This is a genomic window from Streptomyces sp. VNUA24, from assembly GCF_029167005.1.
In the GTDB taxonomy this organism is placed as follows: Bacteria; Actinomycetota; Actinomycetes; order Streptomycetales; family Streptomycetaceae; genus Streptomyces; species Streptomyces scabiei.
This window is the reverse complement of the sequence record NZ_CP119143.1, coordinates 4,996,186-5,053,153: the sequence shown is the minus strand read 5'-3', so window position 1 is coordinate 5,053,153 and position 56,968 is coordinate 4,996,186. Positions and strand designations below refer to the sequence as shown.

51 protein-coding genes (2 of these 51 running past the window's edge) are annotated in these 56,968 nt (G+C 73.0%); 29 read left to right on the top strand and 22 right to left on the bottom strand.

The annotated features are described in order from the left end of the window. The 5 genes from PYR72_RS21460 to PYR72_RS21440 all read left to right on the top strand — a co-directional run. On the top strand, positions 1-279 hold the final stretch of the coding sequence (locus PYR72_RS21460) for a hypothetical protein (RefSeq protein ID WP_275456807.1). The gene continues 801 nt to the left of window position 1, outside the view; the window shows 279 of its 1,080 coding nt (coding positions 802-1,080); its start codon lies beyond the left edge, outside the window; it ends in the stop codon at positions 277-279. Then, a complete protein-coding gene (locus PYR72_RS21455; RefSeq protein ID WP_275456806.1) occupies positions 276-1,526 on the top strand; it encodes an extracellular solute-binding protein in 1,251 nt (416 codons plus the stop codon). The genes PYR72_RS21460 and PYR72_RS21455 overlap by 4 nt, the downstream gene beginning before the upstream one ends. Before the next feature lie 528 nt (positions 1,527-2,054). Then, positions 2,055-3,506, top strand: coding sequence for a Tat pathway signal sequence domain protein (locus PYR72_RS21450; protein WP_275456805.1), 1,452 nt, complete (start codon positions 2,055-2,057; stop codon positions 3,504-3,506). A 188-nt stretch (positions 3,507-3,694) separates the two neighbouring features. After that, positions 3,695-4,591, top strand: a complete 897-nt coding sequence (locus PYR72_RS21445) for a glycosyltransferase (RefSeq protein WP_275460478.1) — start codon at positions 3,695-3,697, stop codon at positions 4,589-4,591. A 505-nt stretch (positions 4,592-5,096) separates the two neighbouring features. Then, positions 5,097-8,066, top strand: coding sequence for a BTAD domain-containing putative transcriptional regulator (locus PYR72_RS21440; protein WP_275456804.1), 2,970 nt, complete (start codon positions 5,097-5,099; stop codon positions 8,064-8,066). A 43-nt stretch (positions 8,067-8,109) separates the two neighbouring features. Here the strand turns inward: PYR72_RS21440 and PYR72_RS21435 are convergent, their stop codons facing one another. The 4 genes from PYR72_RS21435 to PYR72_RS21420 form a co-directional block, all read right to left on the bottom strand. Further along, entirely contained in the window at positions 8,110-9,825 is a 1,716-nt protein-coding gene (locus PYR72_RS21435) for a bifunctional 3'-5' exonuclease/DNA polymerase (RefSeq protein ID WP_275456803.1), read from the bottom strand. A gap of 68 nt (positions 9,826-9,893) precedes the next feature. Further along, the gene (locus PYR72_RS21430; RefSeq protein WP_275456802.1) at positions 9,894-10,664 is read right to left on the bottom strand and encodes a Clp protease N-terminal domain-containing protein; all 771 of its coding nucleotides are present in this window, start codon (positions 10,662-10,664) and stop codon (positions 9,894-9,896) included. A gap of 521 nt (positions 10,665-11,185) precedes the next feature. After that, positions 11,186-13,336: an ABC transporter permease gene (locus PYR72_RS21425; RefSeq protein WP_275456801.1), complete on the bottom strand. Its 2,151-nt coding sequence runs from the start codon at positions 13,334-13,336 to the stop codon at positions 11,186-11,188. Next, a complete protein-coding gene (locus PYR72_RS21420) occupies positions 13,330-14,172 on the bottom strand; it encodes an ABC transporter ATP-binding protein (protein ID WP_275456800.1) in 843 nt (280 codons plus the stop codon). The genes PYR72_RS21425 and PYR72_RS21420 overlap by 7 nt, the downstream gene beginning before the upstream one ends. A gap of 104 nt (positions 14,173-14,276) precedes the next feature. Between PYR72_RS21420 and PYR72_RS21415 the strand changes: the two genes are divergently transcribed. Further along, on the top strand, positions 14,277-15,470 hold the full coding sequence (locus PYR72_RS21415; protein WP_275456799.1) for a DUF2786 domain-containing protein: 1,194 nt from the start codon (positions 14,277-14,279) through the stop codon (positions 15,468-15,470). 21 nt (positions 15,471-15,491) lie between these two features. Here PYR72_RS21415 and PYR72_RS21410 read toward each other — a convergent pair whose 3' ends face one another. From PYR72_RS21410 to rpmB, 4 genes are all read right to left on the bottom strand, one after another. Then, positions 15,492-16,064, bottom strand: coding sequence for a DUF4232 domain-containing protein (locus PYR72_RS21410; RefSeq protein ID WP_275456798.1), 573 nt, complete (start codon positions 16,062-16,064; stop codon positions 15,492-15,494). Between the two features lie 209 nt (positions 16,065-16,273). Then, a complete protein-coding gene (locus PYR72_RS21405; protein WP_275456797.1) occupies positions 16,274-16,807 on the bottom strand; it encodes a hypothetical protein in 534 nt (177 codons plus the stop codon). 136 nt (positions 16,808-16,943) lie between these two features. Next, on the bottom strand, positions 16,944-17,249 hold the full coding sequence (rpsN, locus tag PYR72_RS21400) for a 30S ribosomal protein S14 (RefSeq protein ID WP_275456796.1): 306 nt from the start codon (positions 17,247-17,249) through the stop codon (positions 16,944-16,946). Further along, positions 17,249-17,485, bottom strand: coding sequence for a 50S ribosomal protein L28 (gene rpmB / locus PYR72_RS21395; protein WP_045562600.1), 237 nt, complete (start codon positions 17,483-17,485; stop codon positions 17,249-17,251). The genes rpsN and rpmB overlap by 1 nt, the downstream gene beginning before the upstream one ends. A gap of 61 nt (positions 17,486-17,546) precedes the next feature. Between rpmB and rpmG the strand changes: the two genes are divergently transcribed. From rpmG to PYR72_RS21370, 5 genes are all read left to right on the top strand, one after another. Then, complete coding sequence (rpmG, locus tag PYR72_RS21390) at positions 17,547-17,711, top strand: 50S ribosomal protein L33 (protein WP_005475851.1); 165 nt, start codon at positions 17,547-17,549, stop codon at positions 17,709-17,711. A gap of 6 nt (positions 17,712-17,717) precedes the next feature. Beyond that, positions 17,718-17,975: a type B 50S ribosomal protein L31 gene (locus PYR72_RS21385; protein ID WP_013001701.1), complete on the top strand. Its 258-nt coding sequence runs from the start codon at positions 17,718-17,720 to the stop codon at positions 17,973-17,975. A gap of 5 nt (positions 17,976-17,980) precedes the next feature. Further along, entirely contained in the window at positions 17,981-19,246 is a 1,266-nt protein-coding gene (locus PYR72_RS21380; protein ID WP_275456795.1) for a GTP-binding protein, read from the top strand. 5 nt (positions 19,247-19,251) lie between these two features. Continuing rightward, the gene (gene rpsR, locus PYR72_RS21375) at positions 19,252-19,485 is read left to right on the top strand and encodes a 30S ribosomal protein S18 (protein WP_275456794.1); all 234 of its coding nucleotides are present in this window, start codon (positions 19,252-19,254) and stop codon (positions 19,483-19,485) included. Between the two features lie 443 nt (positions 19,486-19,928). Then, positions 19,929-20,195, top strand: a complete 267-nt coding sequence (locus tag PYR72_RS21370) for a DUF397 domain-containing protein (protein ID WP_013001698.1) — start codon at positions 19,929-19,931, stop codon at positions 20,193-20,195. 81 nt (positions 20,196-20,276) lie between these two features. Here the strand turns inward: PYR72_RS21370 and PYR72_RS21365 are convergent, their stop codons facing one another. Then, positions 20,277-20,792: an ATP-binding protein gene (locus tag PYR72_RS21365; RefSeq protein WP_275456793.1), complete on the bottom strand. Its 516-nt coding sequence runs from the start codon at positions 20,790-20,792 to the stop codon at positions 20,277-20,279. A gap of 326 nt (positions 20,793-21,118) precedes the next feature. Between PYR72_RS21365 and PYR72_RS21360 the strand changes: the two genes are divergently transcribed. The 4 genes from PYR72_RS21360 to PYR72_RS21345 all read left to right on the top strand — a co-directional run bounded on the left by PYR72_RS21360 (position 21,119) and on the right by PYR72_RS21345 (position 24,941). After that, the gene (locus PYR72_RS21360; RefSeq protein WP_275460477.1) at positions 21,119-21,943 is read left to right on the top strand and encodes a helix-turn-helix transcriptional regulator; all 825 of its coding nucleotides are present in this window, start codon (positions 21,119-21,121) and stop codon (positions 21,941-21,943) included. A gap of 188 nt (positions 21,944-22,131) precedes the next feature. After that, entirely contained in the window at positions 22,132-23,592 is a 1,461-nt protein-coding gene (locus tag PYR72_RS21355; RefSeq protein WP_275456792.1) for an aldehyde dehydrogenase family protein, read from the top strand. Between the two features lie 133 nt (positions 23,593-23,725). Then, positions 23,726-24,274: a DinB family protein gene (locus PYR72_RS21350; protein ID WP_275456791.1), complete on the top strand. Its 549-nt coding sequence runs from the start codon at positions 23,726-23,728 to the stop codon at positions 24,272-24,274. Positions 24,275-24,299: 25 nt separating this feature from the next. Continuing rightward, a complete protein-coding gene (locus tag PYR72_RS21345; protein WP_275456790.1) occupies positions 24,300-24,941 on the top strand; it encodes a PadR family transcriptional regulator in 642 nt (213 codons plus the stop codon). A 325-nt stretch (positions 24,942-25,266) separates the two neighbouring features. On the opposite strand, the gene PYR72_RS21340 is transcribed toward PYR72_RS21345, so the two are convergent. Next, a complete protein-coding gene (locus PYR72_RS21340; RefSeq protein WP_275456789.1) occupies positions 25,267-26,709 on the bottom strand; it encodes a glutamate decarboxylase in 1,443 nt (480 codons plus the stop codon). 204 nt (positions 26,710-26,913) lie between these two features. Here PYR72_RS21340 and PYR72_RS21335 point away from each other — a divergent pair, with 204 nt between their 5' ends. From PYR72_RS21335 to PYR72_RS21325, 3 genes are all read left to right on the top strand, one after another. Further along, positions 26,914-29,010 (top strand): helix-turn-helix domain-containing protein, encoded by a 2,097-nt coding sequence (locus PYR72_RS21335; RefSeq protein WP_275456788.1) that lies wholly within the window; start codon positions 26,914-26,916, stop codon positions 29,008-29,010. Between the two features lie 427 nt (positions 29,011-29,437). Further along, entirely contained in the window at positions 29,438-30,199 is a 762-nt protein-coding gene (locus PYR72_RS21330) for a MerR family transcriptional regulator (RefSeq protein WP_275456787.1), read from the top strand. 188 nt (positions 30,200-30,387) lie between these two features. Continuing rightward, entirely contained in the window at positions 30,388-31,383 is a 996-nt protein-coding gene (locus tag PYR72_RS21325; RefSeq protein WP_275456786.1) for a VTT domain-containing protein, read from the top strand. 82 nt (positions 31,384-31,465) lie between these two features. Here PYR72_RS21325 and PYR72_RS21320 read toward each other — a convergent pair whose 3' ends face one another. Then, entirely contained in the window at positions 31,466-33,193 is a 1,728-nt protein-coding gene (locus tag PYR72_RS21320) for a threonine/serine exporter family protein (RefSeq protein WP_275456785.1), read from the bottom strand. A gap of 136 nt (positions 33,194-33,329) precedes the next feature. Beyond that, entirely contained in the window at positions 33,330-33,818 is a 489-nt protein-coding gene (locus tag PYR72_RS21315) for an inorganic diphosphatase (protein WP_275456784.1), read from the bottom strand. Between the two features lie 79 nt (positions 33,819-33,897). Here PYR72_RS21315 and dacB point away from each other — a divergent pair, with 79 nt between their 5' ends. The 6 genes from dacB (at position 33,898) to folE (ending at position 41,841) form a co-directional block, all read left to right on the top strand. Continuing rightward, positions 33,898-35,547 carry a D-alanyl-D-alanine carboxypeptidase/D-alanyl-D-alanine-endopeptidase gene (gene dacB / locus PYR72_RS21310; RefSeq protein ID WP_275456783.1) on the top strand — a complete coding sequence of 550 codons (1,650 nt, stop codon included), beginning with the start codon at positions 33,898-33,900 and terminating at the stop codon, positions 35,545-35,547. A gap of 151 nt (positions 35,548-35,698) precedes the next feature. Beyond that, positions 35,699-36,823 (top strand): zinc-dependent metalloprotease, encoded by a 1,125-nt coding sequence (locus PYR72_RS21305; protein ID WP_275456782.1) that lies wholly within the window; start codon positions 35,699-35,701, stop codon positions 36,821-36,823. A 191-nt stretch (positions 36,824-37,014) separates the two neighbouring features. Beyond that, the gene (tilS, locus tag PYR72_RS21300; RefSeq protein ID WP_275456781.1) at positions 37,015-38,181 is read left to right on the top strand and encodes a tRNA lysidine(34) synthetase TilS; all 1,167 of its coding nucleotides are present in this window, start codon (positions 37,015-37,017) and stop codon (positions 38,179-38,181) included. A 95-nt stretch (positions 38,182-38,276) separates the two neighbouring features. Further along, the gene (gene hpt / locus PYR72_RS21295; RefSeq protein ID WP_013001681.1) at positions 38,277-38,837 is read left to right on the top strand and encodes a hypoxanthine phosphoribosyltransferase; all 561 of its coding nucleotides are present in this window, start codon (positions 38,277-38,279) and stop codon (positions 38,835-38,837) included. Positions 38,838-39,026: 189 nt separating this feature from the next. Next, positions 39,027-41,042, top strand: coding sequence for an ATP-dependent zinc metalloprotease FtsH (gene ftsH / locus PYR72_RS21290; RefSeq protein ID WP_275460476.1), 2,016 nt, complete (start codon positions 39,027-39,029; stop codon positions 41,040-41,042). A gap of 193 nt (positions 41,043-41,235) precedes the next feature. Then, complete coding sequence (folE, locus tag PYR72_RS21285) at positions 41,236-41,841, top strand: GTP cyclohydrolase I FolE (protein ID WP_013001679.1); 606 nt, start codon at positions 41,236-41,238, stop codon at positions 41,839-41,841. A 28-nt stretch (positions 41,842-41,869) separates the two neighbouring features. Here folE and PYR72_RS21280 read toward each other — a convergent pair whose 3' ends face one another. From PYR72_RS21280 to PYR72_RS21255, 6 genes are all read right to left on the bottom strand, one after another. Further along, positions 41,870-42,355: a DUF3180 domain-containing protein gene (locus PYR72_RS21280; RefSeq protein WP_013001678.1), complete on the bottom strand. Its 486-nt coding sequence runs from the start codon at positions 42,353-42,355 to the stop codon at positions 41,870-41,872. A gap of 65 nt (positions 42,356-42,420) precedes the next feature. Continuing rightward, positions 42,421-43,032: a 2-amino-4-hydroxy-6-hydroxymethyldihydropteridine diphosphokinase gene (gene folK / locus PYR72_RS21275; protein WP_275456780.1), complete on the bottom strand. Its 612-nt coding sequence runs from the start codon at positions 43,030-43,032 to the stop codon at positions 42,421-42,423. Then, positions 43,029-43,388 carry a dihydroneopterin aldolase gene (gene folB / locus PYR72_RS21270; protein WP_275456779.1) on the bottom strand — a complete coding sequence of 120 codons (360 nt, stop codon included), beginning with the start codon at positions 43,386-43,388 and terminating at the stop codon, positions 43,029-43,031. Before folB ends, folK begins: the two co-directional genes overlap by 4 nt. A gap of 150 nt (positions 43,389-43,538) precedes the next feature. Then, positions 43,539-44,042 (bottom strand): nuclear transport factor 2 family protein, encoded by a 504-nt coding sequence (locus PYR72_RS21265; RefSeq protein WP_275456778.1) that lies wholly within the window; start codon positions 44,040-44,042, stop codon positions 43,539-43,541. Continuing rightward, positions 44,039-44,905 carry a dihydropteroate synthase gene (folP, locus tag PYR72_RS21260; RefSeq protein WP_275456777.1) on the bottom strand — a complete coding sequence of 289 codons (867 nt, stop codon included), beginning with the start codon at positions 44,903-44,905 and terminating at the stop codon, positions 44,039-44,041. The genes PYR72_RS21265 and folP overlap by 4 nt, the downstream gene beginning before the upstream one ends. 108 nt (positions 44,906-45,013) lie before the next feature. Beyond that, complete coding sequence (locus PYR72_RS21255) at positions 45,014-46,894, bottom strand: phosphatidylglycerol lysyltransferase domain-containing protein (protein ID WP_275456776.1); 1,881 nt, start codon at positions 46,892-46,894, stop codon at positions 45,014-45,016. Between the two features lie 168 nt (positions 46,895-47,062). Here PYR72_RS21255 and PYR72_RS21250 point away from each other — a divergent pair, with 168 nt between their 5' ends. Then, on the top strand, positions 47,063-48,190 hold the full coding sequence (locus tag PYR72_RS21250) for an alpha/beta hydrolase-fold protein (RefSeq protein WP_275456775.1): 1,128 nt from the start codon (positions 47,063-47,065) through the stop codon (positions 48,188-48,190). Between the two features lie 259 nt (positions 48,191-48,449). Beyond that, complete coding sequence (locus PYR72_RS21245) at positions 48,450-50,411, top strand: hypothetical protein (RefSeq protein WP_275456774.1); 1,962 nt, start codon at positions 48,450-48,452, stop codon at positions 50,409-50,411. Between the two features lie 120 nt (positions 50,412-50,531). Here the strand turns inward: PYR72_RS21245 and PYR72_RS21240 are convergent, their stop codons facing one another. Beyond that, a complete protein-coding gene (locus PYR72_RS21240) occupies positions 50,532-51,863 on the bottom strand; it encodes a PH domain-containing protein (RefSeq protein ID WP_275460475.1) in 1,332 nt (443 codons plus the stop codon). Positions 51,864-51,967: 104 nt separating this feature from the next. After that, entirely contained in the window at positions 51,968-52,474 is a 507-nt protein-coding gene (locus PYR72_RS21235; RefSeq protein WP_275456773.1) for a PH domain-containing protein, read from the bottom strand. A 31-nt stretch (positions 52,475-52,505) separates the two neighbouring features. Between PYR72_RS21235 and PYR72_RS21230 the strand changes: the two genes are divergently transcribed. Continuing rightward, positions 52,506-53,666: an NADH-quinone oxidoreductase subunit D gene (locus PYR72_RS21230; protein WP_275456772.1), complete on the top strand. Its 1,161-nt coding sequence runs from the start codon at positions 52,506-52,508 to the stop codon at positions 53,664-53,666. A gap of 20 nt (positions 53,667-53,686) precedes the next feature. On the opposite strand, the gene PYR72_RS21225 is transcribed toward PYR72_RS21230, so the two are convergent. Beyond that, positions 53,687-54,739, bottom strand: a complete 1,053-nt coding sequence (locus PYR72_RS21225; protein WP_275456771.1) for an SAM-dependent methyltransferase — start codon at positions 54,737-54,739, stop codon at positions 53,687-53,689. Positions 54,740-54,857: 118 nt separating this feature from the next. On the opposite strand from PYR72_RS21225, the gene PYR72_RS21220 reads away from it, so the two are divergent. Then, on the top strand, positions 54,858-56,060 hold the full coding sequence (locus PYR72_RS21220; protein ID WP_275456770.1) for a sensor histidine kinase: 1,203 nt from the start codon (positions 54,858-54,860) through the stop codon (positions 56,058-56,060). Positions 56,061-56,105: 45 nt separating this feature from the next. Further along, positions 56,106-56,777 carry a response regulator transcription factor gene (locus PYR72_RS21215; protein WP_013001665.1) on the top strand — a complete coding sequence of 224 codons (672 nt, stop codon included), beginning with the start codon at positions 56,106-56,108 and terminating at the stop codon, positions 56,775-56,777. A 28-nt stretch (positions 56,778-56,805) separates the two neighbouring features. Here PYR72_RS21215 and PYR72_RS21210 read toward each other — a convergent pair whose 3' ends face one another. Then, positions 56,806-56,968, bottom strand: the end of a protein-coding gene (locus PYR72_RS21210) for a beta-eliminating lyase-related protein (RefSeq protein WP_275456769.1). Its footprint extends 986 nt past the window's final position; the window shows 163 of its 1,149 coding nt (coding positions 987-1,149); its start codon lies off the right edge, out of view; the stop codon is at positions 56,806-56,808.

Genomic DNA, 56,968 nt, shown 5'->3' with positions numbered 1-56,968 from the left:
CTGCTGGCGATGTCGTCCGCGCAGGCCGGCCTCGACCGGGTGGCCGGGGAGCTGCGGGAGATCACGGAGGTCTCCCGGAGGGAGGGCGGGGGAGCGGAGTTGGAGGGCTACCAGCAGACCGTCACGGAGCGGTCCGAGGAGGTCCGGGACATCCTGGCCGACGACACCTGGACCGGCCGCGTGTACCAGGGCACCCTCACCGGCGGCCTGCTGCTCGTCGTGCTGCCCGTCGTGGGGCTCGGACTCCGGCTCGACAGCGACTACTGGAGGCGACGGTGACCCGCCGGTTCAAGCTGCTGGTGCTGCTGGTGGCGCTGTTGCTGGTCTCGGCGGGCAGCATGGTGGCGGTCTGGTCGCAGCGGGCGGACGAGCCGGTGACCGTCCTCGGGCCGTGGACCGACGAGCAGGGCGAGCAGTTCGAGGCCGTGCTGCGGGACTTCGGGATCCCCTTCGAGTACCAGGGCACCGCCGCCCAGCGCGAGGTGCTGCTGTCCAAGGTGCAGTCGGGGGAGCCGCCCGACATCGCGATCATGCCGGGCGTCGGCGAACTCGCCGAGTACGCGGCCCAGGGCCGTCTCAGGTCGCTGGACGGCCTCTACGCCGAGGAGGAGTACGGGGCCCCGTGGCAGCCGGTGAACGAGCCCGCGCAGGAGGCGTACTGGGTGCCGGTCAAGGCGGACCTGAAGAGCATCGTCTGGTACCGCGAGGGTGAGCGTCCGGCCGGTTCACCCGCCCCACCGGCACGTTGGTGCATCGGGATGGGCGACGACGGGGCGTCCGGCTGGCCCGGCAGCGACTGGATCGAGGACCTCGTACTGCAGCGGGAGGGCCCGGACGTCTACGGCGGGTGGGCGCTCGGCGACCCCCGCGTGCCGTGGACCGGGCCGGCGGTCCGGGACGCGTGGGAGGCGTGGGCCGGGATGCTCCGCCAGGACGAGAAGGCGGCCAGGCGGGCCCTGCTCACCGATCACCGGGGCCCACCCGACGGGCACGGCCTGCTCTTCGAGGGCGCGGACGACTGCGCGCTGGAGCACCAGGGCTCCTTCGCCCGCTCCTTCTACGGGGACGAGCGGCGGCGGGCGGGCCTGATGGACTCCGCGCCCCTGCTGCCCGGCGGCGCCTACCGGGTCCGGGCCCACGAGGTGACCGGCGACTTCGCCGCGCTGTTCAGCGACCGCCCGCAGGCCCGGAACCTGATCGAACGGCTGGCCTCACGGGAGGGCCAGCAGAAATGGGCCGACGCGGCGGACGTCTTCTCGGCCAACCGCCGGGTGCGGCCGCGCGACCGCCCCGTGGAACGCCAGATCGCCGCACGCCTCACCGGCACGGGCCCCCGCTGCCTGGACGCCTCCGACGTCATGCCCCCCGCCGTCCGCGACGCCTTCTACGAGGCGGTCCTCCTGACGATCGCCCGCGCGGCGTCCGGCGACGACATCGACGTACCGGGCCTCCTGGCGGACGTCCAGAAGGTGGCGTCCACCCAGACGAACCGGCGACCGGCGCTGCGGAGGGTGTGCAGTATGTAGACGCGGCAGGGTGGCGCGCCTGCCGGGGCACGGCGCCCCCTCGGCAGGGCGCACGGCTCGCGCGCACGCCCCGCGCACCGAAAGTTGTACGCCCTCTTGCCCTGCCTGTCTCCGCCCTGTCCCTCGCCTGCACCCGCGTTGGCCGGGCGGACCGCACAGTGGTGTCCGGCGGGCGTCGGAGGATCCGGCGGGCCGCGGCCGTGGGGTCCCTGTCGTGGAGGAGGGGCCTCGCGGTCCCGGGATCCGGGGCCGGAGTCCGTGTCGCGGAGTCCGCGTACCGGGCCCAGGATCACGGAGGACGTCCCGCGCACCCACGACGTGCGCGGGACGGCCGTGTCCCGCGCGCCCGCCCTGTCCCCCGTCCGTCCGCCCGCCCGCGCAGCCCCCGCCCCTGCCACAACCAGCCCGGAACGCAAGGGCGTTGACCCACCCCCGCAGCCCCGCCAGAATGAGCCACCACCCGTTTGAGAGCGCTCTCAGAACTCGACTCCGGGCGCGCCCTCCAGGCCCGCACCCCTAGGGAGACCCATGACCGGCAGCATCGACGGCACCGGCATGACCGGCGCGACCGGCAGACCGGACCCGGCACCGGCGTTCGGCCGCCGGGCGCTCCTCGGCACCGGCCTCGGGGCCGCGGCGGCGCTCGCCGTCGCCGGTTCCGGTACGGCCCACGCGGCGCCCGGGACCTCGGCACGGCGGCGCGGGCAGGCGTTCCTCGCCGCCGCCATGGACGCCTACCCCGACCACGGCACCGTCCGGCTGACCCAGAGCTACACCGACCAGGCGGGCCTGTTCAGCACGGCGTTCACGTACGACAACGCGCTGGCGATCCTCGCCCACCTCGCCGTGCGCACGGCGGACGGGCGGGCCCGTGCGGTGGCGCTCGGGGACGCGCTGATCTACGCCCAGGAGCACGACCCGGCGTACGACGACGGCCGGCTGCGCCAGGCGTACAACGTCGGGCCGTACGTCTACTACGACGGCGTGCCGCAGCCGGACGGGTTCGTGCGGACGGACGGGACGGCCAACGTCGGCACCCAGTTCGGCTTCACCGGGACGGCCGTGGGGGACATGGCCTGGGCGGGCATCGCGCTGAGCGCGCTGGCGCGGCGGACCGGGGCCCGGCGGTTCCTCGCCGCCGCGGTGCGGATCGGGGAGTGGATCGAGCGCACCGGCCGTACCGACGAGCCCCTCGGCGGGTACAAGTTCGGTGTGAACGGGGCGAACGAGAAGCTGCCGTTCACCTCGACCGAGCACAACACCGACCTGGTCTGCCTGTTCGGACGACTGGCCCGGCTCACCGGCGACCGGGTGTGGCGGGAGCGGCGCGCGCGGGCCGAGGACTTCGTGAAGCGGATGTGGGAGCCGCCCCGGCGCTCGGCGGCCGGCTCGGCGGGCGGCGTGACGGGCGGTTTCTTCTACACCGGCACCAACGACGGCGTGACCGTCAACAAGTCCCCGATCCCCGAGGACACCCAGACCTGGACCCATCTCGCGCTCGACTCCGGCCGGTACGCGCGCTCCCTCGACTGGGCCGCGAGGGAACTGGCCGTCCTCGACCACGCCGAGCGCCGCAACAGCACGGTCCCGGCCGGGCAGTCGTACGAGGGCGTCACCTTCAGCTCCGCCAGTCTCCTCGCGAACGAGGACGCGCCCATCGCCGAGTTCCAGCCGAAGCCGAACCGCAACGGCGTCTGGTTCGAAGGCACCGCGCACCTCGCCCTCGCCCTGCGCGACCGGGGCGCGCGCGGCGACGAGGCCCGCGCCCGGCGCCTGATCGCCTCCCTCGAAAGCGCCCAGGACCACCTCGGCACCGGCCAGACCGTCGGCGGCCGCGCCCTCCCCGCCCGCGCCGGTGTCGTCTCCGCCAGCAGCCCGCTCGACACGGGGTTCGGCTTCGGCTACTACCCGTACCGGCACACGGGCGCCACGGCCTGGTACCTGATGGCGGCGGAGCGGTCGAACCCGCTGCGGGCCTGACCTCCCCGCACGGCGGCCCCGGGGGCGGGGCGGCGGACCCCGCCCCGCCGGAATTCGCGGAGTCGGTGCGAAGGCCCCGACATGAACGGCTAGCATCCCGGCCGTGAACACGCCGTGGAAGACGGTGTGCGGACCGGCGGCCCTCGGCGGTCGCCGGCGGTCGTGAACGGGATGGGGTTGGTGTCGTGATGGAGGCCGGGCCGCGGGTCGCTGTCGCCGTGGTGACGATGGGCAATCGGCCCGCCGAGGTGGACGCGCTGCTCTCCTCGGTGGCCAAGCAGGACCTCGCGCCCGCACGGATCGTCGTCGTCGGGAACGGCTGCCCCCTGCCCGAGTTCGCCGAACGGCTCGGCCTGCCCGGCGAGGTCACGCTCATCGAGGTGGACGAGAACCTCGGCTGCCCCGGCGGCCGGAACGTCGCCCTGGAACGGCTGCGGGAGTTCGGCGACGTCGACGTCGTGGTCGAGCTGGACGACGACGGCCTGCTCGTCGACGCCGATGTGCTGCGGCGCGTACGGGACCTGTACGCCGCCGACCCGCGCCTCGGCGTCGTCGGCTTCCGCATCGCCGACGAACACGGCGAGACCCAGCGGCGGCACGTGCCGAGGGTCGGCGCCAAGGACCCGATGCGCGGGGGACCGGTCACCGGGTTCCTCGGCGGCGGGCACGCCCTGTCCATGGCCATGCTCGCCGAGACGGGCGACTGGGCCGCCGAGTTCTTCTTCGCGCACGAGGAGACCGACCTGGCCTGGCGGGCGCTCGACGCCGGCTGGACCGTGCTGTACGCCCCCGAACTGCTCCTGCAGCACCCGAAGACCTCACCCGCCCGGCACGCCATCTACTACCGCGTCAACGCCCGCAACCGCGTCTGGCTCGCCCGCCGCCGCCTCCCGCTGCCGCTGATCCCCGTCCACCTGGGGGTCTGGGTCCTCATCACCCTGCTGCGGACGCGCTCGGCGGGCGGGCTGAAGGCGTGGTTCGGCGGTTTCGCGGAGGGCTGGCGGGAGTCGGGCGGCGAACGGCGGCCCATGAGCTGGCGGACGGTGTGGCGCCTGACGAGGCTGGGACGGCCACCGGTCCTGTAGTCCTGCGGGGCCACTGCGTCGGCCTTGCCCAACGGCATCCGGAGCGAGGTGACTTCGCCGACGACCTCGCCACCCGTCCTGCCCGCCGACCGGGTTCGACCCCGGACCCGGACTCGGACTCGGTATCCGCGCCCCGGCCGTAGCTAGGCATAGGTGTCCCGGTCCGAGCCCGGCAGCCGTGTCCCGGTCCGAGCCCGGCAGCCGTCTTCGGCGTCCGGGCCCGGACCGCCCCCGTGACACACGAATGCCCCGGTCGGTCACCTCAACCGGCCGTGGCACAGCGCTTGGTGCGGTTCCCGGATCCGGCAGCGGCGGCGGCACTCCCCCGAGCTACGCGTTCACGCGTGCGCCGTCGCCGCCGGATCCGATGAAGTGATCACATCAGGTCCCGCCAACGGATCGCTAACATGAGCCCAACGGTTCCACGGGGAGCCGTACGGGAGGCGGCGGCGGGTCGCCGCGGGGCGGGCCCGGAACGACGGTGCGGGAAGGCAGCGGCTGTTCTATGCGGGACGGACTGCGGTTCGGACTGCTCGGTCCGCCGGTTCTGTACGAGACCGGGGACGCCGGCGGCGGCGTACGGTCCGTGGGCGGCGGGAAGATGCGCGCCCTGTTCGTCGCGCTGCTCCTCGAACCCGGGCGGATCGTCTCCGTCGACACCCTGAAGGACGTGCTCTGGGACGACGCGCCGCCCCCCTCCGCACAGGCGTCCCTGCAGAACCACGTGACGCGTCTGCGGCGGCTGCTGGACGACCCCGAACGGCTGCGCGCGGTCCCGCCGGGCTATCTGCTGCGGATCGACGACGGCGAACTGGACGTCCGCGTCTTCGAGGCGCACGCCCGCGCCGCCCGAGCCGCCCACGCCGAACGGGACTGGGCCCGGACCGTCCGCGAGTCCGCCGCCGCACTCGCCCTCTGGCGCGGGACACCGCTCGGCGGTCCGCCGGCCGAGGGACCCCGCGCGCAGGCGTTCGTCCAACGCCTGGAGGAGGCGCGGCTGCTCCTGCTGGAGCGGCGCTACGAGGCCGAACTCCACCTCGCGCCCCGCACGGCGCCCCGGGACGCCACCGGGGCGCACCCGCTCGGCGCGCTCGCCCCCGAACTCACCGCCCTCGTCGCCGAACACCCCCTGCGCGAGGCGTTCCACCGTCTCCTCATGCTCGTCCTGCACCGCACGGGCCGCCAGGCCGAGGCGCTGGCCGTCCACCGGGACCTGCGGGCCCGCCTCCTGGACGAACTCGGCGTGGAACCGGGCCCCGCCGTACGCGACGCCCACATGGAGATCCTGCGTGCGCCCGCCGAGGAGGACCCGGCGGCCCCGGCCGAGGACGCCCTCGCCGACGCCCCGCCCCTCCCGGCCCAACTGCCGCCGCCGCCCGCGCACTTCACGGGCCGAGAGAAGGCCCTGGCAGAGCTGCGGGCGGCGCTGGGGGAGGGCGCCCACGAAGCCTCCGGGACCGTCGTCCTCAGCGGCATGGCCGGCGTCGGCAAGAGCGCCCTCGCCCTGCACCTCGCCCACGGACTCGCCGAGCGCTTCCCCGACGGCCAGCTGTACATCAACCTCCACGGCGCCACCCCGGGCATGACCCCCCTCACCCCCGCCCAGGCCCTCGCCGCCCTGCTCCGCGACCTCGGCACCGCCCCGCGCCGCATCCCCGAACACCCCGACGCGGCAGCCGCGTTGCTGCGCTCGACGCTCGCCCCGACCCGCACCCTGCTGGTGCTGGACGACGCCGCGAACGCCGCCCAGGTGCGCCCCCTGCTCCCGGCCGGCGCCGGCTGCGCGGTCATCGTGACGAGCCGCTCCCCGCTCACCGCCCTGGACGGCGCCCACCGCTTCCCGCTCGCCCCGCTGTCGGACGACGAGAGCGCGGCCCTGCTGCGGGCCGCGTCCGGCCGTGCGGCGGGCCTGGACGCCACGCACCCCCTCGTCGCGCTCACCGGCCGCCTCCCGCTCGCCCTCCGCGTGGTCGCGGCCCGCCTCGCCGCCCGACGCGCACTCACCCCGGACGCGCTGGCCGGCCAACTGACCGCCACGGAAGGGAGGTTGCGCCATCTCGAATACGACGACCTGAGCGTGCGCCGCTCCCTCGCCGTCGCCCACGAGGCCCTGCGCGCCTCCGACCGCGAGGCCGACCGCGACGCCGCCCACGCCCTCAGCCGGATCGGCGCCCTCGACCTGCCCGCGTACGGCGCGCCCCTGCTCGCCCGCCTCACCGGCACCGACGAGTTCCGCGCCGAGACCGCCCTCGACCGCCTCGTCGACGTGGCCCTCCTCGACGAGACGTCCTACGGCCGGTACGTCCCCCACGACCTCGTCCGCGACTTCGCCCGCGAACTCGCCGGCACGGCCGACACCGCCGAGGCCGTGGAGCAGGCCCTGCGCTGGTACGCGGCCCGCGCCCGCCAGAGCCTGCTGGTGCTGCTCCCGCCCGGCTACGAACGCGACGAACGCCTCCGCACGACGGGTTCCGCGGCGGAACCGGCGCCCACGGAGGAGCCCTTCGCCTCCGCGGAGGAGGCGTTCGCCTGGGGCGACCGTGAACTCCCCAACATCGTCGCGCTGGTGGAACGCGGCGGCGGACCGGCGGCCGCGCTCGTCCCCGTCCTCGTCCGCCATCTCTTCCCCTATCTGCACCGCGGCGGCCGGCTCGCCGAGCTGGACGTGCTCGGCCGGCTGGCCCTGAACGCGGCGCGGTCGCTCGGGGACGCCGAGGCCGAGGCGTTCGCGCTCACGGACCGGGCGGGCCTGCACTTCATGTCCGGCCGGGCCTCGGAGGCGCTCGCCCTCAACGACGAGGGCCTGACCCTGTGGCGCAGGCTCGGGGTCGTGTCGTGCGTACGGCGCTGCCTGAACAACCGGGGGCTGGTCCTGGAGAGCCTCGGCCGGTACGAGGAGAGCGAGGAGACGCTGCGGCAGAGCCTGGAGCTGTCCCGGCAGCTCGGCGACCCGTACGGCGAGGCCGTGACCTTCAGCCATCTCGGCAACCTGTACAAGCACACCGACGCGCGCGCCGCCATCGCCCACCACGAGCGGAGCCTGGCGCTGGGCGAGCTGGCCGACAGCCTCGTCGTCCGGCACACCGCGCACTGCAACATCGGCTACGCCCACCTCCGGCTCGGCGAACCGGCCGCCGCCGTCCGCAACTTCGAGCAGAGCCTGCGCATCCTCGGCGACGACGAGGACTGGCAGGGCGAGTCGAAGTCCCGGCTCGGTCTGGTCCGGGCGCTGCGCGAACTGGGCCGGCCGGACCGCGCGTCCCACGAGTGCGCCCTCCTCATCGACCTCGCCGAACGCCGCGCCGACCAGTACGCCGTCGCTCTCGCCCGCCATCAGCGGGGGCTGCTGCTGCGGGCGGAGGGGCGCGAGGGGGAGGCGTATCGCGAGTGGGAGCGGGCCCGGACGATCCTGGACGGCACGGACTCCACGGTGGCGGTGGAGCTGCGGGAACTCCTGAAGGACCACGCCGGGTGAGCGGTGCCGTCGGGTGCGCGGTGAGCGGCACCGCCGTACGCGCTCACCTCGCGTCCGCGTAGCACTCCACGACCGCCGTGGTGAAGGGGAACCGCACCGGGGTCTGCCCGAACGCCAGCCGCCCCGACAGCTCCGACGCCTCCCGGATCGCCGCCACGACCGCGTCCGCCTCCGCGGCCGGGCAGTGCACGATCACCTCGTCGTGCTGGAAGAAGACCAGCTCGGCCGCCATCCCGTCGAGGGTGCGGCGGAGGGCGGCGAGCAGGAGCAGGGTCCAGTCGGCGGCGCTGCCCTGGACGACGAAGTTGCGGGCGAAGCGACCCCGGGCGCGGGAGTCGGTGGAGGCGTACCCGGGCACCCACTCGGTCTCCTGCCCGTGCCCCCGGCCCTGCTCCGGGCCCCCGGGACCGTCGTCGGCCTGGGGGATGCCCGCTTCCTCGCCCGCCGCGTCGGGGTCACCGGCCGCCGGCGGGCACGTACGCCCGAGCCAGGTCCGTACGAGGCGGCCCTCCTCGCCCGCGCGGGCCGCGTCGTCGACGTACCGCACCGCGCGGGGGAACCGGCGGCGGAGCGCGGCGAGGTTCTTGAGGCCGTCCCCGGACGTCTGCCCGTAGACGGCGCCCAGCACGGCGAGTTTGGCCTGCTCGCGGTCGCCGGAGAAGGCGCGGTCGGAGACGGCCTGGTAGAGGTCGCCGGGGCGTCCGGCGACCTCCATGAGCCCGGGGTCGCGGGAGATGGCGGCCAGCACCCGGGGTTCCATCTGGTCGGCGTCGGCGACGACGAGCCGCCAGCCGGGGTCGGCGACACAGGCGCGGCGGATCACCTTCGGGATCTGCAGGGCGCCCCCGCCGTTGGTGACCCAGCGCCCGGTGACCGTGCCGTGCGCGAGGAACTCGGGGCGGAACCGCCCGTCCCGGACCCAGTCCTGCAGCCAGGACCAGCCGTGGGCGACCCAGATCCGGTAGAGCTTCTTGTACTCCAGGAGCGGCTTCACCGCCGGATGGTCGACGCTCTCGATCTCCCAGCGGCGGGTGGACTTCACCCGCACCCCCGCCCGCGCGAACGCCTTGACGACGTCGGCGGGCAGATCGGGGCGCACGCGCCGCCCGAAGGCGTTCGACACCTCCTCGGCCAGTTCGGCGAGCCGCCGCGGTTCGCCCCCGCCCGCGTACCGCTCGCCGAGCAGTTCGCGCAGCACCTCCCGGTGCACGTCGGGCCGCCACGGCAGCCCCGCCCGGTTCATCTCGGCCGCCACGAGCATCCCGGCCGACTCGGCGGCGGTCAGCAGCCGCATCCGGTCCGGATGGGCGGTGGCGTCGTGCCGGCGCTGCTGGTCGGCGTACACCTCGACGAGGTCGGCGAGCGGGACATGGACCGGCCGGGGCTCGAAGAGGGACGGCTGGGCGCCGGTGTCGGCCGAGCGCAGGGGCGGGTCCGGGGGGACGGGGGTGTGCCGGAGGCGGGCGAGCGCGGCGGCCGCGGAGCGGGGTTCTCCGAGCCGCCCCTCGTGTCCCAGCAGCAGGGTCTCGGCGTCCTCGACGTCGTAACACCGCTCCACGCGGACGCCCTCGGCCAGCAGCCGCGGATAGATCGCGGAGGTGGACCCCCACACCCACCGCCCGACGTCCGCCCGCCGCCGCACGGCCCCCGCGAGGTCGGGCTCCCGCGTCACCGGCCCCGCGAGCAGCCCGTCGGGCCCGAGGGGGGCGACCTCCGCGCCACCGTCCTCGGCCGGAGCGAGCGCCCACCTGTCGGCCATGGGTGCGAGTGTGACAGGGGGGTCTGACAACGCGGCCGAGCCGCGGGCGAGGCGCGGCCGGGCGGTCCCTACTCCGCGCCCCGGCCCTCGTCCTGTCCCTGTCCCTGTCCCTGCTGTCCCTGTCCCTGCACGATCGACCGCAGTGCCGCGGTCACGTCCGCCTCCGTGGCCTCCTTGGTCACCCCGAGGCCGCTCAGTACGCCCCGTCCGTTCTCGAACTCCAGCAGGGCGAGCAGGATGTGTTCCGTGCCGATGTAGTTGTGGCCGAGGCGCAGGGCCTCGCGGAAGGTGAGTTCGAGGACCTTCTTGGCCTCGGGGCCGTAGGGGATGAGTTCGGGCACCTCGGGGGCGGCCGGCGGCAGGGTGGCGGTGGCCGCCTGCCGCAGGGCCTCGGGGGAGACGCCCTGGGCGGTGAGCGCCTTGGCGGCGAGGGCCTCCGGCTCGGCGAGCAGGCCGAGGACGAGATGGGCGGGCAGCCCCTCGACGGCGCCGGCGGCCTTGCCCTCGTTGTGCGCGGCCGTGACCACGTTCCGGGCGCGCGGGGTGAAGCGGCTGAACCCCTGGCTGGCGTCGAGATCGTTCTCGGCCTTCGGCACGAACCGCTTCTGCGCGGCCTGCCGGGTCACCCCCATGCTCTTGCCGATCTCGGTCCAGGAGGCGCCCGAGCGCCGGGCCTGGTCCACGAAGTGCCCGATCAGGTGATCGGCCACCTCCCCGAGATGGTCCGCGGCGATCACCGCGTCCTGAAGCTGGTCGAGGGGTTCCGGGTGGACCTTCTTGATGGCGTCGATGAGCTCGTCGAGACGGATGGAAGCGGTGACTCGCGGATTCGTCGTCATGTGTCAACCCTAGGTTGACACCCCTTGCCTGTCAACCTTGAGTTGACAGGCATCATCCCGTGGCCATGGCCCGGCCGCAGCCGCCCTGAAGGGGCGCGGGGAACGGCGCGCCCAGCCCCCACCCACCCGCAACTCGCCCTCGTTCGCCCGCCGCACTCCCCGGTGGGCGTGGTCACCCCAGCCGCCGCCGCTTCCTGATGGCCGCGACGCACCGGTGACGCTGTCGCCATGCCCCGGCCGCAGCCGCCTTGAAGGGGCGCGGGGAACTGCGCGCCCGGCCCCCACCCACCCGCACCCGCCCTCGCCACACGCGCCCCCTCCCCGGTGGGCGTGGGCACCGGAGCCGCCGCCCGCCGTCCGGACGCCCGCACGGCGCACCGGCGACACGTGGCCATGGCCCGGCCGCAGCCGCCCTGAAGGGGCGCGGGGAACTGCGCGCCCAGCCCCCACCCACCCGCACCCGCCACACGCGCCCCCCTCCCCGATGGCGCCCCAGCCGCCCCCGCACCCCAAGGAGACGTTCACTTCCCCGCCGCTCCACCAACCGCCGCAACCCCCGCCACCACCCCGCACGCCCCTACACACGCCCCCACGACCCCCCACGGCACCGCCACCCCCACCGGCGCCGACAGCAGGGCCAGCGCGCCCGCCGCCCCCGCCAGGTTCACCGCGGTGACCACCGCGCCCAGCACCACCCCCACCAGCACCGCGACCAGCGCCTCGCCGACCACGACCACCCGCACCTGCGCCCCCGTGGCCCCGGCCAGCCGGAGCGACCGCAGTTCCGCGCCCCGCGCCGACGTCGCCATCATCAGCGTCCCGGCCAGCGAGATCGCCGCGTACACGAGCGCGATCCCCAGCACCACGAGGAACCCGAGCCGGGTGTGCGCCTTCGCGCCGGGACGGTTCGCCGCGAGCCACTCCCCGGCCGGCCGTACCGTCGCACCGGTCCCTGCCGTCGTCCGCTCCAGCGCCGCCGCGACGGCCGCCCGGTCCGCCCCGCCGTCCACCCGCGCCTCGACCCGGTCCACGAGCGCCCCGCCGGCGTTCGCGGCCGTCACGTACGCCCCGTTGTCCCCGGTCCCCCGCGCCAGCACCGCCACGATCCGCAGCCGTACGGGACGCCCGTCCCCGAGCCACACCCGCACGCGGTCCCCGACCTCGTGCCGCTCCCACTCCTCGTTCACGACGATCGACCGGTCGTCGAGATCGCGCACGTCCCCGGCGACCACCGGCAGCCGCGACACCGCCGCGAAGGCCGGCACGTCCGTCACCGCGCGCGCCTCGGAGCGCACCAGCGCGCTTCCCTCCTCCACCGTGTACACGGCGGTGGCGGCCGACCCGGCCGCGGTCGCCCCGGGCACCTTCCCGGCCCCCGCCGGCAGACCCTCACCCGTCACCACGAAGTCCGCCCGGGTCCGCGCCCGGGCCTCCGCCCCCTTCGCCTCCGTCACCGTGGCCGTGGACCCGAGCAGCGACCCGGCCAGCGCCACGGTCACCAGCACCGGCGCGGCGACGGCGGCGGTACGGCGCACCGAGGTGGCCGCGTTCTCCCGGATCAGCAGCCCGGTCGCCCCGGGCAGCGCCGCCCCCACCAGCCGTACGACGGGCCGGACGAGCAGCGGTGCGAGCGCGGCGGCCGCGGTCACCAGGAGCATCGGCTGGGTGGTGTACGTCTTGCGTTTCAGCAGGTCGGCCGGGTCGGTGCCCAGCTTCCAGGCCAGCAGCCCCAGCCCGCCCGCGAGCAGGGCGACACCGATCACCCGGCGCGACAGCGGCAGCACCCCGGTGTCCACGGACGCCTCGCGCAAGGCCTCCACCGGCCCGATCCGCCCGGCCCTCCGCGCGGCCGCCCAGGCCCCCGCGAGCGCCACCGACACCCCGGTCCAGAACGCCACGTGGTACGGCCACACCACCGCGTCCGGCACCGCGAACCAGCTCGGCGCCACCCCGCCGTCCACCAGCTCCCGTACCAGCACGGGCGCCCCCCACGCCCCCAGCGCACACCCGGCGCCGGACGCCAGCACGCCGACCGCCGCGGCCTCGCCGAGCAGCATCCGCCGCACCTGCCCCGGCGTCGCGCCCGCCATCCGCAGCAGCCCGAACTCCCGTCTGCGCAGCGCGACCACGAAGGCGAACGTCGACGCCGTCACGAACACCGACACGAAGGTGGTGACCCCGCCCGCCGTGCCGAGCAGCGAGTTCACGGCGACCAGCGCCTCCGCGTCCCGCTCGTGGGAGGGGTCCACCTGCCGTCGCGCGTCCCCCGTCAGCACCCGCGCCCGGTCCCCGACCAGCGCCTTCACCGCGGCGACGGGCGCGTCCACGCCGACAGCGTCGGGCCCGGCCGGTCCCCGCCCGGCCGCGTCCGTCGTCACCGGCCCCAGCGCGCGCAGCCGCGCCAGCAGTCGTTCGTCCACAGGGTGTGGATACGCGAGCCGCTGGGTCACCCGGGCCGTCCCCGGCCCGCGTCGCACCTCGACCGTCAGCCGGTCCCGGCCCGCCACCACGACCGGCGAGGAAGCGAAACGCTCCGGCGCACGCGCGGGCGGATCCAGCGCCGCCGCGAGCCCGAGCCCCATGGCGGTCATCACCCCGACCCCCAGCGCCACGGCGACGAACGATCCGAGCAGCGCGGCCCACCGCGTACGCAACGACGACAGCGTCAGCACGTCACACCCCCGACCGCGGTCCCGGTCGCGGTCCCGGCCGGGGCGCCCCCGGCCCGCCGTTCCAGCCCCGCCATCCGCGCCGCCACCGCCTCCACGGTGGGCCGGGCCAGCTCCCCGCTCACCCGCCCGTCCACCAGGAACACCACCCGGTCCGCGTACGACGCGGCCACCGGATCGTGCGTCACCATGACCGTCGTCTGCCCCTCCCGGTCCACCAACTCCCTGAGCAGACAGAGCACTTCACGGCTGGTCGTGGTGTCGAGCGCCCCCGTGGGCTCGTCGCCGAAGAGGACCGCCGGGCGGGTGATCAGGGCCCGGGCCAGGGCGACCCGCTGCTGCTGCCCGCCGGACAACTGGGCCGGCCGGTGTCCGGCCCGCTCGGCCAGCCCCACCCGGGTCAGCGCCTCGCGCACCGCGCCCCGCGCGGGCCGCCGCCCGGCGAGCCGCAGCGGCAGGGCGACGTTCTGCGCGGCCGTGAGCGAGGGAAGCAGGTTGAACGCCTGGAACACGAACCCGATCCGCTCCCGGCGCAGCAGCGTCAGCCGCCGCTCACCCAGCCCGGCCAGCTCGACCCCGTCGACCCGTACCGTCCCGCCGGAGGGCCGGTCCAGCCCCGCCGCGCACTGCAGAAGCGTCGACTTCCCCGACCCCGACGGCCCCATGACCGCCGTGAAGGTCCCGGCCCCGAAATCGAGGTCCACCCCGTCGAGGGCGGCCACCTCCCCGTACGACCGCCGCAGGCCCCGTACGCGTACGGCGGCGACCTCCGCCGCCCCCGCCCCCCGGGCCGCCCCCGCCGCCGTCTTCACCGCTCGTGCCGTATCTGTCGTGGTCATGCTGCAAGCCAACCGTCCGCGCCCCGCCCGCACACGACCACTGGAGGGCGTCCCGGGGGTAGGGCCGGCCCTACCCCCGGACACCTCGTGACACGATCGAACACGTGAGTACGACCAGCACGGTGGACCGCGCCTTCGAGACGGCCCTCTACGCCGACACCGACACCGCCCTCGACACCGGCGCCTCCCTGCTCGCCGCCGACCCCGCGGCCGACGCGGAACTGGCCCGGCGCGGACGGGAGTTCGTGGCCGGGGCCTGGCGGCGCGGCTGGCAGCCCGCCGACGTCGTACGGTTCGTGCGGCGCGAGCTGGAGGACGAGCACGTCACGCTGCTCGCACGGCTGGTCGTCGAGGAACACGAGGAGGACCGGGGGCACGCGCAACGGCGCTCACCCGGCCCCCGCTGGGCCGCCCAGCTCGACGAGATCAGGGAACTGGCCGCCCGGCGGGCCCGCGCGGACCGTTTCTCGTACGCCACCACGGCCCTGGAGCTGTACCGCCTCCTCCTGCGGCTGCCCACGCTGGAATCCCTGGACGGCCCGCGGGCGTCCGGCGGCGCCCAGAACTCCCCCCACCCCGAGTCGCGCATGCTCGGCCGTATCCGCGCGCTCCTCGCCAAGGCGGAGGCGACGGGGTTCCCGGAGGAGGCGGAGGCGCTCAGCGCGAAGGCGCAGGAGCTGATGGCGCGGCACAGCATCGACGAGGCGCTGCTGGCCGCCCGCGCGCACCGCGAGGACACCCCCGGCGCGTGCCGGATCGGGGTCGAACCCCCGTACGAGACGGCCAAGGCCGTGCTCCTCGACGCCGTGGCGCGCGCCAACCGCTGCGAGGCCGTCTGGAACGAGGCCCTCGGCTTCTCCACGGTCGTGGGATTCGAGGCGGATCTGGAGGTGGTCGAACTGCTCCACACCTCGCTCCTCGTCCAGGCCACCACCGCGATGACCAGGGCGGAGGCGGCCCAGCGCCGGTCCGGCCGGAAGCGGACCAAGACCTTCCGGCAGTCGTTCCTGGCCGCCTACGCCCATCGCATAGGGGACCGGCTGGCGGAGGTCGCCGAGGCCCAGGTCGCCGAGGCGGAGGCCGGGGGCGTGGGCGCGCACGGCGCGGGCGCGGCGGAACAGGACCTGCTGCCCGTCCTTGCCGCGCGCGATGTCGCCGTCCGCGAGCAGGTCGGCCGGATGTTCCCGGACACGGTCACCACGCGCGTCCGGGGCGTCAGTGATCTCGCCGGCTGGCAGCAGGGGGCGGAAGCCGCCGACCGCGCCCAGGTCAGGGCGCGGCCCCGGCTGCCGTCCTGACGCGGCGACGGACGCGCCGGGTCAGTCGCCCACCGGCAGGAAGGGCCCCACCGTCGCCTCCAGCGTGCTCTCCGACGCGACCGCGACCTCGGGGTCCGGCCACTTGAAGCTGCTGACCTTGGTGTCCCCGGGCAGGGTCAGCTTCACCATGTCCACCGCGGCGCTCTTCTCGGCGTCACCGGCGACCCCGCGCACGTACGCGATGGTGAAGGTCATCGACTGACCTCCCTCCAGCGTCACCTCGGTGTCCTGCGACGCGCCCTTCTGCGGCTTGAGCGCCCAGGACTTGTCCCCGGCGAAGAGGTCGACCCCGGCGAGGCCCTTCAGCGTGCAGGCGGCGTCGCCCTTGTTGGTGACGGTGACCGGCACGCCGCCCTCGTCACCGGCGGTCGGCGCGGCGCTGCTGGGGCCGATCTCGAAACCGGCCCGCGCGGCCGTGCAGGCGCCGCCCTTCGTCGCGCTGTCGGGGGTGGAGGCACCGGTCTTGCCGTCCTGTCCTCCGTCACCTCCGTCGCCTCCGTCGCTCCCGCCACAGGCGGTCAGCGTGAGGGCCGCGAGGAGGGCGGCGGCGATGGCGGTCGGAGCGGTGCGCATGGAGTTCCCGGGGGTGTTCGTGGCTGTCGCAGCACAGCCGGTGACGACGTGAGAGGAGAACGGGCCCCGAAACCCGGAGGCGCCACGGCCCGTTCCTCACATGATCTACGATCCCGGCCCCACGGCGGGCCCGATCGACGACCTTGGCGCACGGCGCCGGTCCACGGCCCGGTCCACTGCCCGGTCCACCCTCCGGTCCGCGGCCCGCCCTACGACCCGGCGCTCGCCGTGGGCAGATCGCCGGGGAGGCCGGTGGGCAGGTCCGTCGGCAGCCCCGAGGGCAGGGATCCCGCGGCCTTCCGGAACGTCTCCTGGCCGGCCTTGCCCTCCCAGGTGATCGTGAGCGACTTGGCGCCGACCTTGTCCACCATGCCCTCGGTGCGGGCGTCGCTGCCGTCCTGGCACGTGAGGCTGAACATCTGCATGTTCTCCGCGTCGGAGACCTTGCCGCTGCACACCGAGGTGCCCACGAAGACGGCGGCCTCGTCGCCGTTGACGAACAGGGCGACCGCCTTGCCGTCGGTCGTGGCCAGCCAGTTGCCCTGCAGCGCGGTCGCGACGCCGGGGGAGTCCCCGGAACCGCCGCCGTCCTTGCCGTCGCTCGGCTCCGGGGCGGCCGACGACTCCTTGGCGTCGGAGCCGCCGCCGTCACCGCTGCACCCGGTCAGCACGAGCGCGACCGTGAGCCCGGCCGCCGCGGCCGCGACGCGCCCGCGCCGACGAGCGGAGGACGCCCTGGTCACGGGCCTTGCCGTAGTAGCCGTAGTCACTGGAGATCTCCCAAAGCCGTGGCCGGCCCACATCCGCCGCACCCCCTCGGCAAGCTACCAGCAGCCCCCGGCGCCCCGAGCCCCCGCCTCGACCCCCGGATCACCGTCCCTACCAGGACGACTTCCGCACCCCCGGCAAGAACCCCGCGTGCGCCTGCTCCCGCAGGCTCACGCGGGAGAGGCCGAACGTGCGGAAGTAGCCACGGGGACGGCCGTCGACCTGGTCCCGGTTGCGGACGCGGGTCGCGCTCGCGTCGCGGGGCTGGGCGGCCAGTTCCCGGCGGGCGGCGTCGCGTTCGGCGTCCGTCGTGGCCGGCCGCCGGAGGATCTCCTTCAGCTCGGCCCGCCGCACGGCGTACCGCGCGACGATCTCCCGCCGCTTCTCGTTCTTCGCGATCTTGCTCTTCTTCGCCATCAGACCCGCACCCCCCGCGCGCGGATCCGCGCGACCGCGGCCTCGACGCCGATGACGTCCACGGTCTTGATCCCCTTGGCGCTCAGCCGGAGCCGCACATGGCGGTTCTCGCTCGGCAGCCAGTACCGCTTGGACTGGATGTTCGGGTCGAAACGGCGGGACGTACGCCGGTGGGAGTGGGAGATGCGGTTGCCGAAGCCGGGTTGGGCTCCGGTCAGCATGCAGTGGGCGGACAAGGTGACGCACCTCTCTCGATCAGGCAGTGCAAATGGAATTCATTTTCAGTAAGATACCAGCATGGCACGCAACGAACTCCGCCCGGTCGTCAAACTCCGGTCCACGGCCGGCACCGGATACACCTACGTCACCCGCAAGAACCGCCGGAACGACCCGGACCGGCTGACGCTGCGCAAGTTCGACCCGAGGGCCGGCCGCCACGTCGACTTCCGAGAGGAGCGCTGACCGACCATGAAGAAGGACATCCACCCCCCGTACGGACCCGTCGTCTTCCGGGACCGCGCCGCGAACCACACCTTCCTCACCCGCTCGACCATGACGAGCGGGAAGACGATCGAGTGGGAGGACGGCAACACCTACCCCGTGGTCGACGTCGAGATCTCGAACGTCAGCCACCCCTTCTACACGGGCACCGCGCGCGTGCTGGACACGGCCGGCCGCGTGGAGAAGTTCGAGAAGCGGTACGGCACCGGAAAGAAGCGGGGCTGACCGACGTGACCCAGCTGTCTGTCGCGATCGTCGGCGGCCTGCACGCCGACGCCCGGCGGGCCGCCGTCGAGGCGCTGCTCGCCGGGGTCCCGGGCAGCGTCGCGCTGCACCACGACCTCTCCACCGCCGCCGACGGCACGGTCCTGCGGACGATCCGGGACGCCGCGGGCCTCGTCTCCACCGGCGAGACCCCGCTCGTCAACGACTGCGCCTGCTGCGCCCTGCGCGAGGACCTGGTCCCCGAACTGGAGCGCCTCGCCGGGGCGGGCCTCACCCGCCTCGCCGTGGTCGAACTCTGGGACTCGGTGGAACCCAAGGCCATGGCCGAGGTCGTCGCGGCGAGCGGCCTCCCGCTCACCTCGGTGATCACGGCGGTCGACCCCGCCCTCCTGCTGCCCTGTCTCGGCAACGGCGACGACCTCGCCGAGACCGGCCTGGCCGCCGCCCCGACCGACGAACGCACCGTCGCCGACACCTTCGCCCGCCAGCTCGAATACGCCCCGATCCTCGCCGTACTCGACTCGGAGGAGGCGGACGACGAGGACAGGGCCCTCCTGGCCCAACTCCACCCGACGGCACTACGGGTGCCCATCGGCGACCGCGGCCGTGCTCCTGAGGTGGCCGCAGGCCCCGAAAGGGGCGCGGGGCAGCATCGACCTGCGGCTCCGCCGCGGGGCGCGACCGGCCACGACGCACCGGCACCCGGAGACGTACGGCACCCCCTGCGGCGCCCGTCCGCCCTGCTCGCCGCGGCGTTCGCCGGCTTCGACGTGGACGCGGCCGCCGCCGCCCAGCACCCCGCCTGCGCCCTCCTCCCCACGGACGCCGACGAACACGGCGTCACCACCCTCGTCTGGCGCCGCCACCGCCCCTTCCACCCCGAGCGGCTGTACGCGGCCCTGGAGGACCTCTGCTGCGCGGCCGCCCGCAGCCGCGGCAGGTTCTGGCTGGCCGAGCGCCCCGACACCCTGCTGCACTGGGACGCGGCCGGCGGCGCGCTGTGCGTGGAGTCGGTGGGCCCCTGGCTCGCCTCGCTCCCGGACGCCGCCTGGGACATGGTGCCCCCGGTCCGCCGGGCCGCCGCCGCCCTCGACTGGCATCCCGAGCACGGCGACCGCTGCCAGCACCTCGTCTTCACCTCCCCGGGCCTGGACCGCGACGGACTCGAACAACTCCTGGAGTCCTGCCTGCTCACCGACGCCGAGTACGCCGCCGGGCGCGCCGCCTGGGAACGGCTGCCGCGCCCCTTCGACACCTTCCTGGAGGTCTGACCGCCATGCCCCGCAAGCCGGAGCGCAAGCCCGCCAAGTCCCGCCCCAACCCGCTGGACCAGGCGAAGATCACCTACATCGACTACAAGGACACCGACCTGCTGCGGCGCTTCATCTCCGACCGGGGCAAGATCCGCAGCCGCCGGGTCACCCGCGTCAGCGCCCAGCAGCAACGGCAGCTCGCCCGCGCCATCAAGAACGCCCGCGAGATGGCCCTCCTGCCGTACGCCTCCCGCTGACGGCGGTCGCCGACGAACCCGTCACTCTCGTACCACCACCCCCACCCGGCCCCCGGGGAGGCTCCACGACCTCCCCGGGGGCAGTCTTTTCCCGCCATCCTGCGCCCGCCGCGCCCGTGCCCTGAACCGCCGGGACCCGCCCGCCGTAGGGAGGGACAGGGGGACACGAACCAGGACGACACCGGATCTCCCCAGCCGTCGATGGAACAGGACCGCCCCGATGTACGTCTCTCCAGTGCCTCGGCACAGTGACTACGGGATCACCCCTCGTGCACGTGCATCTGCTCGTGCATAGGCAGATGCATCCGCTCATGCAGGGGCACGTGAACGAAGCTATGATCCGGGGCAGTTGACCGCTGCATCACTGGCAGCACGGGCATCACTGGCCACACCAGTGCCAATGCGCATCAAGCGCACCACTGCACCACCCCGGGGAGCGACCTGTGGACCACGACGTGTACGGCGTGGATGACGTGTACAACGGCATGGCCGCGACGGAGCTGACCCAGCTCCACGCGGTGGCCTGGCAGAAGAGCCGGCACAGCAACTCGCAGGGCAACTGCGTGGAGTTCGCCCGGCTGCCCGGCGGCGAGGTGGCGGTGCGCAACTCCCGCTTCCCCGACGGCCCGGCGCTCGTCTACACGCGCGCCGAGATCGAGGCGATGCTTCTGGGCGTCAAGGACGGCGAGTTCGACCACCTGGTCGGATAACCCCCGCCCTGCGGCGGGGGAATGGCGGCAGCGGCCGGAGTGACACGCGTAGAACCGCGGCGCCGAAGAGCGCCGCGGTTCTCAGTGGGCGGAGTGCGGGCCCGGTGCCGACGGCACCTGGAACAGGGCCCACACCACCTTGCCGTTGAGCGAGCCGCCGAGCGGATGCCAGCCCCAGCTGTCCGCGAAGGAGTCGACCAGGAACAGTCCGCGTCCCGACTCCGCCGAGAAGTCCTCGGAGTCGCCCGCCACGGGGCTGTCGTGGCTGGGGTCGCGCACCGCGCACACCAGCCGCTCCGTCCAGCGCATCAGATGCAGCCGGACGGGCGGGTCCTGGTCCGGGCGCGACCCGTTGCCGGAGGGCAGCCCGTGCCGCAGGGCGTTGGTGACGAGTTCCGAGACCACGAGACAGACGTCGTCGAAGCGGTCGTCCAGCTTCCACCGACCGAGCGTGCCGCGGGTGAACTGCCGTGCCTCGCGCACCGCTTCGTAGCGCGGTGGAAGCGCGCAGGACGCGGCGTCGGACACGGTCGCGGGATCAAGTGGCGGAAGTCCCTGCCGTAAGGGTTCGAGCATGGTCGATCCATTCGTCCCCATGCGAGGCACTCCCGGGTGTCTGCGGTCGTTGCGATGCAGCGGTGGCGCGGGACCATGGTTTCTGATGCGTACAGCAGATGCAAGGGCAGATGCACGTGCACGCGCCCGAAATGGACATGCCCATACCGCTTGCTCAACATTTCTTCTGGCACCCTGCTCGTACTCCTCCCGCGTCCCGCCCGTCTCAGATGTTGAAGACTTTCCATTTCTGTAACCGGGCGAGTGCGGATCGGAGTGGTTTAGTGGCAGACTGCGGCCCTTGAAGAAGTTGGGGAGGCTGGACGAACGTGGGCGCCGGTGAATCGAGCGGGTCGGTGGTGAGGCGGATGCTGCTGGGCTCGCACCTCAGGCGGCTGCGCGAGTCGCAGGGGATCACGCGGGAGAAGGCCGGGTACTCGATCCGCTCCTCCGAGTCGAAGATCAGCCGGATGGAACTCGGCCGGGTCAGCTTCAAGACCCGTGACGTGGAGGACCTGTTGACCCTCTACGGCGTCACCGACGAGACCGAGCGCACCTCGCTGCTCTCCTTGGCGAAGGAAGCCAACGTCGCCGGCTGGTGGCACAGCTACTCGGACGTCCTGCCCAGCTGGTTCCCCACCTACGTCGGCCTCGAAGCGGCCGCCCACCTCATCCGCAGCTACGAAGTCCAGTTCGTGCACGGCCTGTTGCAGACGGAGGCGTACGCCCACGCGGTCGTCTCCCGGGGCATGAAGGGCGCGAGCGAGGCCGAGATCGACAAGCGGGTCGCCCTGCGCATGGAGCGCCAGAAGTACCTGGTGTCCGAGCGGGCCCCCGAGTTCCACTGCGTCCTCGACGAGGCCGCGCTGCGCCGGCCGTACGGTGGCAGCGAGGTGATGCGCGGTCAGCTCCAGCACCTGATCGAGATCTCGGAGCGCCCGAACGTACGGATCCAGGTCATGCCCTTCCGCTTCGGCGGCCACGCCGGCGAGAGCGGCGCCTTCACCGTGCTGAGCTTCCCCGAGTCCGACCTCACCGACGTCGTCTATCTCGAACAGCTCACCAGCGCCCTCTACCTCGACAAGCGCGAGGACATCACCCAGTACGAGCGGGCGATCAGCCGGCTCCAGGACGACTGCCCCTCCCCGGCCGAGAGCCGGGACCTGCTGCGGGGGCTGCTGCAGCTCTCCTGAGACGCCGGCCCCGCCGAGTCTTCCCCAAGGATCCCCAAGGATCCCCAAGGATCCCCCGCCCCGCGCGCGTCCCTCCGGGCGCGCTCAGGGTCTTCACCGAGTCTCCCGAGTTGCTCTCCAACTCCCGTTACTCGCACGTACGATGACGAGTGATCAATCTTGATCGATGCCGACTGATTGAGGATCACATGTCGTCCTACTTCACCGACCTGGCACAGCAGTACATCGGCGGCGAGTGGCGCCCGGGCTCAGGCTCCTGGGACATCATCGACTTCAACCCGTACGACGACGCGAAGCTCGCGTCGATCACCATCGCCACGGTCGACGAGGTGGACGAGGCCTACCGGGCCGCCCGGGCGGCCCAGAAGGAGTGGGCCCAGGTCAACGCCTACGCGCGTCGCGCGGTCTTCGAGAAGGCCCTCAAGGTCATCGAGGAGCGCGAGGGGGAGATCACCGAGGTGATCATCGCCGAGCTGGGCGGCACGCACCTCAAGGCCGGGTTCGAACTGCACCTCGCCAAGGAGTTCCTGCGCGAGTCGATCCAGCTGGCGCTGCGCCCCGAGGGCAGGATCCTCCCTTCGCCGGTCGACGGCAAGGAGAACCGCCTCTACCGCGTACCGGTCGGTGTCGTGGGCGTCATCAGCCCCTTCAACTTCCCCTTCCTGCTCTCGATCAAGTCGGTCGCCCCGGCCCTCGCCCTCGGCAACGGCGTCGTGCTGAAGCCGCACCAGAACACCCCCATCACCGGCGGCACCCTGGTCGCGAAGATCTTCGAGGAGGCCGGCCTGCCCGGCGGGCTGCTCAACGTCGTCGTCACCGACATCGCCGAGATAGGCGACGCCTTCATCGAGCACCCGATCCCCAAGGTCATCTCCTTCACCGGCTCCGACAAGGTCGGCCGCCACGTCGCCACCGTCGCCGCCTCGCACTTCAAGCGCGCGATCCTCGAACTGGGCGGCAACAGCGCCCTGGTGGTCCTGGACGACGCGGACATCGACTACGCCGTCGACGCCGCCGTCTTCTCGCGCTACGTCCACCAGGGCCAGGTCTGCATGGCCGCCAACCGCGTCCTGGTCGACCGCTCCGTCCGGGCCGAGTTCACCGAGAAGTTCGTGGCCAAGGTGCGGTCCCTGAAGGTCGGCGACCCGAGCGACCCGGGGACGGTCATCGGCCCGGTCATCAACGCCTCCCAGGCGGACGCCCTCAGGGCCGTCGTCGAGCAGGCCCTCGCCGAGGGCGCCACGGCGCTCGTGCACGGCTCCACGACCGACAACCTGGTCGAGCCGTCCGTCCTCACCGACGTCCCCGCCGACTCCCCCCTCCTCCGGCAGGAGGTCTTCGGCCCGGTCGCCTTCCTCATCCCCTTCGACGGCGAGGACGAGGCCGTCCGTCTCGTCAACGACACCCCGTACGGGCTCAGCGGCGCCGTCCACACCGCCGACATCGAGCGGGGCGTGAACTTCGCCAAGCAGATCGACACCGGCATGTTCCACGTCAACGACGGCACCGTCCACGACGAGCCCCTCGTCCCCTTCGGCGGCGAGAAGCACTCCGGCGTCGGCCGTCTCAACGGCGACACGGCGGTGGACGCGTTCACCACCCAGAAGTGGATCTCGGTCCAGCACGGGCGGAGCTTCTTCCCGTTCTGACCGTTCCGCTCACTGCGCGACCGGTTTCCGACGCGCGGACCCTTGAGGACAGAACCTGACCGCAAGGGTCCGTAACTTGGTCGGTGTCAGAGGGGCTCACCCGAGTCCCCCGGTCCGGCGAAAGGCAGACGTCATGGTCACGCACGTGAGCGCGGAGGCGAAGGGCGACGAGCGAGGGGCACTGCTCGCGTTCCTGGAGGAGCAGCGCGGCGGCATCCGGCGCGCGCTGCTCGGACTGACCGACGAGCAGGCGTCCACCAAGCCGAGCGCCAGCGACCTGTCGCTGGCCGGCCTCCTCAAGCACGTCGCCGAGGTCGAGCAGAGCTGGCTCGCGCGGGCCAAGGGCGAGGCCCCGGCGGTGCGGCGCGACGAGTCCAACTGGCACGAGACGTTCGCCCTGGTCGGCGACGAGACCGTCGAGTCCCAGCTCGCATACTGGAAGAAGGTCGCCGCCGAGACGGAGTCCTTCCTCAGGTCGGTGGACAGCCTCGACGACACCTTCGCCCTGCCGAACGACCCCTGGTTCCCGCCGGAGGGCCGGGTCTCCATGCGCTGGCTGGCCCTGCACCTCATCCGTGAGACCGCCCGGCACGCCGGGCACGCCGACATCATCCGGGAGTCGCTGGACGGCGCCACCGCGTTCGAGCTGGTGGCGAAGGAGCAGGGGACCAGCTGGGGGTGACCCGCGGTGGTCCTACGCTGGGCGCATGTCAGCGATCCGTCTTCTCGTGCTCGGCGCCGTGCGCCAGCACGGGCGGGCCCACGGCTACCAGGTGCGCAACGACCTGGAGTACTGGGGCGCGCACGAGTGGTCCAACGCCAAGCCCGGCTCGATCTACCACGCCCTGAAGCAGATGGCGAAACAGGGACTGCTGGTCGCCCACGAGATCGCCCCGTCCACGGCCGGCGGGCCGCCGCGCACGGAGTACGAGATCACGGAGCGGGGCACCGAGGAGTACCTGCGGCTGGTGCGCGAGTCCCTCACCGCCTACGACCAGCAGCCGGACGTCCTCTCCGCCGCCCTCGGCACCATGGTCGACCTCGGCCGTGAGGAGGTGCTGGGGCTGCTGGAGGAGCGGCTGCGGTCCATCGAGAAGTGGCGCAGGTCCGTCACCGAGTACTACCTCCCCGAGGACGGCCCCGGGCAGCTCGGCCACATCGGCGAGATCATGAACTACTGGATCCACTCCGCCGACACGGGCGCCGCCTGGACCCATGGCCTCATCGACCGCATCCGCGCCGGCGCCTACACCTTCGCGGGCGAGGGCGCCCCCTTCATCGGCATCCTCCAGCCCGGTCAGAAAAACCCGTACGCCACACCCGAACACCACCCGGGGGACAACCACTGACCACATGGCTGAGGGCAACCACTGAGCACACGGCTGAGGGCAACCACAGAGCCCAGGGCCTGGTCTTTCAGGCCCGCAGGGGCCTGATGCCTTCAGGGGCGCGGGGAACTGCGCGCCCAGCCCCCACACACCCGCACCCGCCCGTGAACCGCCACCCCCACCCCTTTAGGCGCCCCACCAGCAGACCCGAGGTCGGAGTGGGCCCGCGCCCCGTTCTCAGGGGCGCGGGGAACTGCGCGACAAGCCCCCACACACCCGCACCTGCCCAACCACCACCCCCACCCCCTGAGGCGCCCACCCGCACACCGGAGGTCCCCCCGCGGGCCTAGTGATGGAACCCCGTCGCCGCCCCCGCATCCCGTGTCAACGGCCCCCGCTGACGCCGCAGTTCCGGCAGCAGACTGCCGAGGTCCTCCAGGAACAACCCCGCGAGATCCGACGTGAACCCGTTGCGGCACACCACCCGCAGCACGGACAGATCCTCCCGGTTCTCCGGGAACGTGTAGGCCGGCACCAGCCACCCCCGCTCCCGCATCCGCCGGGCCACGTCGAAGACGTCGTAAGCCGTCACGTCCTCGGCCGTGGTGAACGCGAACACCGGCAACTCGTCGCCCCGCGTGAGGAGCCGGAAGTCCCCGAACCCGTCGACCTGCCGCGCGAGCAGCGTCGCCACGTCCCGTGTCGACTGCTGCACCGCGCGGAACCCCTCCCGCCCCAGCCGCAGAAACGTGTAGTACTGCGCGACGACCTGCGCCCCGGGCCGCGAGAAGTTCAGCGCGAACGTGGGCATGTCCCCGCCCAGGTAGTTCACCCGGAACACCAGCTCCTCCGGCAGCTCCTCGGCGGACCGCCACAGCGCCCAGCCGACCCCGGGGTACACCAGCCCGTACTTGTGCCCCGAGGTGTTGATCGACGCCACCCGGGGGAGCCGGAAGTCCCACACCAGCTCCTCGTCGAGGAACGGCGCGACCATCGCGCCGGACGCGCCGTCGACATGGACGGGCACGTCCAGCCCCGTACGGTCCCGCAGGTCGTCCAGTACCGCGCACAGCTCGGCGATCGGCTCGTACGACCCGTCGAAGGTGGAGCCGAGGACGCCCACGACCCCGATCGTGTTCTCGTCGCACAGCGCCGCGGCCGCCGCCGGGTCGAGATGGAACCGGTCGCCCTCCATGGGCACCTGCCGGGCCTCGACCTCCCAGAAGTTGCAGAACTTCTCCCAGCAGACCTGGACGTTGACGCCCATCACGAGGTTGGGCCGGGCGTCCGCCGAGGGATACCGGTCGGCGTTCCGCTTCGCCCACCGCCTCTTGAGGGCCATCCCGGCGAGCATGCAGGCCTCGCTGGAGCCGGTGGTCGAGCAGCCGACGGCGGCGTTCGGGTCCGGCGCGTTCCACAGATCGGCGAGCATCGACACGCACCGCCGCTCCAGCTCGGCCGTGCGCGGGTACTCATCCTTGTCGATCATGTTCTTGTCCCGGCACTCACCCATCAGGACCCCGGCCTCCGGCTCCATCCAGGTGGTGACGAAGGTGGCGAGGTTGAGTCGTGAGTTGCCGTCCAGCATGAGTTCGTCGTGGACGAGCTGGTACGCCGTCGAGGGGGGCAGCGGCGCGTCCGGGAGCCGGTGCTTCGGCGGGGCCTCGGTCATCCCGCCCACCGGGTTGGCGGCCTGGCCGTAGAAGGGGTTCACGGCGAGCCGGTGCCCGTCCTTCCGGCCGGTCCCGCCGTCCTGCGCGTCGTCGCTGTCCCATCGGTGCAGTGGCATGTGTCCGACGGTAGGTCCGCCGCCGGGGGCGCGCATCTCGCGTGTGTGCGTCGGGGGCGCGGGTGGTGCGTGAGGACGATGTGCCGGCCGTATCCCGCGTCGATTACGCTGCCGAATGCGCATCACATATGACAAGAGTGAACACAGCAGGTGGAGTTGAGCGTTCCGCGGACCCACGTGCGCGACCGGGGAGGGACGGCGGAGTTGCCCACCCTTGACTATCTGATCAACGAGCGGCAGCGGCTGCTCCTGAGGTTCCTCCAGCCGGGCCACGCCTCCCGCTACGGCGCCACCAGGGTCACCGAGGTCGTCACCCGCCCGCTGCCCGACCCGCCGCACCCGCCCGGCGACCTCGCGGCGGACGCCCCGGCCGGCAGCGGAACGCTGTTCCTGGTCACGCTGAGCACGCCGGGCCCGACCCGGGCCCACCTGCGCGCGCTCGACCACCTGATCCGGCTCCTGGCCGGGCACAAGGCCGCCGGTCTGGTGATCGGCACCCCCGGCCACGTCCTGAGCACCCTTCCCGAGGCCGTCCTCACCGCCGCCAACCGCCTGCAGCTGCCCCTGCTGACGACTTCCGCCGAGACCGCCGCCTGGGGCCGTGTCAACGAGGATCTGCGGCTGCGCCGCGCCGAGTTCGCCGAGCGCCAGGTCGCCCATCTCGACGGCCTCCTCAACCGGCTGCCGGCCCGTCTCGCGGACCCCACGGCCGCGCGGCGCATCGCCGACTGGCTCTCCGTGGCCCTGGACGCCGAGGTGCTCGTCAGCTCGGCCCGGCGCGGCGTCCTGGCGGCCGTGCCCGACAGCGCGCCCGCCGGGCTCGCCCACGCCGTCATCACCGCCGCGCACGGCGCGCAGTACAGCGCGCAGTACAGCGCGCAGTACGGCGCGCACAGCGCTCACGGCGCCCCGCACAACGCGCGGCACGCCATGCGCCCGGCAGCGGAGAGCACACCGGAGCCCGGCGCCCCCGGCGGCGCCCTGCACACCCGTATCGTGCCCGTCTCCCCGGGAGCCCCCGCAGGCTCCGGCGCCCCGGGCTTCCCGGCCGACGCGGACGAGGTCAGGCTCGCCCTCGCCTCCCCCACCCCCTTCGACAGCGCGGGCACGGCGCTGATCCGGCACGCGGCGAAGCTCCTCGGCCTGTGCGACCAGGCCCGCCGTGAGCACCAGGCCACGGCGGAGACCCCGAGGGCGGTGCGGCATGCCGCGTTCCAGCTGCTGATGCGCGGAGAAACGGTTCTGGCGCAGGTGGTCTACACGGGCGCCGCGCAGGCCCTGCTGGACACCGACACCGCACGCGTCTACGTCGTCGACACCGGCCCGCAGGAGCGCGAGGCCACCCTCAGCTGGTGCGAGCGGGCCCTGGCCGAGCAGGCCATCGTCTCCGCCTGCCCGGGCAAGCCCCGGCACATCCTGATCCTCGACCCCGTCCGCGAGAGCGACCGGGTCGAGACGCTCCTCAAGGAGATGATCGCGGCCCGCGAGGGCCACCTGATGGGCCAGAGCCGCCTGCATCCGCTCGCCGAGACCGCGGTCGGTTATCTGGAGGCGCTGACCGCGGTGGGCGACGCGGCCGGGACCCCGCACCGCGTCCGGCTGGGCGGCTCCCGGGCCAAGTTCGCCCCGCTCCTGCCCAGGCGGGAGGCGAAGGCATGGGCGGCGGCCCTGATGTCCCCGCTCCTCGACGACTTCCCCGGCCGGGGCGACGAGCGGAAGCTGCTGCTGGAGACCCTCCCCACCGCCCTCAGCTTCAAGCACACCGAGGCCGCCGGCGGCCTCGGCGTCCACCGCAACACCGTCACTCAGCGGCTCACCCGGGCCGGGAAGATCCTCTCCCTCGACCTCCGGGGCTCGGCCAACGACCGCGTCCTGACGCTGCTCGCCCTCGACATCCTCGCGCTGCCGGACCCGCAGACCCCCTCGGACGCGGGCGCCCCCGACCGCTCCCGTGCACCGGACTTCGCGGCGCTGATCGCGGCCGCCGTCGAGGACGGCGGCCCCACGGCCTGGGCCGAGGAGCGGCTGCGCCCCGTACGGGAGGATCAGCGCGGCCTCGTCGAGACCCTCTGCGTCTGGCTGGAGTCCGACCTCAGCACCCGGGAGGCGGCCCGCGCCCTGGGCCTGTCCGAGGCCACCGTCCGCAACCACACCCGGGACGCGGCGGCCCTCCTCGGCATGGACTTCTCGACCAGGACGGTGGGCATCACCGACACCGACGTGGTGACCGTGGCCGACATCGCCCTCGCCCTGCACGTCCTGCTGGGCCGCCCGGCCCTGATCCAGCCGCCCCGCCCCTGACCGCCGGGACACGAGTCCGCCGTACCCCTGCCTGGATCGGACGGACCCGGACCCGCGCACGTGCCCCAACACGCGCGCGGGCAGCTCGGGTGCCCCGGCGGCGCGAGCGGCCTGCCGGCCCGCCGACGCCACACCTGGCCCGCACCCCCGTGCCGGGCCGGGCGTCTCGTCGACGGACACACCGTAGGAGGACCGCCGGGCGACGGGCCATGGCACGGATGCACAGTCCGCGCGCCCGGACTTCGCGTTGTGCACAGTGGGACGCGTGTGACCGGACGCCAGTGCGTTTCACCAGCACCCCGCCCTGCGGAATTGCACAGTCCGCCAGGTCCGCGCGCGTGCCCGGCGCGTTACGGCACGAAGGACTTGCACCTCACGCGACGTGAGGACCCAGTCTGGAAGACGTACTCACAAAGGGAGCGGAAGCATGGGCCACACCGTGGGACAGGTCGCGGGCTACGCCGGCGTCACGGTGCGCACGCTGCACCACTACGACGAGATCGGTCTCCTCGTCCCGAGCGAGCGCACCGGCGCCGGTCACCGCCGCTACGGCGACGACGACCTCGACCGGCTCCAGCGGATCCTGTTCTACCGGGAACTCGGCTTCCCCCTCGACGAGGTCGCGACCCTGCTCGACGACCCGGAGGCGGACCCGCGGACGCACCTGCGCCGCCAGCACGAACTGCTGACCGCCCGGATCGAGAAGCTGCGGAAGATGGCCGCGGCCGTGGAACACGCCATGGAGGCACGCAAGATGGGCATCAACCTCACCCCCGAGGAACGGTTCGAGGTCTTCGGCGACAAGGACCCCGACCAGTACGCCGAGGAGGCGGAACAGCGCTGGGGCGGCACGCAGGCGTACGCCGAGTCGCAGCGCCGGGCCGCCTCGTACACCAAGGCCGACTGGAAGCGCATGCAGGACGAGGTGGCCGACTGGGGCGCGCGCTACGACGCCCTGATGACCGCCGGCGAGGAACCGGCCGACGAGGCGGCCATGACCATGGCCGAGGAGCACCGGCAGCACATCTGCACCTGGTTCTACGACTGCCCGTACGAGATGCACGAGAACCTGGGCGAGATGTACGTCTCCGACGAGCGCTTCAAGGCGTTCTACGACGCCATGCGTCCGGGTCTCGCCGAGCACCTGCGCGACGCGATCCACGCCAACGCGGCCCGCCGCCGCCCCTGACCGCCCTCCCGGACCCGCCGCTGACCACACAGCTTGGTCTCGGTGCGGCCACAGGGCACCCTGGGGGAGCCGGTGGAACCTAGCGGGGTGACCGTGCGTTGATAGCTTTGGTCACCCCTGTGGGCCCCACCGTCGTGGGCCCCCGCCCACAGGCCCGCACTTTCTCTCACCCCCAGGAGCCCGGAACCGTGACGACGATCGCCCTCGGACCGAGCTGGCTGGATCCGGACTATCTGCTCGACTCGTTCGGCATCTGGGGCCTGCTCCTGATCGTGTTCGCCGAGTCCGGCCTGTTCTTCGGGTTCTTCCTTCCCGGCGACTCGCTGCTGTTCACGGCCGGCTTGCTGATCACTACCGACCAGCTGGACTTCCCGCTGTGGCTGGCGATCGTGCTGATCTGCGTCTCGGCGATCCTGGGCGACCAGGTGGGGTACATGTTCGGCAAGAAGGTCGGCCCCGCCCTCTTCAGCCGTCCCGACTCCCGCTTCTTCAAGCAGGAGAACGTAACCAAAGCCCACGAGTTCTTCGAGAAGCACGGTCCGAAGTCTCTGATCCTGGCCCGCTTCGTGCCCATCGTGCGGACGTTCACGCCGATCATCGCGGGCGTCAGCGGCATGCGGTACCGCACGTTCCTGATCTTCAACATCGTCGGTGCCGTCCTGTGGGGCGCGGGCGTCACCCTCCTCGGCTCCTGGCTCGGGAAGATCGAGTTCGTGCACAAGAACATCGAGGCGATGCTCATCCTCATCGTCCTCATCTCGGTGCTCCCGATCATCTTCGAACTTCTCAAGGCGAGGAGGGCGAAGAAGAACCAGCCCCAGCAGTCCCCGGAGCCCTCCGCCGCCCCGGCCATGGACGACGCGACCACCCAGCTCCGCCGCGTCCCGTCCGCCGACCGGCCCCAGCAGCAGCCGTACAACCCCGACCAGGGCTACGGCAATCAGGGGTACCAGCAGCAGGGCTACGGCAACCAGGGCTACCCGCAGCAGGATTACGGCAACCAGGGGTACCAGGGCCACCACGGCGACCAGGGCCAGGGCCACCAGGACTACGGCTACCAGCAGCCCCAACAGCAGCCGTACGCCCAGCAGTACCCGCAGGGCAACCAGTATCCGCAGGGCAACCAGTACCCCCCGAACCAGAACCAGCAGGGGTACCAGGGCCAGGACTACCCGCAGCACTGAACGCCCGCAGTACCGAACACCCGCGGTACCGAACACCCGAGGCCCCGCCCCCCGCTCCGGCGGGACGCGGGGCCTCGGTCGTTCAGAAGCCCCTGGTGCGCTTCGCGGCCTTCCGGCCCGCCCGCGCCGCGCCCGGCAGGAAGAGCCGGAACACCTCGGACCCGAGGTTCACCCCGATCGCGATGGCCATCGCCAGCGCTGCCGCCTTCGTCAGGGACACCAGGCCCGCGTCCACGTCGTTCTGCGCGAACCCCAGCAGCCCGAAGTACGTCGCCGAGCCCGGCAGCAGGGGGCCGATCGCCGCGGTCGTGTAGGGCAGCGCGGAGGCGAACCGGTAGCGCGACAGCAGCTGCCCGAACAGCCCCACGAGCCCCGCGGCCACCGCCGTTGAGGCCACCGGCGAGATCCCGCCCGCTTCGTGCATGGCCCCGTACACGGCCCAGGCGACACCCCCGTTCAGGGTCACCGCCAGCACGGTGGACCGTTCCTGCTGGAGCAGCACCGCGAAGGTCAGCGACAGCAGCATCGACGCCGCGAGTTGCAGCAGCGGGCGGTCCGCGCTGCCGAGGGCCGCGTCCGGGTTCAGCTCGGCGCCCACCTTCACGCCGAAGTACAGGACGAGCAGCACTCCCACCACGATGCCCACGAAGAGGTACATGACCTCCAGGAGCCGGGCGGAGGCGGTGATGTAGAAACCGGTGAGGCCGTCCTGGACACCCGCGACCAGCGCCCGCCCGGGCAGCAGCGCGAAGAGCCCACCGGTGATCACGGCGGACGCCGCTACGTCCACGTGCGTCACCGTCAGGGCCACGCCGATCGCCGCCGGAGGCATCGCCGCCACCAGGAACTGGTAGAACTCCGGCAGCCCCCGCCCCGAGCACAGCCAGGCCAGCCGGTCGCCGAGCATCGCGCCCAGCGCGGCCGCGACGAAGACGACGACCCCGCCGCCGACCAGCAGGGACGCGGCGCCCGCGAGCAGTCCGCTGGCCGCGGTCAGCGCCCAGCCGGGATAAGGGTGCCGGTTGCGCCGTATCTCCGCGAGGCGCCGGTAGGCCTCCTCCAGCGAGATCGCGCTCTCCGGGGCGCTGAGGTCGTCCACCAGATGGAAGACGGCCGCGAGCCGGGTGTAGTCGGTGGCCCGGCGCCGTACGATCCGGGCCGCCGTCACCGGGTCGTCCACCAGCGACGGCTGGTAGGTGACCGACAGCTGGGTGAAGGTGACGGTCGGCTCGCAGCGGTCGAGGCCGTAGGAGCGGCACACGGCGAACATCGCCGCCTCCACGTCCTCCGCGCCCTCACCGCCGGCGAGGAGCAGCTCCCCGATACGCAGCGTGAGGTCGAGCACGCGCGGTACCGCGGGCCCCGTGTCGCCCTCCGCGCGCGCGGGCGGCTCCGGCGCGGGACGGTCCGCCACCGGCATCCGGAGCATCGTGCGCATCCGGTCCTGCCAGGGCACGTCCTTGGTGAGGCTGACGGCCGGGATCCCGCCCGCCGGGGTGAAGGCGACCGGCGCGTGCCGCGCGCTGTAGGTCCGCGGCACGCTGAAGGCGGAGCCCTCGTGCTCCGTCGCCGGCGGCTCGGGCGGCGCCAGCCCCTCCGGCAGCGCGAACTCGGAGGTCGTCTGTGACTCCGACTCCGCCCCGGCGGCCGGTACGTCCAGCCCGGCCGGGATCTGGAACTCCGAGGTCACCGACGCGTCGCCGTCGATCCCCAGGGCCACGCCCACCGGCACGAACGCCCCGCCCGCCTCGTCCGACACCGGCTTACGGCCCTCCCCGGGTCCGCGCTTCCCCGGTTCCGTCACTCCCACTTCGCCGCACTCCCTGAACGACACCTCAGTACGTCTCAGTATGCGCACCGGCACACACCGGCACACGAACGGGCCGCGCGCCCCTCCAGGGGTCACGCGGCCCGTTCGTGTGATCAGCCGACGAGTACGGCCAGGGTCAGTGACCCTGCTCCTTGAAGCGCAGGTACGACTTCTCGACCTCGGCCTCGGCCTCGGCGCGGCCGACCCAGTCGGCGCCCTCGACGGACTTGCCGGGCTCCAGGTCCTTGTAGACCTCGAAGAAGTGCTGGATCTCCAGGCGGTCGAACTCCGAGACGTGGTGGATGTCACGCAGGTGCTCCACACGCGGGTCGGTCGCCGGGACGCACAGCAGCTTGTCGTCGCCGCCGGCCTCGTCCGTCATCCGGAACATGCCGATGGCGCGGCACTTGATGAGGCAGCCCGGGAAGGTCGGCTCGTCCAGGATGACCAGCGCGTCCAGCGGGTCGCCGTCCTCGCCGAGGGTGTTCTCGACGAAGCCGTAGTCGGTCGGGTAGGCGGTCGAGGTGAAGAGTCGACGGTCCAGGCGGATCCGACCGGTCTCGTGGTCCACCTCGTACTTGTTCCGCGAACCCTTCGGAATCTCGATCGTGACGTCGAACTCCACCGGTGGCTCCTCCATGATCAACACATAGTTCTGGTGGTTAAGTGTCCCTCACGCAGGTGGGTGATCGCGAAAGGGGCTGGTGGTCGTGCGGGAGCCGAAGGTCTGGCGGGCCGCGAGACCGCATGTGGCGCGGGTCGCGCACAGCGTGAAACCGGGGATCGCGCGCGTCACGCGCGCCGTACGGCCCGGTGCCGCGCGCGTCGCACGGGTGGTGAAACCCGGCGTCGAACGCGTCACGAGCGCCGTCACGGCACGCTCTTCGCAGCTCGCGGGGAGCACGAAGAAGCTCACGACCCTCCAGTTCACCGCCGGCGCGGCCACCCTGGGGCTGGTGCTCTCGGCCGGGGCGGTGACCGCCGCCGGACCCTGGGACTCCTCCGGTCAGCGTACGGCCGAGCGCGACTGGGCCGCATCGGGGGCCCGTCAGGGTGGCGCAGATCACGGACGCGGCTCGGGGAGGTCGTCCGGCACGGCGGGGGCGCCCAAGCCCGCGCCGAGCGCCCCCGCCGTGCTGGCCGGTGTGGACGGCGCCTCCGGCGCGAACTCCCTGCCCGCGGCCGGCGCCCTGGCCGCCGCCCTCGACCCGTTCCTGAAGGCGCCCGTCCTGGGCCCCCGCCGCGCGGCCGCCGTGGTCGACGTCAGGACCGGCGAACGGCTGTACGCCCAGAACGCGGACGACGCCCTGACCCCCGCCTCCACGACCAAGATCGCCACGGCCGTCGCGGCCCTCACCGCGGTCGGCCCCGACCACCGCATCGAGACCCGCGTGGTCCTGGCCCCCGGCTCCGCCGAGGCCGTCCTCGTCGGCGGCGGCGATCCCACCCTCACCGCCCACAAGGACACGGGCGGCTACGCGAGCCTGCGTGCGCTCGCCGACGAGACGGCCGCCGCCCTGCGGAAGCGTCACCTCAAGAAGATCACCCTCACCTACGACATCTCCCTCTACGAGGGCCCCGCGCAGCACACCATCGGCCCGAACGGCAATCTCGCCCTGGTCGTCCCGCTCATGGCCGACGAGGCCCGCCTCAACGACTCGACCAGCGGCAGCGCGGACCGCGACCCGGACCCGGCGGCGGCCGCGACCGCCACGTTCGCGGACCTGCTGGAGGAACGGGGCATCAGAACGCGGACCGAGGGGTCCGCCCGGGCCCCGAAGGGCGCCGCGGAACTCGCCGCGGTCTCCTCACCGCCCCTGACGACCCTGGTAGAGCGCATGCTCACCCACAGCGACAACGACATCGCCGAGGCCCTCGCCCGCCAGGTCGCGCTCGCGACGGACGGGAAGCCCAGCTTCGACGGCGGCGCGGCGGCCATCAAGGGCGAGCTGAAGAAGCTCGAACTGCCCCTCGCGCGGGTCGCGTTCGCGGACGGCAGCGGCCTGAGCCGGGGCAACCGGCTCACCCCGGACCTCCTCACCGCCCTCCTGTCCAGGTCCGCGGACCCCGCCCACCCCGAACTCCGGTCCGTCCTCACCGGCCTGCCCGTCGCCGGCTTCACCGGCACCCTGCGGAGCCGCTACCCCGGCGACGCCACCGGAACCGGCGTCGTCCGCGCCAAGACGGGCTCCCTGAGCAACGTGAACACCCTCGCCGGCACGGTCGTCGACGCCGACGGCCGGCTGCTCGCCTTCGCGTTCCTCGCCACGGAGACGGACCTGGCCGACACCGACCTCGCGAAGAAGGCCCTGACCGACGCCACCTCCACCCTCGCGACCTGCGGCTGCCGCTGAGAGGGGAAGGCAGGGGCGTAGCCCCAAGCCTTCAGGGGCGCGGGGAACTGCGCGACCAGCCCCCACCCATCCGCACGTACCCACGACCCCCCCAGGCGCCCCCCACCCCACGGCCTGCCCCCAGCGGCAGCGCTCACGTACGGTTGACGACATGACTCGTATCGGTGGTGCCGAGATGGTCGACTGGAATCTCGCGGTGGCGACCGCGACCCGGCTCGTGCGGCCGGGCCCCGAGGTGAGCCGCGACGAGGCCAGGGCCATCGTCGCCGAGCTCCGCCGGCACGCGAGGGCGTCGGAGGAGCACGTCCGCGCCTTCACGCGGATGCTGCCCGACACCGGCGACGACACCCCCGTGCTCGTCGTGGACCGGCCCGGCTGGGTCCGGGCCAACGTGGCCGGCTTCCGGGAACTGCTGAAACCGCTGCTGGAGAAGATGCAGGAACGTCGCGGCGGCACCCCGGGCGGGGCCGTCCTCGGCGCGGTCGGCGGCAAGGTCACGGGCGTCGAGTTGGGCATGCTCCTGTCGTTCCTGTCCTCCCGGGTCCTCGGCCAGTACGAGACGTTCGCCCCCGCGACCCGCGAACTCCCGGCCGGCGAGAACGGCGGTGGCCGGCTGCTCCTCGTCGCGCCGAACATCGTCCACGTGGAACGCGAACTCGACGTGCGGCCCCACGACTTCCGCCTCTGGGTCTGCCTGCACGAGGAGACCCACCGGACCCAGTTCACGGCGGTCCCCTGGCTGCGGGACCACCTGGAGGGCGAAATCCAGTCGTTCCTGGCCGAGACCGAGGTCGACCCCACGACCTTCCTGGAGCGCATCCGGGAGGCCGCCCAGTCACTCGCGGGTGGCCGACCCGAGGGAGAGGTGGGCGACGACGGTCACTCGATCGTGGAGTTGGTGCAGACCCCCGCGCAGCGCGAGATCCTCGGCCGGCTGACCGCCGTCATGTCCCTCCTGGAGGGCCACGCCGACTTCGTGATGGACGGCGTCGGCCCGGCCGTCGTGCCCTCGGTCGCCGAGATCCGCGAGAAGTTCCAGCAACGGCGCGCCAAGGGCGCCTCCCGCCTGGACCAGGCCCTGCGCAAGCTGCTCGGCCTGGACGCCAAGCTCAGGCAGTACCGGGACGGCGAGCGGTTCGTACGGGCGGTCGTCGAACAGGTCGGCATGGACGGTTTCAACCGCGTGTGGACCTCCCCGAACACCCTGCCGACCAAGGCGGAGATCGCCAAACCGGCGGACTGGGTCGCCCGGGTGCACCGCAAGGCGGAGTCGTGAGCCACGCGTGAGCGGGGTGAAGGAAACGGGCCGACGGCAGGCGAACGCACCTCCAATCACCCGTCCGAGGGACCGTGAGCGAAGGGTAGGCGTGCAATGCTCGGGGAACGGCCCGGTTCTGTCACCATCTACACACGCTGAGTGACCGAACTCGGGCTCACCTCCCGACAACTTCATGAAGGGAACCGGACATGGGTCCCCACCCCGCGGTCGCGGCGATACGCCTGGCGGTCCGCCGCGTACTCCACGACCTCCTCACCGAACTCGACAGCCACGCCACCCCGAACGCGCCCGCCCGCGCGACCCCCGGCGCGCCGTCGGCCACGGGCGCACGACCGGCGTCCGCGCCCCCCGCGGCCGGACCCCCCGCGGTCGTGCCCATCGACGTCAGGCGCGGCGCGTCCGCGCGCCCGGGTGCCCCGCGCCCCGGGACCACCGGGGACGAGCGGCCGCTCGTGCTCGTGGCGTGCTCCGGCGGCGCCGACTCCATGGCCCTCGCCTCCGCCCTCGCGTTCGAGGCGCCCAAGCTGGGCGTCCGCGCCGGCGGCATCACCGTCGACCACGGCCTGCAGCCCGGCTCCGACCTGCGCGCCGAGGAAGTCGTCCTGCGCCTGCGCGAACTGGGTCTGGACCCCGCCGAGTCCGTGGCCGTGACCGTCGGCCGCGACGGCGGCCCCGAGGCCGCCGCCCGGGACGCCCGCTACGCCGCCCTCGACGCCGCGCTGGAACGCCACGGGGCCGCCGCCGTCCTGCTCGGCCACACCCGCGACGACCAGGCCGAGACCGTCCTGCTCGGTCTCGCCCGGGGCTCCGGCATCCGCTCCCTGTCCGGCATGGCCGCGGTCTCGGGGGCCGACGGCCGCTACCGCCGGCCGTTCCTGCAGCTCGACCGGCAGACCGCCCGCAAGGCCTGCATGGTCCAGTCGCTGCCCGTGTGGGACGACCCGCACAACACCGACCCCGCCTACACCCGGTCCAGGCTCCGCCACGAGGGCCTGCCCGCCCTGGAGAAGGCGCTCGGCAAGGGCGTCGTCGAGGCCCTCGCCCGTACGGCCCAGCTGTCCCGGGACGACGCCGACGCCCTCGACACCTGGGCCCGTCAGGCCGAGCCCGGCGTCCGGGACGCCGCGGGCCTGCTGGAGTGCGCGAAGCTCTACGCCCTGCCGCCCGCCGTACGCCGCCGGATCCTGCGCCGGGTCGCGATCGAGGCCGGTGCCCCGGCCGGTTCCCTCTTCGCCCGGCACATCGAGGAGGTCGACCGGCTCATCACCGGATGGCGCGGTCAGGGGGCCATCAATCTCCCCGGCCGGGTCGTCGCCCAGCGCCAGGGTGGCAGACTGGTGATTCGGCAAGGCTGAATCCGGACGCCGAAGGGGCCCTCGTACAGGGCCCCGAACCCCCCGCACGGGGTGCGCGCGTCCGGGAGCGGCCCTGGGACGACCGACCGAAAGTGATGCGGGTGGACGCGAAAGACATGGGTGCCGACCTCAAAGAGGTGCTCATCACCAAGGAAGAGATCGACGCGAAGCTCGTCGAGCTGGCGTCGAAGATCGACGCGGAGTACGCGGGCAAGGACCTGCTGATCGTCGGAGTGCTCAAGGGCGCGGTCATGGTCATGGCGGACCTCGCGCGGGCGCTGTCCACCCCGGTCACCATGGACTGGATGGCCGTGTCCTCCTACGGCGCGGGCACCCAGTCCTCGGGTGTGGTGCGGATCCTCAAGGACCTCGACACCGACATCAAGGGCAAGCACGTCCTGATCGTCGAGGACATCATCGACTCGGGCCTGACCCTGTCCTGGCTGATCTCCAACCTCGGCTCCCGCGAGCCCGAGTCCCTGAAGATCTGCACCCTGCTGCGCAAGCCCGACGCCGCCAAGGTCGCCATCGACGTGGAGTGGGTCGGCTTCGACATCCCCAACGAGTTCGTCGTGGGCTACGGCCTCGACTTCGCCGAGAAGTACCGCAACCTCCCGTTCGTCGGTACGCTCGCGCCCCACGTCTACGGCGGTTGAACCGGCTCCGGCCATTCCCCGTAAGACGCTCGGGAACCCCAGCGGGTTTCGCGCCGTTGGAGCATGCGAGGACGGGATTGCCAGCAGTCCCCTGCGGCTTCGGGTGACAATGCTGGGGTACCGTCCGAAGAACAGTCTTTTATCAAACTCACTATGGCAGGAGGGACGGGGCGGCACCGCTCCGTATGGATGGACGTGAAGCGATACTTCCGTGGGCCAGTCATGTGGATCGTGCTGGCCGTCCTTGCCGTGGTCGTGTTGATGCAGGTCGTCGGCTCGTCCGGCGGCTACAAGACGGTGGACACCGGCCAGGTGGTCCAGGCGATCAATGACAACAAGGTCAAAGAAGCCAAGCTGACCACCGGCGAAGAGCAGCTCATCAAGGTGCAGCTCAAGGACGGTCAGAAGATCGAGGACAGCTCGAAGATCCAGGCGAGCTACATCGGCGACCAGGGCGTCACCCTCGCCAACACCCTGCAGGACAAGTTCCAGAACAAGCAGATCCCCGACGGCTACACGGTCTCCCCGACCAAGCAGAACGCTTTCGTCGGCATCCTGCTGTCCCTGCTCCCCTTCGTCCTGATCGTCGTCGTGTTCCTGTTCCTGATGAACCAGATGCAGGGCGGCGGCTCCCGGGTCATGAACTTCGGGAAGTCCAAGGCCAAGCTCATCACCAAGGACACCCCGAAGACGACGTTCGCGGACGTCGCCGGTGCGGACGAGGCCGTCGAGGAGCTCCACGAGATCAAGGAGTTCCTGCAGGAGCCGGCCAAGTTCCAGGCCGTCGGCGCCAAGATCCCCAAGGGTGTGCTGCTCTACGGCCCGCCCGGTACGGGCAAGACGCTGCTGGCGCGTGCCGTCGCCGGTGAGGCGGGCGTCCCCTTCTACTCGATCTCCGGTTCCGACTTCGTCGAGATGTTCGTCGGTGTCGGTGCCTCCCGGGTCCGTGACCTCTTCGAGCAGGCCAAGGCGAACGCCCCGGCGATCGTCTTCGTCGACGAGATCGACGCGGTCGGCCGCCACCGCGGCGCCGGCCTCGGCGGTGGTCACGACGAGCGCGAGCAGACGCTGAACCAGCTGCTCGTCGAGATGGACGGCTTCGACGTCAAGGGCGGTGTGATCCTCATCGCCGCCACGAACCGCCCGGACATCCTCGACCCGGCGCTGCTGCGCCCGGGCCGCTTCGACCGTCAGATCGCCGTCGACCGCCCGGACATGCAGGGCCGTCTGGAGATCCTCAAGGTCCACCAGAAGGGCAAGCCGGTCGCGCCCGACGTCGACCTCGGCGCCGTCGCCCGCCGCACCCCCGGCATGACGGGTGCCGATCTGTCCAACGTCCTGAACGAGGCCGCGCTCCTGACGGCCCGCAGCGACCAGAAGCTGATCGACAACCACATGCTGGACGAGGCGATCGACCGCGTGATCGCGGGCCCGCAGAAGCGGACCCGGATCATGTCGGACAAGGAGAAGAAGATCACCGCGTACCACGAGGGCGGTCACGCCCTGGTCGCGGCGGCCTCGCCGAACTCCGACCCCGTCCACAAGATCACCATCCTGTCCCGGGGCCGTGCCCTCGGGTACACGATGGTCCTGCCGGACGAGGACAAGTACTCGACCACCCGCAACGAGATGCTCGACCAGCTCGGCTACATGATGGGTGGCCGTGCCGCGGAGGAACTGGTCTTCCACGACCCGACCACCGGTGCGTCGAACGACATCGAGAAGGCCACCAGCCTGGCCCGTGCGATGGTCACCCAGTACGGCATGACCGAGCGTCTCGGTGCCATCAAGTTCGGCGGCGACAACAGCGAGCCGTTCCTCGGACGTGAGATGGCTCACCAGCGCGACTACTCGGAAGAGGTCGCCGCGCTGGTGGACGAAGAGGTCAAGAAGCTCATCGAGAACGCGCACAACGAGGCCTGGGAGATCCTGGTCGAGAACCGCGACGTCCTCGACAACCTGGTGCTCCAGCTGCTGGAGAAGGAGACGCTGGGCAAGGAGCAGATCGCCGAGATCTTCGCCCCCATCGTCAAGCGTCCGCCCCGGCCCGCGTGGACCGGCTCCTCCCGCCGCACCCCCTCCACCCGTCCGCCGGTGCTCTCCCCCCGGGAGCTGGCCCTGACGAACGGCGCGAACGGCGCGACGCTGGCGATCACCACCAAGGCGCCCGTCGACGCGGCTCCGGAGGAGAACGCGGAGAGCTGACCACCACCCGGTGAGAACCGGCCACCGGGAGCCCCGGCTTCCGGCCCGGATTCCTCACCAGGCCCGGAATGGATGCCGTGCCCCCCAGGTTCTAGCCTGGGGGGCACGGCATTTTCGTATAACCGGAACATGGCCGAAAAATGAGAGGCGTGGCCGTGCGCGTCTCAGGCTCGGCCCAGGAGCGAGGCACAGCATGACCGACCCCGTGACGCTGGACGGTGGCGGCGCCATCGGCGAGTTCGACGAGAAGCGCGCCGAGAACGCCGTACGGGAGCTGCTGATCGCGGTCGGCGAGGATCCCGACCGGGAGGGGCTCAAGGAGACGCCGGCGCGGGTGGCGCGGGCGTACCAGGAGATCTTCGCGGGGCTGTGGCAGCAGCCGGAGGACGTGCTGACCACGACCTTCGACCTCGGGCACGACGAGATGGTGCTCGTGAAGGACATCGAGGTGTACAGCACCTGCGAGCATCACCTGGTGCCCTTCCGCGGTGTCGCGCACGTCGGGTACATCCCGTCCACCAGCGGAAAGATCACCGGTCTGTCGAAGCTGGCCCGGCTCGTGGACGTCTACGCCCGGCGGCCGCAGGTGCAGGAGCGGATGACGACGCAGATCGCCGACTCGCTGATGGAGATCCTGGAGCCGCGCGGGGTGATCGTGGTCGTGGAGTGCGAGCACATGTGCATGTCGATGCGGGGCATCCGCAAGCCCGGCGCCAAGACCATCACGTCGGCCGTGCGCGGCCAGCTGCGGGACGCGGCCACCCGTAACGAGGCGATGAGCCTGATCATGGCCCGCTGACCCGCGGGCCCTTCGGGGGCGGGCCGCTCTACGTCGCCCGGGCCGCGCCGCCGCCCGTGTCGTCGTCCTCCGGGAGCTTGCAGACGCGTTCCAGGAAGAAGGCGGCCACTATGACGGCGATGCCCGCGAGGACCGAGAACCCGGCGTAGATGGCCTGGTCGCGACGGGCCGGGACGTCCAGGGACTCCAGGAGGAAGATCCCGACCCCGCCGTACATCCCGGCGACGAGGGCGGCCACGAGGGCGCTGGCCTGACCGAAGACGACCGCGCGGGCGGCCATCAGGGGCTCCACGCCCTTGGCGCCCGGCCGGCGCTCGCGCTGGGCCTTGAGCCGGTTGCGCAGGGACAGCGCGGTGGCCGTCAGGACGGCGGCGATCAGGGCGAGCACGATGGGCGCGGCCAGCGGGACGCTCGGCAGCGTGTCCAGCGAGTTCCACAGCCGGGCCCCGGCCCAGGACAGCACCCCCGCCACGACGAACACCGCGGCCAGCGTCCTGATGCGCAGCTCTTTCACGATGCCCCTTCGACGAGCCCGATGCGGCGGCGTCGGGGATGTCCCGACCCGGTAGACCTTAACGACTACGCGGGCAGGTGGAGTTCCAGGTCGGCGCGGGGCGTCACGCCGTCGTGGGCGACACCGTCGAGCAGCGCGGCGACCGGGCCGCGGCCCGTCAGCAGGGCGTCGGGGTCGACGTCGTGCCAGGGGACGAGGACGAAGGCCCGTTCGTGCGCGCGCGGATGCGGCAGGGTGAGCAGCGGGTCGTCGGAGACGACGTCCGCGTACGCCACGATGTCGACGTCCAGGGTGCGCGGCCCCCAGCGCTCGTCCCGCACCCGGTGGAACGCCTCCTCGACGGCCTGGGCCCGCTCCAGCAGCGAGGAGGGCGGCAGGGTGGTCTTCAGCACGACGACCGCGTTGAAGTACGAGGGCTGGCTGCCCGGCGTCACCCCCCACGGCTCGGTCTCGTACACCGGCGAGACGGCCTTGACGCGGACGCCCGGCGTGTCCTCCAGCGCGTCGATCGCGCCCTGGAGGTTCTCCAGCCGGTTGCCCAGGTTCGAGCCGAGGGAGAGCACCGCCCGGCGGGGGTTGTGCAGGGTCGAGTCGGCCTCGTCCACCTTGCGCACGACGGAGGCGGGCACCGGCTGTACGGTCGGGTCGCTCTGACCCGCGGTGAAGGACGCGGTCATGCTCGGCTCCGGGTGATGGTGACGGTCACGTCGTCGAAGGGGACGGTGATCGGCGCGTTCGGCTTGTGCACGGCGACCTCGACCTCCTGGACCCCCTCGTGCGCGAGGCAGGCCTGGGCGATGCGCTCGGCGAGCGTCTCGATGAGGTTCACCGGCTCGCCCTCCACGAGGGCGACGACCTCCTCCGCCACGATCCCGTAGTGCACGGTCTTCGCCAGGTCGTCGTCGGCGGCGGCGGGCCGGGTGTCCAGGCCGAGCGTGAGGTCCACCACGAAGGTCTGGCCCTCCTCGCGCTCGTGCGGGAACACCCCGTGGTGTCCACGGGCCCTGAGGCCACGCAGCGCGACACGATCCACGCGAATCACTCCTGCAGTCGTCGGGAACGGCCGGTGCCACCCGCCTCGTCCGTGTCGTCCGTACGCGGTCGGCACACCGGCCACCTTCGAATCTACCTGCGAGCGCCGACAACGCTCACGCACGTGGACCCGGGTGGACCGCCTACCCCGTCAGGAGGGTGTGTCCTCGCTCTCGTCCTCATCGGTTTCGGTCAGCACCGGGGAGCCGTGGTGCGACCAGAGCTTCCAGCCGTCGGACGTGCGCCGGAACACGTTCGTGGCCACCACCAGCTGGCCCACGAGCGGCCCCAGCTCGTCACTGCCGTCCGGCGCCGGACCGCCGCTGAGGATGTTCTCGGTGCAGGTGACGAGCGCGGTGTCCCCGGTGACCGACACATGCACGTCGGTGAGGAAGAACTGGATGTACTCCGTGTTCGCCATGATCAGCGCGTACGACCGCAGCACCTCGCCGCGCCCGGTCAGCACCGGCCAGCCCGGGTGCACGCAGGAGATCACGCCCGTCTCGGCGGGGTCGTGGTACTCCTCGTCCACGCCCACGTCGGCCGGGACCAGCCAGAGCGAGGAGAGCGTCTCGAAGTCGCCCTGTTCCATGGCCTCGTAGAAGGCCCGGTTGGCGAGTTCGACCTGTTCGACGTCGGTGTGGGGAGCGCTCACCGCTCCCGGGCCCCTTCGACGGCGCGGGCCACGCGGACCGCGTCGGCGGTGGCGCGGACCTCGTGCACCCGGACCGCCCAGGCGCCCTGCCGGGCGGCCAGGGCCGACACGGCGGCGGTCGCGGCGTCCCGCTCGCGCGCCGGCGGCGGGGCGCCCTCCGGGCCCGCCAGCACCCGGCCGAGGAACCGCTTGCGGGACGCGGCCACCAGCAGGGGGTGACCGAGGCCGAGCAGCCGGTCGAGGTGGGCGAGGAGGGAGAGGTCGTGCTCGGCGTCCTTGGAGAACCCGAGGCCCGGGTCGACGACGACGCGGTCCGCGCGGACACCGCCCTCCAGGACGGCCTCCACGCGCGCGTGCAGCTCCCGCGTCACCTCGGCGACGACGTCCTCGTAGACGCCGCGGACGTTGCCGCCCTCCAGGAAGCCGCGCCAGTGCATCACCACGAAGGGGGCGCCCGCGTCGGCGACCACCGGGATCATCGCGGGGTCGGCGAGGCCGCCGCTGACGTCGTTGACGAGGGCGGCGCCGGCGGCGAGCGCCTGTTCGGCGACGGAGGCGCGCATGGTGTCCACGGAGACGGTCACGCCCTCGGAGGCCAGGCCCCTGACGACCGGGACGACCCTGCGGAGCTCCTCCGCCTCGTCGACCCGGGCCGCGCCGGGGCGGGTCGACTCTCCGCCCACGTCCACCAGGTCCGCGCCCTCCGCGACCAGGTCCAGGCCGTGCTTGACGGCCACCGTGGTGTCGAACCAGCGGCCGCCGTCGGAGAACGAGTCGGGGGTGACGTTGACGACCCCCATGACCGCGCACCGGTCCCACACGGGCATTCCGGCCACCCGGCCGCGCCCGTTCTGCATGCTCATGCGTCAAGCCTAGGCCCAGGGCGCCGGCGGCCCCGACCCGAGCCGAAACCGTCCGGTCCCGCTCGCGCGTCCGGCTCCGCTCGTGCGTCCGGGTCCGCCGGCACGGGCCTAGGCCGCCCGTACGTTCTGTTCGCCCATGCCGCGCTCCGCCACCGTGTGGGCGCACGGCCGGTGGGCCTTCGCGCGCAGGCGCAGGAAGCGGGGGAGGGCGAGGTGGACGAAGCCCTCGGCCTGCATCGCGGCGAGGCCGATGCGGGGCAGGTCGCGGGAGGCGGCGTAGACGACGAAGCGCGGCTCCCAGCGGGGGCGGAACTTCGCGTTGAACTTGTACAGGGACTCGATCTGGAACCAGCGGGACAGGAAGACCAGCAGTCCGCGCCACGCGCGCAGCACCGGGCCCGCGCCGATCTTCTCGCCGCGTGCCAGGGCCGAGCGGAACATCGCGAAGTTCAGGGACACCCGCTCGACGCCCATGCGGGGGGCCGCCTGGAGGGCCGCGACGATGAGGAGTTCGTTCATGCCGGGGTCCGCCGAGCGGTCGCGGCGCATCAGGTCCAGGGAAGCGCCGTCGGGGCCCCACGGCACGAAGTGGAGTACGGCCTTCAGGTCGCCGTACGCCCCGGGGGTCTCGTCGGCCCGGTGGGCGGTGGCGATGAGGCAGTCTCCGTCGGCCGGGTCGCCGACGCGGCCGAGCGCCATGGAGAAGCCCCGCTCGGTGTCGGTGCCGCGCCAGTCCTCGGCGGCGCGCCGGATCCGCTCCAGCTCGCCCTCGCCGAGGTCACGGACGCGCCGGACCCGGGTCTCGTAACCGAGCCGCTCGATGCGCTTCACCATTTGACGCACGTTGCGCATCGCGCGTCCGGCGAGGGAGAAATCCGCGACGTCCACCACCGCCTCGTCGCCCAGTTCGAGGGCGTCGAGACCGGTCTCGCGGGTCCACACCTCGGCGCCCGTCTCCGAGCAGCCCATGACGGCCGGGGTCCAGGAGTGGGCCTTGGCCTCGTCCATGAACCGTTCGATCGCGCCGGGCCATGCCTCGACGTCGCCGATCGGGTCGCCGCTGGCCAGCATCACCCCGGAGACCACGCGGTAGGTGACCGCCGCCTTGCCGCTGGGGGAGAAGACGACCGCCTTGTCGCGGCGGAGCGCGAAGTGGCCGAGCGAGTCGCGGCCGCCGTGCCGGTCCAGCAGGGCGCGCAGCCGGGCCTCGTCGTCGTCGGTGAGGCGGGCCGCCGGGTGTTCGGGGCGGAAGGCCAGGTAGACGGTGGTGATCGCGGTCAGCAGGCCGAGGGCGCCGAGCGAGAAGGCCACCGTCCAGGAGGTGTTGCCGAGATAGCCGACCGGGCCCTCGAAGCCGAACAGGCCGTAGATGACGTGTTCCAGCCGGTCGGCGAGGCTCGGGTCGCCGACCATGCGATGCGGGTGGGCGCTGACGACGAGCAGGCCGAGGAGGATCGAACCCGCTCCCATCAGCACGAAGTTGGCCAGGGCCCGCCAGCGGCTGGTCGGGTCGGGCAGGGCGCGGAACTCCTCGCGGTGACGCAGGAGCGGGACGAGCAGCGCGACCGAGACGAGGACGCCGACGAGCGAGTGACGGTAGGTGAACTGGGCGATCGCCCCGGCCGGCAGCAGGACCACGGCCGCGCGCCAGGCCCGCCGCTTGCGCCGGCGCAGGCCGTGGGCGAGCAGGAGGAGCAGGACGCCCACGCTCAGGGAGAGGGCCGCCGCGAACGGGCCGAGGGCGCCGGGGAGCACCTCGGCCAGGGCGTGCATCCGGCTGTAGCGGAAGCGCGGGAACACACCCGCGGCGATGTCCACCAGCCCGACCAGCGTGCAGGCCCGGGCGACCAGGGCGGGCACGGCCTCGGGGCGCGGCCCGCGCAGCGCGCCGCGCACGGCGCCGTATCCGCGCCCGACGGCGCTCACCGGGAGGCGGTCCGGACGAACCGGAACCTCGCCCGACTTTTCCCCATCTGTCCTGACAGACATCGCATCCCATTGTTCCGCGAGTGAGCTTGGATCCGGTGCCTTTCCGGCATCCGGCGACATTGCGCCCTCTAGGACGGTGCCGTGGCGAGGGAGGTTCACTCTCCAACGGAAAGCTGAACCCAAGGAAAGCCAAAGGTAAGGAAAGAAAGGTCGGCAGGGGACAACCCGATGGGTCTTACGAGCAACAACGTGCTGGTCCTGGCGGTTCTGTCCGCCGTGCTGCTGTTCGTCGGCACGGTGTGGCTGTGGCCCAGACTGGCCCGGCGCGGCTGGCGCGCGGTCGGGGGCCGGATCGCCGCGCTGCTGGCCACGCAGATCGCCCTCTTCGCCTGTGTCGGCCTCGTCGCGAACCAGGCGTTCGGGTTCTACGCCAGCTGGGCCGACCTCCTCGGCCGGGAGACCGGCCAGGGGGTGGTCGTCGACCACGACGGCGCCGGCACCGGCGGCGGTCCGTTGCGGGTCGTCGGCTCCCGGCCGGTGGACGTGACCGGGGGCGAACGCCCCCAGGTCGGCGGCCAGATCCAGAAGGTCGAGATCGTCGGCCGTACGACCCGGATCGCCGCCCCCGCCTACGTGTATCTGCCGCCGGAGTACTTCCAGGCCCGGTACCGCACCCGGACCTTTCCGGCCGTCGTGGTCCTCACCGGCTACCCCGGCACCGCCGAGGCGCTCGTCAAGGGCCTCCACTATCCGCGGACGGCCCACGGGCTGGCCGGCGAGGGCGCCGCCCAGCCGATGATCCTGGTCATGCTGCGGCCCACCGTGGCACCGCCGCGCGACACCGAGTGCGTGGACGTCCCCGGCGGACCGCCGGCCGAGTCGTTCTTCGCCCGGGACCTGCCGGACGCGGTGGGACACCACTACAGGGTCGGCAGGAAGCCCGGCAGCTGGGGAATCGTCGGTGACTCGACCGGCGGCTACTGTGCGCTGAAACTGGCCATGCACCACCCCCGGGTGTACGCCGCCGGGGCGGGCCTCTCGCCGTACTACACGGCCCCGCACGACCCGACGACCGGTGATCTCTTCCACGGCGACAAGACACTGCGGAACGAGGCGGATCTCTTCTGGTATCTCCGGCACAGGCCGGCGCCCGACACCTCTCTGCTGGTCACCAGCAGCAAACAGGGAGAGACCGACTTCAGGGCCACGTCGGAGTTCATCGCGTTGGCGGAGAAGAAGCAGCCGACACGGATCTCGTCGATCATCCTCGACAGCGGCGGACACAACTTCAACACGTGGCGGCGGGAGATCCCGGCGACTCTGCAGTGGATGAGCGGGCGGCTGAGCGACCGGTGAGGGGCGTGCGGGCCGGTGTGCGGAGGGGGCGGCGGGAGCGCCGGCAATTCGACGGAATTCAGCGGCCGGAGGGGAGAGTCGGATGTGGCCAAGACGTATGCGGATTCAATGAGGTTGATCCAACAGAGGAGTTGCCGGTGGGCGCATTGGTGCACCGGCGGTGAGGGAGCTTGTGAGGGCTTGTGAGAGCTGAGAGGGGCGGCTGAGTTTTTACGGCCCGGGCCACCATCATTCGCCTACGCGCGGTAAGTTTCTGGCCATGCCACGTGGACGTCACCGCCATTCACCTCCTCTGCACAGGCTGCTGCCCCCCACGGCTATCGCCGGCGTCTCGCTCGTCTGCGCCCTCGGGCCCTGGGTGTTCTCCGAGCCGTCCGTGCTCCGGGTCACCGCCGCCGTCGCGGCGGCGACCGCGGCCGTGGGCGCGGCGGTCATGCGCCGCTGGGACGTCGAGGCGGGCAAACGCGTCGCCGACCTCACGCGCGCGCGGGCGAGTGACGAGTGGCGTCACGAGGAGCGGGTCGCCGAGCTGGAGACCGACCTCGACGAGTCGCGCGAGCTGCGGACCAAGCTGGAGCACAAGCTCCGCGCCAAGCGCACCGAACTCGCGGGCCTGCGCAACGAACACGCCGCGCTGCTGCGCCGCTACGCCACCGCCGAGACCGAGCGGGCCAGCGCCCTGGAGGGCCGCCGCCTGCTGGAGATCGAGGCGACCGCCCCGGAGGAGGCGCGGGAGCTGGCGGCGGCCGGTGCGGGTGAGGACGCGGGCGGGAGCGACAAGGACAAGGCACGTCCGGCGGCCAAGGCATCGCCGGTGCCACCGCAGGGCGTTCCGGCGGCGGGGGCGCCGTGGGCCTCGTGGGAGACGGCCTCCAAGGCCGCCGCGAAGGCGGCGGAAGCGGTGGAGGCGGCCAGGGCCGCGAAGGCCGCGAAGTCGGGGGCGTCGGAGGACGCGGCGCAGGACGGGGCTGTGGCTGCCCCGGCCGGAGCGGATGCGGACGGTTCGGCGGCCGACGGGGACGCGGCGGACGGCGGGGCCGCGGCGGACGGCGGCGACGAGGCCGCCGGGATCGCGTCGGCCGACGAGGATGCGCTGAACGCCGCCGGGGCGGACGAGGCGGACTCCGAGTCCCGGGAAGGGGCTGTCGAAGGCACCGGGGAGGAGGCGGCGAGCGTCCCGGTGTTCGCGCCGTCCGGGTCCGGGCTCTTCCTGCGCGCCAACTCGGCGCTGGACCGGGTCATTACCCAGCGAAGCTCGGCCGAGGACCGGGAAGAGGGTGCGGAGACCGTCGGCGAGGCCGAGAGCGTGCCCGAGGGCGACGAGGAGGCTGTGGCCGACGCCGAGGCCGAGGCCGCGGACATGACCGAGCCTGAGCCCGAGGCCGCCAGCGAACCCGAGGCCGTCACCGAGCCCGAGGCCGTCACCGAGCCCGAGCCCTCAGCCGTCCAGCCCTCGAACGAGACGGAAGCACCCGCTGACGCGGAGGCCGAAGACGCCCCTGCCGCAGGGGAGACCGCCGCCGAGCCCGAGCAGGAGGCCGGGTCCGCCCCCGCCGACGACGCGGAGGCCGGCGCCGGCGCTATCGCGTCGGGCGGGGCGGCCGGTGACGCGCCCGCCAAGGACCGGGAGCCGAAGGGCGGTTCGCCCAAGGGGCCCTCGCCGAAGGGCGATCCGGACGGGCCGACCGACGGAGGGACCCGGCAGGGACGTTCCGCCGAGCCGGCGCAGGACACCGCCGCGGTGCTCACGGCGGAGGAGGACGACGCGACGGGGAAGTCCGTGGCGGTCCGCGGACACGAACGCGCGGCCGCCGACCCCGTACCCGCGGTCACCGCTCCGGCCCCCTCGACGGGGGCGGGGGAGCTGACGCGGGTGGAGCCGTCGGGGCGGGCCCTGCCCGCGCTCCCGCCGGCCGGTCACTTCACGGTGCCCACCGCCGTGGCCGTCGTGCCGGCCACGCCGCAGCGGAGGGCCGCCGTCGAGGGCGGGTTCGACTTCTTCGGTACGCAGAAGGGCGCGGACGCCCTGGAGGCCGTGCAGAACGAGGACCTCGCCGACGTGGTCGGCCAGGAGGCCCTCGCGCTCCACAAGGCCGAGTCCGAGGCCCGGTTCAAGCAGGCCGACGAGGCGTCCCGCGGTGTCGGCCAGGTCATCGACCTCACGGCCCACGACGAGACGGAGCAGATCGACCTGACGGGCCTGCGCACCGCGGCCTCCTAGCGACCAGCGACCAGCGACCAGCGACGAAAGACCAGCGACCGCGTCGCGGCACAGGTCCCGTGGGGCGCCCGGCATCAGCCGCCGGGCGCCCCACGTGTTCGTCCGCCCCCCGTCCCGGCCTCAGGCCATCCACCGGTCCGGCAGGGCCTCCCGCCGCCCCGTGCGGGATCGTTCCGCCTGGGACCGCAGCAGCTCCGCCGCCTCGCCCGCGTCCCGCAGCCGCGCGGTCACGGTCTTGGAGGCGCCGGTGTCGACGTGGACGTCGGCGAGCCCTCGGCACCGCTGCCAGGGCCCCTGCGACAGCCGTACGCTCTGCACCTTCGCGTGCGGCACGAGGTCGAGCCGGCGCCGCAGCAGCCCGTGCCGCGCCGCGAACACCGCGTCGCCGACGGCGAGTCCGTATCCCCGCCACCAGAACGGCACGCACCACCGGGCCCGGCCCGGCGGGCGGACGAGGGCCACCGCGTCCGGGACCCTCACCCCGGGCAGCACGTGCGCGATCACCGCCTCGGCCACCTCGCGCGGCGCGACCGGCACGAGCACGGAGTTCGAGGAGCCGGCCACGTCCAGCTCGACCCGGACCCATCCGCGGCGCCGCCACAGCAGCGGCTCGACGACCCGGACGGTCTGCACGCGGCCGGGCGGCACCGTCTCGTGGGCCCGGTCGAGCAGCCCGTGGTCGATGCGGAGCCCGTCGGGGGAGTCGCCGACCGTCCAGTCGTACTCCCCGACGAACCGCCCCACACTGCTCGCCCCGGCCGCGCCGAGCAGCGGCAGCGCGGTCGCGAGGACCGTCCACACGCTCTCCGTGGCGAACCACAGCACGGACGGCACGACGACCGCGGCCACCAGGGACCCCCAGGTGGCGCCGGTCAGGACGAGGGACATGGCCAGCACGCCCGCCGGGACCCTGAGCAGCTGCCGCACGGGAGCCTCGCCGACCTCGTGCGCGGTCTCCGGCGCGAAACCGGCGGCCCGGGCGAGGAGTTCGGCCCGCAGCGCGCCGGCGTGCGCCTCGCCGAGGTAGGCCAGCTCGTCCTTCTTGTCGGTGCCGACGACGTCCAGCTTGAGCTTGGCCACCCCCGCGATCCGGGCCAGCAGCGGGCGGGTGACGTCGATGGCCTGAATGCGTTCGAGGCGGATGTGGGCGGTGCGGCGGAACAACAGGCCCGTACGGATGCGCAGTTCGCTGTCGGTCACCGCGAAGTGGGTGAACCACCAGGTCAGGAAACCGTAGAGGGCGGCGGCCGGGATGAACACGCCGAGCGCGATCAGCAGGGTCGTGGTGTCGAGCCGCATCAGGTTGCGCTGTGCCCCGTCCGGATTGTGCACGGCCCAGCCGATCAGCACCGCCACGGGCGCCCAGGCCCGCCGCAGCGGCGTCACCGGATGCAGCCGGTGCTCGACGACCGCCGGCGCCCCGTCCACGCCACCCCCGCCGGTCGGCTCCATGACCTCCCCGCCGTCCCCGGTACCCGCCGCCCCACCGGCGTCCTCCGCCCCGTCCTCCGGCCGGTCGGCACGGGGCGTCTCGTGCGCGTCCCGCGCCGGCACCGTCACAGCCCCGCCGATCGGGCCTCGCCCAGCTGGGTCAGATGATCGCGCAGGCGTTCGGCCTCGGCCGGTTCGAGGCCCGGTATACGGGCGTCCGAGGCGGCCGCGGCCGTGTGCAGCTGGACGCTCGCCAGGCCGAAGTGCCGTTCCACCGGCCCCGAGGTCACCTCGACCAGCTGCATGCGCCCGTACGGCACCACGGTCTCCTCCCGCCAGAGCACTCCCCGGCTGATCAGCAGGTCGTCAGCGCGTTCGGCGTACCGCCAGGACCGCCAGTTGCGGCCGATCATCGGCCAGCCCCACAGCAGCGCGCCCAGCGGCAGCAGCGCGAACGCCGCCCAGGCCGGGCCCGCCAGCCACCCCGGCAGCACGGCCGCGGCGATCGTGAGCGGTACCAGCCACACCACCAGCAACAGCCGCCTCATCCGCAGCAGCCCGCGCGGCAGTCCCGTCCAGACCGGTTCGCCGTCCGCGCGACCGGCGCCGTCCTCCAAGGTCCCCGTCTCCATTGCGCCAGCGTACGTACGACAGACTGTGTCCATGACTCCCCCGACGGAGACCCGAGAGACGACGGTCGGCATCGGCGGTGCCGCCGAGAGCACGGACATGGTGCTCAACATCGGCCCGCAGCATCCGTCCACCCACGGTGTGCTGCGGCTGCGGCTCGTCCTCGACGGCGAGCGCATCCAGCACGCCGAGCCGGTCATCGGCTATATGCACCGGGGCGCGGAGAAGCTGTTCGAGGCGCGCGACTACCGCCAGATCATCATGCTCGCCAACCGCCACGACTGGCTCTCCGCCTTCTCCAACGAGCTCGGCGTCGTCCTCGGTGTCGAACGCATGCTCGGCATGGAGGTGCCCGAGCGCGCGGTCTGGACGCGTACGCTCCTCGCCGAGCTGAACCGGGTCCTGAACCACCTGATGTTCCTCGGTTCCTACCCGCTGGAGCTGGGCGGCATCACCCCGGTCTTCTACGCGTTCCGGGAGCGCGAGGAGCTGCAGAACGTCATGGAGGAGGTCTCCGGCGGGCGCATGCACTACATGTTCAACCGCGTCGGGGGCCTCAAGGAGGACCTCCCGGCGGGCTGGACGGCACGCGCGCGTACGGCGGTCGCGGACGTCCGCTCCCGGATGGGCGTCTTCGACGACCTGGTCCTCGGCAACGAGATCTTCCGGGGCCGCACCCGTGACGTGGGCGTCCTCTCCCCGGAGGCGGTGCACGCGTACGGTGTCAGCGGCCCGATCGCCCGTGCCTCCGGCGTCGACCTCGACCTGCGGCGCGACGAGCCGTACCTGGCGTACGGCGAACTCCAGGACGTCCTGAAGGTCGTCACGCGCCAGGAGGGCGACTGCCTCGCCCGCTTCGAGTGCCTGCTGGAGCAGACCCACAACGCCCTCGCCCTCGCCGACGCCTGCCTCGACCGGATCGCCGACCTGCCGCCCGGCCCGATCAACCAGCGGCTGCCGAAGGTCCTCAAGGCGCCCGAGGGCCACACCTACGCCTGGACCGAGAACCCCCTCGGCATCAACGGCTACTACCTCGTCAGCAAGGGCGAGAAGACCCCGTACCGCCTCAAGCTCCGCTCCGCCTCGTACAACAACATCCAGGCCCTCACCGAACTGCTGCCGGGCACCCTGGTGGCCGACATGGTGGCGATCCTGGGCTCGCTGTTCTTCGTGGTCGGGGACATCGACAAGTAGGGCCCGGGGCTCCGGGGCCGCTACGGGGTGCCGCCGGGGAACGGGTCCGGGATGCCGGCCGGCTGCACCAGCCAGCCGAAGTCGCCCAGCCCGCCCGGCGCGGTCAGTTCGGCGGCCTCGCCCGCGCCCGCGAGGGCCCGTACGTACGCCGCCGGGTCGGTGGTCGCCAGGGCGAGCGGCGGACGGCCCGCGGTGACCCCCAGGGCGCGCAGGGCCTCCCGCTGGGTGGTTAGCCGGGCCCCCGGCAGCGCGCACGCGTCCAGCGCCACATGCGTGGTGAGGTCGCACGACCCGTCGGGGACCGGCGCGGTCTCCCGCCCCTCCCGGAACCCGGTGAGCGTCCCGAAGGGCGGCCGGGAGCCCGCCAGGTGGCCGTAGTCGACCGCGACGGCGAGCCCCCGCGCCACACCCGCCACGGCGGCGGCCCATGCCCGGTCCCTCGGCAGCCCGACCTCGGCCCGCAGCCCTTCCTCGGGCCCCGGCGGCCACCACCGCTCCAGCCACCGGGCCGCCTCCCCGGCCACCGGCTCCCCGAGCCGCTCGCTCCCGTCCTCCCGTACGAGCACCAGCCGGGCCGTACCCGCCGCGTCCACCTCGACGACGTCCACGGGCACGTTGTCCAGCCACTCGTTGGCGAACAGCAGCCCGGTGACCCCCGTCGGCGGTTCCGCGCGCCACTCGATGCGGTGATCGAGACCGTCCGGCCTCCCGGCCAGTTCGACGGCGTACGCGCGCGTACGGGACGACACCCGCGCGGGCAGGGCGGCCAGCACCCCGCTCACCAGCTCCCCCCGCCCGGCCCCCATGTCCACGAACGCCAGCGCGCCGGGGTGCCCCAGCGCCTCGTCCACCCGGCACAGCAGCCGCGCCACGGCGGCGGCGAAGAGCGGGGAGGCGTGCACGGAGGTCCGGAAGTGCCCGGCGGGCCCCTCCGGCCGCCGGTAGAAGCCGGCGGGCCCGTACAGGGCCTCCTCGGCCGCGTCGCGCCAACGGCGCCAGGGCCCCGGCCCTACCGGGGCGGCGGGCGGTGACGTGTGCGGCGCCAGGTCCGGTCGCGCGGGACGATCCCTCATCACGTCAGGCTATGCGGAACGGGTAACACGGCCTCCACCTTGGGGAGTACGTGCCCCGGTCACGGATCGGCCCTCCGGTTGACCCCGGCACACCGACCCCTTCCCTACGCTGGGTCACGTGCAGCGCCTCTATGACTTCCTCCGCCGGCACCCGACATGGGTCGACACCTTCTGGGCCGTCGTCCTGCTCGGGATGAGCCTGGTGAGCGGACCGATCGACTCGGTCTACGCGAACGACATCAACGAGCCCGCGTTCGTGGTGATCTCGCTCGCGCTCTGCCTGTCGATCGCCCTGCGGCGCCGCATGCCCGAGAAGATGCTGGTGCTGGCCGCAGCGGCGGGCATCGCCCAGCTGATCGTCGGAGTACCGAGGATCCCCGCCGACTTCGCGATGCTCGTGGTCATCTACACGGTCGCGGCGGACGGCGCCCGCTGGGCCTCCTGGTTCGCCCTCGGCGGCGGTCTCTGCGCGGCCTCGCTGGCGCAGCTGCGCTGGACCGAGCAGCAGACCAGCACGCTGGGCAACGCGGTGCTCGCCGTGGTCCTGACCGTGCCGTTCGCGCTGGCCTGGGTGCTCGGCGACTCCCTGCGCACCCGCCGCGCGTACTTCGCGCAGCTGGAGGAGCGCGCCGCCCGGCTGGAGAAGGAACGCGAGGCCCAGGCCAAGGTCGCGGTCGCCGCCGAGCGCGCCCGGATCGCCCGGGAACTGCACGACGTGGTCGCGCACAACGTCTCCGTCATGGTCGTCCAGGCCGACGGCGCCGCGTACGTCCTCGACGCCGCCCCCGACCAGGCGAAGAAGGCGCTGGAGACCATCTCCTCCACCGGCCGCCAGGCCCTCGCCGAGATGCGCCGCCTGCTCGGCGTGCTGCGCACCGGCGAGCACAAGGAGGTCGGCGAGTACGTCCCGCAGCCCGACGTGGAGCAGATCGACGACCTCGTCGAGCAGTGCCGGGTGGCGGGCCTGCCCGTCGACTTCAAGATCGAGGGCACCCCGCGCCCGCTGCCCAGCGGAGTGGAGCTGACGGCGTACCGCATCGTCCAGGAGGCCCTCACCAACACCCGCAAGCACGGGGGCCCGAACACCGGGGCGAGCGTCCGGCTGGTCTACTTCGACGACGGGCTCGGGCTGCTGGTCGAGGACGACGGCAAGGGCGCGCCCCACGAGCTGTACGAGGAGGGCGGCGCCGACGGGCAGGGGCACGGCCTCATCGGGATGCGGGAGCGCGTCGGTATGGTCGGCGGCACGCTGGACGCGGGGCCCCGGCCCGGCGGCGGCTTCCGGATCAGCGCCCTGCTGCCCCTGAAGCCCGCACACTGACACCCGCTCCTTCAGACCCCCCGCGAAGACACGGAAGAGGACCCGATGGCGATCCGCGTGATGCTCGTCGACGACCAGGTGCTGCTGCGCACCGGTTTCCGGATGGTGCTGGCGGCCCAGCCGGACATGGAGGTCGTGGCGGAGGCGGGTGACGGCGTCGAGGCCCTGCAGACGGTACGGACGACCGAGGTGGACGTCGTCCTGATGGACGTCCGGATGCCGAAGCTGGACGGCGTCGAGGCCACCCGCCGCATCTGCGCCGAGCAGGACCCGCCGAAGGTGCTCATCCTGACCACCTTCGACCTCGACGAGTACGCCTTCTCCGGGCTGAAGGCGGGCGCGTCCGGCTTCATGCTCAAGGACGTGCCGCCCGGCGAGCTGCTGGCCGCGATCCGCGCCGTGCACAGCGGCGACGCGGTCGTGGCACCCTCCACCACCCGGCGCCTGCTCGACCGCTTCGCCCCGATGCTGCCGAGCACCGGCTCGGAACCCCGGCACAAGGAGCTGGAGCGGCTCACCGAACGCGAGCGCGAGGTCATGATCCTCGTCGCCCAGGGCCTGTCCAACGGCGAGATCGCCGCCCGCCTCGTCCTCTCCGAGGCCACGGTCAAGACCCACGTCGGCCGTATCCTCACCAAGCTGGGCCTGCGCGACCGCGTCCAGGTGGTCGTCCTCGCCTACGAGACGGGACTGGTCCGGGCGGGCGGACAGGGCTGACCGCCGCACGGGGCCTGCCGGGCGGGCCCTACTCGCCGGCGACCTTCCCCACCAGCGTCACGAAGTCCGCGACGGCCCCGTGCACGTCCGCTGCCGTCCACTCCAGGGCGGCGGCCCGCACCTCGATCTCCGTGACCGCCAGCCCCGGCCCGCCCCGGTCCCAGGGGCGGGCGAAGAGCAGCGCGCCGGTC

Excerpts from the sequence above, each read along its gene's own strand:
- tilS (WP_275456781.1), top strand. The coding sequence starts at position 37,015 with ATGGGTCCCCACCCCGCGGTCGCGGCGATACGCCTGGCGGTCCGCCGC.
- rpsN (WP_275456796.1), bottom strand. The coding sequence starts at position 17,249 with ATGGCGAAGAAGAGCAAGATCGCGAAGAACGAGAAGCGGCGGGAGATC.
- PYR72_RS21410 (WP_275456798.1), bottom strand. The coding sequence starts at position 16,064 with ATGCGCACCGCTCCGACCGCCATCGCCGCCGCCCTCCTCGCGGCCCTC.
- PYR72_RS21345 (WP_275456790.1), top strand. The coding sequence starts at position 24,300 with ATGTCAGCGATCCGTCTTCTCGTGCTCGGCGCCGTGCGCCAGCACGGG.
- PYR72_RS21445 (WP_275460478.1), top strand. The coding sequence starts at position 3,695 with ATGGAGGCCGGGCCGCGGGTCGCTGTCGCCGTGGTGACGATGGGCAAT.
- PYR72_RS21355 (WP_275456792.1), top strand. The coding sequence starts at position 22,132 with ATGTCGTCCTACTTCACCGACCTGGCACAGCAGTACATCGGCGGCGAG.
- PYR72_RS21340 (WP_275456789.1), bottom strand. The coding sequence starts at position 26,709 with ATGCCACTGCACCGATGGGACAGCGACGACGCGCAGGACGGCGGGACC.
- folP (WP_275456777.1), bottom strand. The coding sequence starts at position 44,905 with ATGAGCATGCAGAACGGGCGCGGCCGGGTGGCCGGAATGCCCGTGTGG.
- hpt (WP_013001681.1), top strand. The coding sequence starts at position 38,277 with ATGCGGGTGGACGCGAAAGACATGGGTGCCGACCTCAAAGAGGTGCTC.
- PYR72_RS21240 (WP_275460475.1), bottom strand. The coding sequence starts at position 51,863 with ATGGAGCCGACCGGCGGGGGTGGCGTGGACGGGGCGCCGGCGGTCGTC.
- folK (WP_275456780.1), bottom strand. The coding sequence starts at position 43,032 with ATGACCGCGTCCTTCACCGCGGGTCAGAGCGACCCGACCGTACAGCCG.
- PYR72_RS21360 (WP_275460477.1), top strand. The coding sequence starts at position 21,119 with ATGCTGCTGGGCTCGCACCTCAGGCGGCTGCGCGAGTCGCAGGGGATC.
- PYR72_RS21330 (WP_275456787.1), top strand. The coding sequence starts at position 29,438 with ATGGGCCACACCGTGGGACAGGTCGCGGGCTACGCCGGCGTCACGGTG.
- PYR72_RS21235 (WP_275456773.1), bottom strand. The coding sequence starts at position 52,474 with ATGGAGACGGGGACCTTGGAGGACGGCGCCGGTCGCGCGGACGGCGAA.
- rpsR (WP_275456794.1), top strand. The coding sequence starts at position 19,252 with ATGCCCCGCAAGCCGGAGCGCAAGCCCGCCAAGTCCCGCCCCAACCCG.
- PYR72_RS21365 (WP_275456793.1), bottom strand. The coding sequence starts at position 20,792 with ATGGGGACGAATGGATCGACCATGCTCGAACCCTTACGGCAGGGACTT.
- PYR72_RS21350 (WP_275456791.1), top strand. The coding sequence starts at position 23,726 with ATGGTCACGCACGTGAGCGCGGAGGCGAAGGGCGACGAGCGAGGGGCA.
- PYR72_RS21385 (WP_013001701.1), top strand. The coding sequence starts at position 17,718 with ATGAAGAAGGACATCCACCCCCCGTACGGACCCGTCGTCTTCCGGGAC.
- PYR72_RS21440 (WP_275456804.1), top strand. The coding sequence starts at position 5,097 with ATGCGGGACGGACTGCGGTTCGGACTGCTCGGTCCGCCGGTTCTGTAC.
- PYR72_RS21245 (WP_275456774.1), top strand. The coding sequence starts at position 48,450 with ATGCCACGTGGACGTCACCGCCATTCACCTCCTCTGCACAGGCTGCTG.
- PYR72_RS21225 (WP_275456771.1), bottom strand. The coding sequence starts at position 54,739 with ATGAGGGATCGTCCCGCGCGACCGGACCTGGCGCCGCACACGTCACCG.
- folE (WP_013001679.1), top strand. The coding sequence starts at position 41,236 with ATGACCGACCCCGTGACGCTGGACGGTGGCGGCGCCATCGGCGAGTTC.
- PYR72_RS21255 (WP_275456776.1), bottom strand. The coding sequence starts at position 46,894 with ATGTCTGTCAGGACAGATGGGGAAAAGTCGGGCGAGGTTCCGGTTCGT.
- PYR72_RS21420 (WP_275456800.1), bottom strand. The coding sequence starts at position 14,172 with ATGACCACGACAGATACGGCACGAGCGGTGAAGACGGCGGCGGGGGCG.
- PYR72_RS21305 (WP_275456782.1), top strand. The coding sequence starts at position 35,699 with ATGACTCGTATCGGTGGTGCCGAGATGGTCGACTGGAATCTCGCGGTG.
- PYR72_RS21215 (WP_013001665.1), top strand. The coding sequence starts at position 56,106 with ATGGCGATCCGCGTGATGCTCGTCGACGACCAGGTGCTGCTGCGCACC.
- PYR72_RS21250 (WP_275456775.1), top strand. The coding sequence starts at position 47,063 with ATGGGTCTTACGAGCAACAACGTGCTGGTCCTGGCGGTTCTGTCCGCC.
- PYR72_RS21450 (WP_275456805.1), top strand. The coding sequence starts at position 2,055 with ATGACCGGCAGCATCGACGGCACCGGCATGACCGGCGCGACCGGCAGA.
- PYR72_RS21430 (WP_275456802.1), bottom strand. The coding sequence starts at position 10,664 with ATGACGACGAATCCGCGAGTCACCGCTTCCATCCGTCTCGACGAGCTC.
- ftsH (WP_275460476.1), top strand. The coding sequence starts at position 39,027 with ATGGACGTGAAGCGATACTTCCGTGGGCCAGTCATGTGGATCGTGCTG.
- rpmG (WP_005475851.1), top strand. The coding sequence starts at position 17,547 with ATGGCACGCAACGAACTCCGCCCGGTCGTCAAACTCCGGTCCACGGCC.
- PYR72_RS21230 (WP_275456772.1), top strand. The coding sequence starts at position 52,506 with ATGACTCCCCCGACGGAGACCCGAGAGACGACGGTCGGCATCGGCGGT.
- PYR72_RS21435 (WP_275456803.1), bottom strand. The coding sequence starts at position 9,825 with ATGGCCGACAGGTGGGCGCTCGCTCCGGCCGAGGACGGTGGCGCGGAG.